Genomic DNA, 57671 nt, shown 5'->3' on the forward strand with positions numbered 1-57671 from the left:
ACCGAGACGCGACGAGCGTTGGCGATGGCACCGAGCATTGGCACGCTGGCGGCGTTGTAGTCGTCGGCGTACTTCATGGACAACGGCCAATAGTGCGGCGGAGTCCACAGGAAGATCACGAGGAACAGGATGATCGCTGGCCACTCGATGGTGTTGCGCACCGCGGCCCAGGCGATCAGCACCGGCATACATCCGGCAATGCCACCCCAGACGATGTTCTGGGCGGTACGGCGCTTGAGGATCATCGTGTACAGCACCACGTAGAGCAAGATCGCCGCAAGGCCCAAGGCGGTGGTTAGTACGTTGGTTCCGACGTACAACACCACGAGTGAGGCAATTGCGAGCGTCCAAGAGAACACCAAGGCTTCACGCGGGGTCAGGTCACCGGTAACCAACGGGCGACCCTTGGTTCGCTTCATCAGCTTGTCCATATCGCGATCGATATAGCAGTTGAAGGCACCCGAGGCTCCGGCCGCCATGGCGCCACCGACGATGGTGCAGAACGTCAGCCAGAATGGAGGGAAGGCGCCCTGAGCGAAGATCATGGTCGGCAGGGTGCTGACCAGCAGCAACTCGATGACTCGCGGTTTGGTGAGGGCGAGGTAGGCCCCCGCCTTGCGTTTGACGAACTCCCCGCGGCTCTCGCCGGGCTGGCGCGAGGAGCGTGGAGTCGATGAGCCGGCGACGCTAAGAGTCTTCAATTAAACGCACTCAGTTTCTACACGGGTACAAGACAGACAGTTCAATACTACAGCGCGTAGAACTTTTTGCACACTTACACCTCGGTAAAATCCGATAGCTTACCCGTGAGATCCGTCAACTTTCAAGCACCGCTCAAACGATGGACGTCAGCGGCGTGACTTTGCCAAAAAAGCCTGTGTCATCTTGCGTTATGCCCCTGTTTTGCCATGGTTTGCACGCTAGAGTGGGATATGAACGCGCCGTCGCTTCCCGGATAATGTTGGTGTTGAGCCTCCAAAAATCTCGGAATCGGCGGCGTACTGCGTGTATGCGGGGTACATCGCCCGCCAAAGCCAAATGGAAGGAACGCCACCATGGCGACAGAATCCTCAGTCAAAGAGTTCTCCCTAACCGAGTTGGACCGCAAGGCCATCGACACCGCGCGCGTTCTGGCCGCAGACGCGGTTGAGAAGGTTGGTAACGGCCACCCCGGTACCGCCATTAGCTTGGCGCCCGCCGCATACCTGGTGTTCCAGCAGCACCTGCGTCACGACCCGAAGGATCCGCAGTGGATCGGTCGCGACCGTTTCGTGCTCTCCCCCGGTCACACCTCGCTGACCCTGTACCTGCAGCTGTTCCTCTCCGGCTACGGCCTGGAACTTGAGGACCTCGAAGCCCTGCGCACCTGGGGCGCCAAGACCCCGGGCCACCCGGAGTACGGTCACACCGACGGCGTTGAAATCACCACCGGTCCGCTGGGTCAGGGCCTAGCCTCCGCGGTGGGCTTCGCCTACGCCCAGCGCCGCATGCGCGGTCTGCTCGACGCCGACGCTCCGGCCGGCACCAGCCCCTTCGACCACACCGTCTGGGTTATCGCCTCCGACGGCGACCTGCAGGAAGGCGTGACCTCCGAGGCCTCCTCGCTGGCCGGTCACCAGGAACTGGGCAACCTCGTCGTGATTTACGACGACAACAAGATCTCGATCGAAGATGACACCGACATTGCGTTCACCGAGGACGTCCTGGCCCGCTACGAGGCCTACGGCTGGCACACCCAGCGGGTGGACTGGACCGAGTCCGGCGAGTACGTCGAAGATGTTCAGGCCCTCGATGCCGCCCTGCGTGCGGCCAAGGCCGAAACCAACCGCCCGTCGATCATTTCGCTGCGCACCATTATCGGTTGGCCTTCGCCGACCAAGCAGAACACCGGCGGCATCCATGGCTCCAAGCTCGGCGGCGACGAAGTCGCAGCCCTGAAGAACAGCTTGGGCTTCGACCCGGAGGCCAACTTCGCGGTGGATCCAGAAGTTCTCGCGCACGCACGCAAGGTTATCGACCGCGGCGCCGCGGCTCACGAGGCCTGGAACGCAGACTTCGCCAGCTGGCAGCAGGCTAACCCGGAGGGTGCAGCCCTGCTGGCCCGTCTCGAAGCCGGCGAACTGCCGAAGAACTGGACCGACTCGCTCCCAGAGTTCGAAGCCGGCACCTCCATGGCCACCCGCGCCGCCTCCGGCAAGGTCATCAACGCCATCGCCGACGTGCTCCCAGAGCTCTGGGGCGGCTCGGCCGACCTGGCAGGTTCGAATAACACCACCATCGAATCGGCCAAGTCCTTCGCCCCGGCCTCGCGGAGCACCTCGAAGTGGAACGCCGACCCCTACGGCCGTGTGCTGCACTTCGGTATCCGCGAGCACGCCGCCGCGTCGATCACCAACGGCATCGTGCTCTCCAGCCCGACCCGCGCGTTCAACGGCACCTTCCTGATCTTCTCGGACTACCAGCGCCCGGCGATCCGCCTGGCCGCGCTGATGGGTGTCCCGTCGATCTTCGTGTGGACGCACGACTCCATCGGTCTGGGTGAAGACGGCCCGACCCACCAGCCGGTCGAGCAGCTGGCAAGCCTGCGCGCCATCCCGAACCTCGACGTGGTACGCCCGGCCGACGCCAACGAGGTCTCCTACGCCTGGCAGGGCATCCTGGAGCTGACCAACACCCCGGCCGGCATTGTGCTCTCGCGCCAGAACCTGCCGGTCTACGACCGCACCGCGCCGGGCTTCAAGACAGCCTCCGGCACGCTGCAGGGTGGCTACATCTTGGCCGAGGCCGTCCGTGACGGCGCCGAGGTCACCCCGGATGTCATCATCATCGCCACCGGCTCCGAGGTGGAGCTGGCCGTCGAAGCACGCGAAGCACTGGCCGCCGATGGCATCGCCGCCCGCGTGGTGTCGCTGCCCAGCCTCGAATGGTTCAACAAGCAGGACGCCGCCTACCGCGAGTCGGTGCTGCCGGCCGCCATCACCGCCCGTGTCTCCGTGGAGGCCGGCGTGGCTCAGGGCTGGCGCGAACTGGTCGGCGATGCCGGCGCAATCATCTCGCTGGATCACTTCGGTGCCTCGGCGGATTACCAGAAGCTATACAGCGAATTCGGTTTGACCACCGAAGCCGTGGTCGCTGCCGCCAAGAACGTCGCTAAGTAAAGGAACAAATATCACCATGAGCAACCCGAAGACTCAGGACCTGCACGACGCCGGCGTATCCATCTGGCTCGACGATCTCTCCCGCGAACGACTGACCAGCGGTTCGCTGGCCGCCCTGATCGAGGAAAAGAACGTCACCGGTGTGACCACCAACCCGGCGATCTTCGCCGCCTCGCTGTCCAACGCCGAGGTCTACGGCGAGGCCATCGCCGAGCAGCGCGGACAGAGCGTCGAGCGCGCCATCACCGAGATCACCAGCGACGACGTGGCCGCAGCCTGCGACCTGTTCCGTCCGATCTACGACGCCACCGGGGGCGTGGATGGCCGCGTGTCCATCGAGGTAGACCCGCGTCTGGCCCGCGACACCGCCGCGACGATCACCCAGGCCGCCGAACTGCACAAGCGTGTCAACCGCGAAAACGTGCTGATCAAGATCCCGGCCACCGTCGAGGGTCTGGAAGCCATCACCGAAACCATCGCCGCGGGTATCAGCGTCAATGTGACCCTGATCTTCTCCCTCGAGCGTTACCGCGAGGTCATCAACGCGTACCTCATCGGACTGGAGAAGGCCCACGCCAACGGGCTGGACCTGTCGAAGATCCACTCGGTGGCCTCCTTCTTCGTCTCGCGCGTGGACAGCGAAATCGACAAGCGTCTGGACGCCCTCGGCACCGAGGCAGCCGCCGCCGTCCGCGGTAAGGCCGGCGTGGCCAATGCTCGGTTGGCGTACCAGGTCTTCGAGGAGTCCTTCTCCTCGGCCCGCTTCGAGGTGCTGGCCGCCGCCGGCGCCAACGTGCAGCGTCCGCTGTGGGCCTCGACCGGTGTCAAGGACCCGGCCTACCCGGCCACCCTGTACGTCACCGAGCTGGTGGCCAAGCACACCGTGAACACCATGCCGGAGAAGACCCTCGAGGCCACCGCGGAGCAGGCCGTGATTCGCCCGGATGCGATCGCCGGCACCTACGCCGAGGCCAACCACGTGTTGGATCAGCTCGCCGCGCTGGGCATCGACTACAACCAGGTTGTTGAGCAGCTCGAGGTTGAGGGCGTCGACAAGTTCGAGGTCGCCTGGAACGAACTGCTCACCGACATGGAGCAGGCTCTCAAGGGGGCCAACTAATATGGAGCTAGGGCTCATCACCTCCGGCGCGGCCCTAGCCAGCGTCGAGTCACAGCTGCCGCAGCTCATCGAAGACCGCGTCGGTAGCCGCATTGCCGCCAAGGACGCCACCTTGTGGGGTCCGGAGGCCGAATCCGAGGCCTCCATCCGTTTGGGCTGGGTCTCCCCCTTCGAGGCCGCCGAGGCGCTGGTCCCGCAGATTCTCGCCCTGCGCGAAGAACTGCTGGCCGAGGGGCTAGACCGCGTGGTGCTCTGCGGTATGGGTGGCTCCTCGCTCGCCCCCGAGGTCATCGCCGCGAACGACGGTGTCGACCTGGTTATTTTCGACACCACCGACCCGCAGGCTGCGGCCCGCATCGTCGGCACCGACCTCGAGCGCACCGTTGTGGTGGTCTCCTCGAAGTCCGGTTCGACCGTGGAAACCGACTCGCAGCGTCGCGCGTTCACCAGCGCGTTCAAGGCCGCCGGCATCGACCCGGCCACCCGTCTGGTGCTGGTCACCGACCCGGGCTCGCCGATGGATAACCCGGACGGTGTGCGCGCGGTCTTCAACGCGGACCCGAATGTCGGCGGACGCTACTCGGCCCTGACCGCCTTCGGCCTGGTGCCCTCCGGGTTGGCCGGTGCCGATATTCAGGCACTGGTCGAAGAGGCCGGACTGATCGCCGACCTGCTGGCCACCGACGACGAAGACAACCTGGCCCTGCACCTGGGTGCGGCCATGGCCACCGTCGGCCGCGACAAGTTGCTGATCGCCGGGCTCCCGGGCTCGCTGCCGGGCTTCGCCGATTGGGCCGAACAGCTCATCGCCGAATCCACCGGCAAGCTCGGCAAGGGTGTCCTGCCGGTGGCTCTGGGGCCGGATGCCCCGGAACTGCGCGAGCCGGCGGCCGATACCCTGCCGCTCTACATCCACGCCGAACTGCCCGAGGAGCTTGACGAGGAAGCCACGGCAATCCACGTCAGCGCCCCGCTGGGCACCAGCTTCATGCTCTTCGAATACGCCACCGCGGTCGCCGGCCGGTTGCTGGGGATCAACCCCTTTGACCAGCCGGATGTGGAGGCGGCCAAGGCCGCGGCCCGCTCGCTGCTGGACGCCCCGGCCGCCGGCACCCCGGATGCGGTCGATGGCAGCGTCGAGCTCTACGGCACCAGCGCCCGCACCCTGAGCGAGGCCTTGCGCACGCTGACCTCGAAGCTGGCCGACGACGGCTATCTGGCCATTCAGGCCTACCTGGATCGTGAGCAGGACGCCGAGCTATTGGCGCTGCGCGATGCCTTGGCCGCGGCCACCGGACGCCCGGTGACCTTCGGTTGGGGTCCACGCTTCCTGCACTCCACCGGCCAGTACCACAAGGGCGGGCCGCGCCAGGGCGTGTTCCTGCAGCTCACCGGGGATGCTTCGGAGGATCTGCCGATCGAGGGTCGTCCCTTTAGCTTCGGCGGGCTGATCACCGCGCAGGCCAGCGGCGACGCGGCGGTTCTCACCGACGCCGAGCACGCACGCCCGCTGCTTCGGGTGCACCTGACCGACCGTGCCGCCGGCATCGCAGCGCTGTTGCAGGCCGCCGGCTAGGACCAAGGACAACATGAACAACCCACTACGTGACGCCCGTGACCGGCGATTGAATCGCATCGCCGGTCCGGGCGCGCTGGTGTTCTTCGGCATCACCGGCGACCTTGCCCGCAAGAAGCTCATGCCCGCGGTCTACGATTTGGCTAACCGCGGCCTGCTACCCCCAAACTTTGCCATCGTCGGTTTCGGCCGCCGCGACTGGAGCGCCGAGGATTTCGCCGCCCAGGCCCGCGAGTGGATCGTAGCCAACGCCCGCACCCCCTTCAACGAGACGGTGTTCACCCAGCTCGCGGCGGGGATGCGTTTCATCTCGGGTGCCTTTGACGACGACGACGCCTACGAGCAGCTCGCCGCCACCCTGGATGAGCTGGCCGAGTCCCGCACCACCGGGCGCAATCACGCCTTCTACCTCTCGATCCCGCCGAGCTGGTTCGAGGTGGTCTGCCAGAAGCTCTCCGAGCATAAGCTGGCGAACGACGAGAACCCCGGCTGGGAACGCGTGGTCATCGAAAAGCCCTTCGGGCACGACCTGGCCAGCGCCCGCGAACTGAACAGCATCGTCGAGTCGGTCTTCCCGGCCGATTCGGTGTTCCGCATCGACCATTACCTGGGTAAGGAAACGGTGCAGAATATTCTGGCACTGCGTTTCGGCAACCAGCTCTTTGAGCCGCTGTGGAATAACAAGTACGTGGACCATGTGCAGATCACCATGGCCGAAGATATCGGCATCGGTGGCCGCGCAAGCTACTACGACGGAGTGGGCGCGGCCCGCGACGTCATCCAGAACCACCTGCTGCAGCTGCTGGCGCTCACGGCCATGGAGGAGCCCATCTCCTTCGACGCCGATCACCTGCGCAGCGAGAAGGAGAAGGTGCTCGCCGCGGTCAAGCTCCCCGAAGACTTGGGGGCGGCCAGTGCCCGCGGGCAGTACACCTCCGGCTGGCAGGGCGGCGAACAGGTCGTTGGCTTCCTCGACGAAGAAGGCTTCAACCCGAAATCGAAAACCGAAACCTACGCGGCCATCCGGGTGAATATCAACACCCGGCGCTGGGACGGGGTGCCGTTCTACCTGCGCGCCGGCAAGCGTTTGGGCCGCCGCGTCACCGAAATCGCGGTGGTGCTCAAGCGGGCCCCGAACCTGCTGTTCACCGACCACGAGGCCGACGAATTCGGGCAGAACGCGATCGTGATCCGGGTGCAGCCCGATGAGGGCGCGACCATCCGCTTCTCCTCCAAGGTGCCCGGCACCCAGATGGAGATCCGCGATGTCACCATGGACTTCGGCTACGGTAACGCCTTCACCGAGTCCTCCCCGGAGGCTTATGAGCGGCTGATCTTGGACGTGCTGCTCGGCGAGCCGCCGCTGTTCCCGCGCCATGAGGAGGTCGAGCAGTCTTGGCGTATTCTCGATCCCTTCGAGGAGCACTGGGCCCAGCTACCCGAACAGCCCGAACCCTACTACCCGGGTTCCTGGGGGCCTCAGAGCGCGGACGAGCTGATGAACCGCGACGCAAGGAGCTGGCGCCGACCATGATGATCGAACTGCCCAATACCACCACCTCCAAGGTGGCTAAGACGCTGCTGTCCTCGCGCCGCACCCACGGCGTGGTGGCGCTCTCCCGAGTGCTGACCCTGGTGGTGATCACCCGCGAAGGCTTCGCCGAAAAAGCGATCGACGCGGCGAACCTCGCCAGCCGTGAGCACCCCTGCCGCATTATCGTGGTGGTGCGCGGCTCCACCAACGGCGAGAATCGGCTGGATGTGCAGATTCGCGTCGGCGGTGACGCCGGGGCTTCCGAGGTTATCGTGATGCGCACCCACGGCCCGGATATCCTGGCCGACGAGGCGCTGATTTCGGCGCTGCTGTTGCCGGACGCCCCGATTGTGGCCTGGTGGCCGCACGGGGTTCCGGCCGACCCCTACAACACCCCGTTGGGGCGGCTGGCACACCGGCGCATCACCGATGCGAGCGAAATGGAAGATCCCACCGCGGCCCTGTTCCAGCGCGCCGAAACCTACCGTGCCGGCGATACCGATCTGGCCTGGACCCGTATCACCCTGTGGCGCGCCCAGCTGGCCAGCATTCTGGATCTGATCGGCCCCGACGGGCTGACCGGGATCACCGTGAAGGGTTCGGCCAACTCGCCATCCACCAGCCTCTTAGCTGCCTGGTTGACGATGTGCCTGAACGTGCCGGTGACGATCGCCGCCGATAAGTCCACCGGTGGACTTTCCAGCGTTCGGTTGACCCGGGACGGCGGGGATGTGGAACTCTCGCGTCCCTCCGGCGAGGTGGCGAAGCTGTACCTGCCGGGCTCGGCACCGCAACGAATTTCGTTGCCGCGTCGATCGGTGGCCGAATGTCTGGCCGAGGAAATGCGCCGGCTCGACGCCGACGACCTCTTCGGCGAGGTGGTCACCCGTGGCCTGAACCTAACCAACCTGAGGAGCATTACCTCCAGTGATCGCTAGAAATATCGTTATCCACCCCGACGCCGCGGCCACCGCGGAGGCCATCGCGGCCCGGCTGATCACCGCGATCAGCGACGCGATCGCCGCCCGCGGCGTGGCGCACGTGGTGCTCACCGGCGGCAGCCTAGGCATTAACTCGTTGCTGGCGTTGGCGCGCAACCCGGCCCGGGTGGCCGTGGATTTCTCGCTCGTGCACTTCTGGTTTGGTGACGAGCGCTTCGTGGCCGCCGACTCCCCCGACCGCAACGTGGGTCAGGCCGAACCGCTGTTCGCGGCCCTCGAGGAGTTGGGGCTGGATCGTGCCACCGTGCATGCCATGGGCTCAAGCGACGAGTTCGACGACGCCGAAAGCGCCGCCGCGGCCTACGCCGAAACGCTAGCCGCCGAAGCGCCCGAAGGGGCCAGCGCACCGCAGTTCGACGTGCTCATGTTGGGAATGGGGCCGGATTCGCATGTGGCCTCGCTCTTCCCAAACCACACCCGGCTGGAGCAGGCCGGAGTGCTGGCGGTGCACGACTCCCCCAAGCCACCGGCCGACCGGGTGTCGCTGAGCATGCCGTTGATCAACACCGCCCGCGAGGTATGGCTATTGGTCGCGGGGGCCGAAAAGGCCCCGGCCCTGGCCGCCGCGCAGCATGAGGTCAACGAGGTCGCCGTGCCGGCTAGCGCCGTACGCGGCACCGAGGCCACCCGCTGGCTCATCGACCGTTCCGCGGCCACGCTGCTCTAAGCTATGCCCGTGCGCATCAGGCCCCCGTCACCGAGATCATCGGTGACGGGGGCCTGATGCGTTAACTACCGGTAAACCTTCGCCAGCCAGCCGGTGACTGCGCGTTAACATGACGTGCACTGAGCGCGACATCGACGTCATATAGCCGGCTCTAGGATAAAGTCTCTCTTCACACAGCAGCGCATGAAATTCCATGTCCCACTTGACCCTCGCGGGAGCACCACATGTCTGAACAAATCGATATCCGAGATTTTCGCGCTACCGACCCGGGGGCCAGCGCGCCGACGCCGGAGCAGTTCCGCCGCGCGTTGCTGCGCCACCTGCAGTACACGGTCGGCAAAAGTCCGCAGAAGGCCTCACTTTTCGACTGGCGGATGGCACTGTCCCATGCGGTACGCGACCACGCGGTAGATCCCTGGTTTGCCGCCACCCGCCGCACCTGGGACGAGGACCGCAAGCGCGTCTACTACCTCTCGATGGAATTCCTCATGGGTCGACTGCTCGAGGATCAGGCCATCAATCTGGGGTTGCGCGAGGTGGCGGTGCAGGTACTCGAGGAATTCGGTTTGAGCTTTGCCGAGCTAGCCGAGGGCGAACCCGACGCGGCGCTGGGCAATGGCGGATTAGGCCGCCTAGCCGCCTGCTATCTGGACTCGATGTCCACCATGGGCTGTCCGGCCTACGGCTACGGCCTGCGCTACGAGCATGGGTTGTTCCGCCAAAGCTTTGAAAACGGGCGGCAGATCGAAACCCCCGAAAACTGGCTGGCCACCGACAACCCCTGGGACTTCACCCGTCCCGAGGCGGCCTACCCGGTGGGCTTCGGCGGCGAGGTCACCACACATGAGGGCGCCACACTGTGGTCCCCGGGCTCCCGGGTGCTGGCCGCGGCGCATGACACTCCCGTGGTCGGCTATGGCGGGCACTGGGCCAACACCCTGCGGCTGTGGGCGGCGATGCCCAGCGCCGAGCTCTTCGATCTGCAGCGCTTCAACGCCGGCGACTTCGCCGCGGCCTCCGAGGCCGAGGCCCTGGCCCGTAGCCTGAGCCGGGTGCTCTACCCCAACGACACCACCGACGGCGGCAAGGAACTACGGCTCTCCCAGGAATACTTCCTGACCTCGGCCTCCGTTCAGGACATCCTGCGTCGCTATTTGGCCGCGCACGAGGATCTGCGCCGCCTGCCCGAGTACGTGGCCATCCAGATGAACGACACCCACCCGGCCATCGCCGGCCCGGAGTTGATCCGCTTGCTCGTCGACGAGCACGGTTTTGAGTTCGACTCCGCGGTGTCGGTGGCCACCAAGGTGCTGGGCTACACCAATCACACGCTGTTGCCCGAAGCCCTGGAACGCTGGAGCGTGGGTCTGGTGCGCAAGGTCCTGCCCCGCCACCTGCAGATCGTCGAAACCCTGGACACCCAGTTTGTGCAGTTGCAGGCCGATAGCCCCGACCCGGTGCGGCTGATCAGCGGGGATCAGGTCAGCATGGGCGATCTGGCCTTCGCCACGAGCCATAAGGTCAACGGGGTCTCGGCGCTGCATACCGAACTGGTCAGCAGCCAGCTCTTCCCGGTACATAACGCGTTGCATCCCGGACGCATCGTCAACATCACCAACGGCATCACACCGCGTCGTTGGCTCAAGCTAGCCAACCCGGCTCTGGCCTCGCTGATCACCGACACCATCGGCCCCGGCTGGGAAACCGATCTGCAACGGCTACGCGAACTGGAACCCTATGCCGAGGATCCAGCCTTCCGCGACGCCTTTGGACGCAGCAAACGCCAAGCCAAGGAACATTTCACCGGCTGGCTGGCCCGCGAACACGGCATCGAGTTACCCACCGAAGCGCTCTTCGACGCCCAGGTGAAGCGGCTCCACGAGTACAAGCGCCAGCTGCTGAACATCCTGTGGACCATCGCGCAGTGGCAGCGCATCAAGCGTGACCCGCAGGCCGGCTGGGTGCCGCGCGTCAAAATCTTCGGCGGCAAGGCCGCGCCGAGCTATCACATGGCCAAGCTGATCATCCAGCTCATTAACGATGTCGCCGAGGTAGTGAATCACGACCCGGAGACCGCGCACCTGCTACGCGTGGCCTACCCGGCAAACTATGGCGTCTCCATGGCCGAAAAGCTGATTCCTGCCGCAGACCTCTCCGAGCAGATTTCGACGGCCGGCATGGAGGCCTCGGGCACCGGCAACATGAAGTTCGCGCTCAACGGTGCGTTGACCATCGGCACCCTGGATGGGGCCAACGTGGAGATCCGCGAACAGGTCGGACCGGAGAACTTCTTCCTCTTCGGGCTGAGTACCGAGCAGGTCGCCGAGCGCCGGGCCCAACCGGATCACGCGCGCCAAGCGCTGGAGGCAAGTCAGAGCCTACGCGATGTGCTCCAGGCCATCGCCGAGGGTACCTTCAGCCCCGAGGATCCGCATCGGTATGACCAGCTGCTCGACACGCTGTGGAATAGCGACTGGTTCCTGGTCACCTCGGATTTCGAGGATTATGACCGGGCGCAACGCGAAGTGGCGCAGTGTTACACCGACCCGGCCCGCTGGCAGCAGATGGCGATTCTCAATGTGGCACGCATGGGTTATTTCAGTTCCGACCGCTCAATTCGCGAGTATATGACGCACATTTGGGACATTGAATCCGCGCTCTGACACGCGCACATTAAGTTCGGCAAGTCATAGAGGCGTGACACGCGTCATTTTGAGGTCAGGCCGCGCCGAGTGTGCTTGGATTATCATCAATCGCTACACCAAGGAGTCCAAGTGGCTGACGAGGACACAACAAAGCTAGTGATCAACGAGGATCAGGTACGCCTGCTGTCTCAGGGCAGGCACCCGGACCCGTTCGCGGCGCTCGGGCCCACCGCCGACGGCCGCCATGTGGTGGTCCGGCTCCCCGGTGCCGAACGAATCTCGGTGGTAAACGCCACCGACGAGATCGAGCTCGAACGCCATCCGGCGGATGCAGCCACGTTCATCGGCCCGGCATTACCGTACTATCGGTTGCGCGTTCGCTGGGCCTCAGGGCTCGAAGAGGAACGGGAAGACCCCTACCGTTTCGGGCCCGTCATCGGCCAGATCGACGAGTACCTCATCGGCGAAGGCGAACACCGGAGCTTGTGGAGCGTGCTCGGCGCCCATCTGATCACCCACGAGCAGGTTCCCGGCGTGCACTTCGCGCTGTGGGCACCCAACGCACAGCGGGTTTCGGTCGTCGGTGACTTCAACGCCTGGAACGGCACCACGCACCCGATGCGAGCCCGTGGCTCCACCGGCGTCTGGGAGTTGTTCCTGCCCGGACTGGACGATGGCACGGTCTACAAATACGAGATCATCGGCCCGGACGGACAGTTGCTTCCGCTCAAGGCCGACCCGGTGGGTTTTGGCGCCGAGCACCCACCGGCGACCGGCTCGGTGGTGCGCTCCCTTGGCACCCACCGTTGGCAGGATCAGCAGTGGGAGGCCCGGCGGGCGGAGCTCAACGCGGTCGACGCCCCCATCAGCATCTACGAAGTCCACCTTGGGTCCTGGCGCCGGCTCGGCGCCGAGGCCGCCTCGCTCAGCTACCTGCAGTTGGCCACCGAACTGGTGGACTACGCCGCCGACATGGGATTCACCCATATTGAGGTGCTGCCAATCAGTGAGCATCCCTTCGACGGCTCCTGGGGGTACCAGCCCATCGGGCTCTTCGCCCCGACCGTACGTTATGGCACGCCAAAGGACTTTGCCGCGTTCGTCGATGCCGCCCATGCCCGCGGGCTGGGGGTCATCGCCGACTGGGTGCCGGGGCACTTCCCCACCGACCAGCACGGTCTGGGGCGCTTTGACGGCACCGCGCTCTACGAGCATCTCGACCCGCGCGAGGGCTTCCACCCGGACTGGAACACGCTAATCTACAACTACGGCCGCCCCGAGGTACGCAACTACCTGGTGGCCAACGCGCTGTACTGGCTTGGGGAATACCATCTGGATGGATTGCGCGTCGATGCCGTGGCCTCGATGACCCACCGCGACTACTCGCGCAAAGAGGGCGAATGGATCGCCAACAAGGATGGCGGCAACGAGAACTACGAGGCGCTGGAGTTCCTGCGCCAAACCAATATCGCCAGCTACGGGCAGCACCCCGGCATTGCGATGATCGCCGAAGACTCCACCGCCTACCCCGGGGTCACCCGCCCGGTGGACGCCGGAGGGCTGGGCTTTGGGTACAAGTGGAACCTGGGCTGGATGAACGACTCGCTGGAATACTTCGGCAAGGACCCCATCTACCGCAAGCACCACCACAACCAGCTCACCTTCGGCATCACCTATGCCTTCAGCGAAAACTTCCTGCTCCCGATCAGCCACGACGAGGTCGTGCACGGTAAAGGCTCGATGTATGGGCGCATGCCCGGGTCGCACGCGGATAAGCTCGGGAACCTGAAAGCCTTCTACGGCTACATGTGGGGCTACCCCGGCAAAAAGCTGCTGTTCATGGGCCAAGAGTTCGGCCAGCCTGCCGAATGGAACTACCAGAGCGAACTGGATTGGTCCGTGCTCGAGGACCCGGGGCATGCCGGGGTCCAAGCGGTGGTTCGCGACCTGAACCGGCTGTACCGCGAACAACCTGCCCTGCACCGCGGCGATGCGCAGGCCGAGGGCTTCCAATGGCTCCTGGTCGACGACGTCGATAACCAGGTGTTCGCATGGTTGCGGCGCGGCGCACCCGAAGACCCACATGTGGTCGTCGTTCTAAATCTCACCCCGGTCGAGCGCACCGGCTTCCGTCTGGGGTTCCCGGTGTCCGGACGCTGGATCGAGGCGTTAAACACCGATTCGGCCTGCTACCACGGGGCGAATCGCGGCCACGGCGGGGCCATCGAAACCGAAGATGTTCCGGCCGGCCGCGAAGCACAATCAGCACTACTCACTCTCCCACCTTTGTCGGCAATCTATTTTGTGGAGGAACGGTCATGACACCAACACCCGACGCGCACCAACCTATCGGGGCACCACCGCGCCTTTCGAGCCAGGCGATGGCCTTCGTGCTGGCCGGCGGCCGCGGAAGCCGTCTCGAGGAACTCACCGACCGGCGCGCTAAACCCGCGGTCCACTTCGGTGGCAAGTCACGCATTATCGACTTCCCGCTGTCCAATGCGCTGAATTCCGGAATCCGCAAAATGGCCGTGGCCACCCAGTACAAGGCGCATTCGCTCATCCGCCACCTGCAACGCGGCTGGGATTTCTTCCGCTCCGAACGCAACGAATACCTCGATATCCTCCCGGCCAGCCAGCGTGTGCAGGAAAATAAGTGGTACCTAGGCACGGCGGATGCCGTGACGCAGAATATCGATATTGTCGATGACTACCATGTGGAATACGTGATCATCCTCGCCGGTGACCACGTGTACAAAATGGACTACGAAATCATGCTGCGCCAGCATGTGGAAACCAACGCCGACGTCACCGTCGGTTGCCTCACCGTCCCGCGCCCCGAAGCCACCGGTTTCGGGGTGATGCACGTGAACGAGCAGGGTCGCATCGTCGACTTCCTGGAAAAGCCGGCCGACCCGCCGGGCATGCCCGATAACCCGGAGATGGCGCTGGCCTCCATGGGCATCTACGTATTCAACTGGAAGTTCCTGCGCGAACTCCTGCTACGCGATGCCCTGGATTCCAGTTCCAGCCACGATTTCGGCCACGATCTGATTCCGGCGATCGTGCGTAATGGCAGCGCCTATGCCCACAAATTCACCGAGTCCTGCGTCATGACCGGGCTGGAGACCGAACCTTATTGGCGTGATGTGGGCACCATCGATTCTTTCTGGCGGGCGAATCTCGATTTGACCCAGGTGGTGCCGCCGCTGGACCTGTACGACAACCACTGGCCGATCTGGACCTACTCGGAGTTGACCCCTCCGGCGAAGTTCATCCACGATGACAACGCCCGCCGCGGCCATGCGATCGAATCGCTGATCTCGGGCAACTGCATTCTCTCCGGTGCCGAAGTGCACAAGTCCTTGGTCTTCACCGGTGGGCGCGCGCACTCCTACTCGAAACTCGATGAGGTGGTCATGCTGCCGAATGTGGATGTGGGGCGCAACGCGCAACTGAGCAAATGCGTCATCGACAGCCGAGTGCGCATCCCCGAGGGGCTCGTGGTCGGCGAGGATCCCGAGGAGGACGCCCGCTGGTTCCGGCGCACCGAATCGGGCATCGTGCTGATCACCCAGCCGATGCTTGATCAGCGGGCCGCGTTCATGAACGGTTCGCTGTCCGCTCGTGCCGATTTACTGGATGGGCGGTAACGATGGCCGCACGCCGGCAACGCCGCGTTCTCTCGGTCGCCTCCGAGTGCGCCCCACTCATTAAAACCGGCGGGCTCGCCGATGTGGTCGGTGCCTTGCCGGCCGCATTGGAGCCGCTGGGGTGGCGCAGTCGCATCCTCATGCCCGCCTACCCGGGGCTGCTCGAACGAGTGGGGCGCACCCGGCGGCTGTGGCGGACCGATGACCTGTTCGGCGGCCCGGCCTGTGTCCGTGCCTGCCGTTACGCGGATCTTGATCTGCTCCTGCTCGATGCCCCGCACCTCTATGAGCGCGACGGCGGCCCTTACGTGGTCGACGGCCACGATCATCACGATAACCATGTGCGCTTCGCGGCACTGTCCTGGGTTGCGGCCCGGCTGGCCATTGAGGGCACCAGCGACCGCTGGCGCCCGGATGTGGTGCACGCCCATGACTGGCAAGCCGGTCTCGTGCCCTCCTACCTGAAGTATGCCGGTGCCAGCACCCCGAGCCTGCTCACGATCCACAACATCGCGTTTCAGGGGGTGTTCGGACCCGATCAGCTCGATCGTCTCCAGCTGCCCACCTGGGATTTCCATCCGGACGCGCTGGAGTATCACGGGCTGGTCAGCACGCTTAAGGCCGGCATGGTGCATGCCAGTCGGGTGAGCACGGTCAGTCCCAGCTATGCCGAGGAACTGACCAATGCTGAGTTCGGTTTCGGACTTCAGGGGGTCGTGGCGATGCGCCGCGATCGCGGTGAGCTACATGGCATCCTCAACGGCATCGACACCCGGGTCTGGGACCCGGCCACCGACCCGGTCATCATCAACTACTCGGCCGACTCCCCCGAACCCAAGGCGGCGAACCGTCGGGCACTGCTCGAGGAATTTTCGCTGGCCGAACCCAGCGGCCCGCTGGCCGTGGTGGTCACCCGGCTCACCCATCAAAAAGGTGTGGACCTGCTGCTGGAGAAACTTCCCACCTTCATTGAATCCGGTGGTGCCGTGGTCGTGCTCGGCTCGGGCGACCCCGGGTACGAGTACGCGCTGGGTGAGTTGGCCGCGCGGTACCCGCAGTCGGTGGGCCTACGCATCGGTTACGACGAGCCCTTGAGCCACCGCATGTATGCGGGGGCCGATTTGGTGCTGGTGCCCTCGCGTTTCGAACCCTGTGGGCTGACCCAGCTGATCGGGCTACGCTATGGGGCCGTGCCGCTGGTCGCGGCCACCGGCGGACTGCGCGACACCGTGATCGATGCGAACCCGGAGAATCTCGCGCAGGGCACCGCCACCGGTTTCACCTTCGGTGACATCGATCCCGGTGGACTGGGTTTCGCCCTAGGACGCGCCGTGGACCTGTACGCCGATACCGAAGCCTGGTCGCGCCTGCGGGCCCAGGCCTTGCGCGCCCCGGTGGACTGGGGCACCTCGGCCGCTCACTACGCGGCACTGTTCACGGAATTGCTCGGATGACCCAACCGAGCACGAATCGTCTCACCCCCGGGCGGCCCGGGCCGCTCGGGGTGAGCCTCATCGCCGATGGCGTCAACGTCGCCCTGTGGGCGCCGGAGGCCGAAGCGGTCTTCTTCTGCCTGTTCGCCGAGCAGGATGGCCAGCAGGACGAGCATCGCATCGCGCTCCCGTACCGGCAGGGCGGCATTTGGCATGCCCACATCGCCGGGGTCGGTCCGGGGGCTCGCTATGGTATCCGGGCCGCCGGTCCGCACCGCCCGCGTGATGGTCTGCGTTTCAACGTCAATAAGCTGCTGATCGACCCCTACGCCCGGGCGTTAGACGGGCCGCTGCGCTATGACCCGCTGATGGCTGGTTGCGTGCATGGGCCGGACGACGACTTGCTTTTAGATGAACGCGACAGTGCGCCGGTGGTTCCGAAGGCGATCATTCTTGGCCCGGCCAGCGGCCCCGATCCGGCCCAGAATCGTCCCGGTCATGAGCTATCCGATCTGGTGATTTACGAGGCGCATCTGAAGGGGTTGACCGCCGCCCACCCCGAGGTCCCGGCCGAACTGCGCGGGCGCTATGCCGGCCTTGGGCACCCGGCGGTGCTTGAGCATCTGCAGTCCCTAGGGGTCAACGCGGTGGAGCTTCTGCCGGTACAGGCGTTTATCGACGACGGTTTTCTGGTGGAGCAGGGTCTGCGCAACTATTGGGGTTATCAGCCGGTGGCCTGGTTCGCGCCGGAGCCGCGCTATGCCCAGCACGACGCGGCCGCCGAATTACGCACACTGGTACACACCCTGCATGAGGCCGGGATCGAGGTCATCCTCGATGTGGTCTATAACCATAGCGGCGAAGGCGACGCACGCGGGCCCACGTTGAATCTGCGCGGCCTGCACAACACCGGCTACTACCGGCTACTCGACGATGGACGTCATTACGTCAACGACACCGGGACCGGGAATACGCTGGCGGTGCATAACCCCATGGTGCTGCGCCTGGTGATGGATAGCCTGCGGCACTGGGCCGAGTACTTCGGGGTCGACGGCTTCCGCTTCGACTTAGCCGTAGCGGTCGGACGGAACGAGCAGGGCTTCGACGCTCGAGGGGCCTTCTTTCAGGCGATCCGGCAGGATCCGGTGCTATCCGAGCTCAAGCTCATCGCCGAACCCTGGGACCTGGGCCCTGGCGGCTATCAGCTCGGACATTTCCCCTACCCCTTTGCCCAGTGGAACGACCGCTACCGTGACGGGGTGCGCCGGGCTTGGCGCGGCGATGGACTTGAACAAGCCAAACTCGGTGCACGGCTCTTGGGCTCGGCGGATCTCTTCGATCATTCCGGGCTCGGCCCCACCGCGGGGATTAATTTCCTCAGCGCCCATGACGGTTTCACCCTGCACGATGTAGTGTCCTACGCGCACAAACACAACGAGGCCAATCTCGAAGATAATCGGGACGGGCATTCGGAGAACTTCACCGACAATCTTGGCGTCGAGGGACGCACCGAGCAGGAGGAGATCCTTTCGGCCCGCAGCCAGCGTGTACGCGGCATGCTTACCACGTTGCTGGTGTCTCAAGGAGTGCCGATGCTGCTGGCTGGCGATGAAATCGGCAATAGCCAGCAAGGAAACAACAACGCCTACGCTCAGGATAACGAGCTGGGCTGGATCGACTGGTCTGCTCCCGACCGGGAGTTGTTCAGCTACGTCCAGCGCCTGATTGCGTTACGGGGCAGACTTCCGTTGCTTCGCCAGCGCAACTTCCTCCATGGCCAGACACGTGGCGACGGGCATCCGGATGTGAGCTGGCTACGACCCGATGGCAGCACCCCGAGTCCGGAAGATTGGCTAGATCCCGAGTTTCGGTCGCTAGCGGTTGTGCTGCGCGGCGTGGCCGAGGACCCACGGGGTGAAGCGCTTCCCGGTGCGGTGCTCATCGTGCTGAATCTGGGGGCCGAGCGCGACTTCTACCTCCCGCCGGCGTCCGCGGACCAGCCGTGGCAACTGGAGGTCGATAGTGCCCGCCCAGAGGCCAATGGCACGGCCGCCGATAGCTATAGCGCCGCGGCACAGTCCGTGGTGGTGTTGAGCAACGGATGTTATTGATCCACCCACGACGCTGCCGGGCATAAAAAATCCCGATCCACAGTTCGTGGATCGGGATTTTTTAGTGGCTATTGGTAGCTCACCGATGGAGCTTAGGATTCCGCACTAAAACGCATAACCAGCGCGAGGCCAATAATCACCGCGGCCCACACGAGGCCGAGGATGATGGTGATGCGGTTCAGGTTACGTTCTGCAACACCGGAGGAACCCAGCGAACTGGTCATACCGCCGCCGAACATATCCGACATGCCGCCGCCCTTACCCTTGTGCAACAGGATCAGTAGGGTCAGCAACACGCTGGTGATGCCCAGGAAAACTTGCAGAATGATCTTGAGGATATCCACTAGCGATAGTTCCTTAATTAATCGGTGACGAGGTGATGCTCGAACCTGACAATATTAGCAAATTCTTCAGCATCCAAGCTGGCACCGCCGACCAACACGCCGTCTACGTCACGTTCGCGCATAATCGCCGCCGCATTGGCTGCCTTTACACTCCCACCGTACAACAGTCGGGTGGCTTCGGCGATCTCCTCGCCGAAACGTTCGCGCAAAGCGACACGGATCGCGGCGCACATTTCCTGAGCGTCGGCCGGGCCGGCCACTTCACCGGTGCCGATGGCCCATACCGGTTCGTAGGCGATCACCAGATTGGCCGCCTGTTCGGCGGTGACCTGGTCGAGCGACTCGTTCAGCTGCTGCAGGGTGAACTGCACGTGCTCTCCAGCCTTGCGCACCTCGAGCCCTTCGCCGACGCAGAGCACCGGGGTCAGTTCGTGGCGGTACGCTGCGGCCAGCTTCGCGGCGATCACCGCGTTGGACTCCTGGTGGTATTCGCGGCGTTCCGAGTGTCCGACGAGCACGTACTGGCAGCCGAGCTTGTTCAGGAACTGACCGGAGATTTCACCGGTGTAGGCGCCGGAGTCCTGAGTGGACAAATCCTGCGCGCCGTACACCACGTCGAGCTTGTCCCCGAGGACCAGGGTCTGCACCCCGCGGATATCGGTGAACGGTGGGAACACGGCCACCTCGGCACGGCTGTAGTCGTGCTCGGCGTCCTTCAGCGTCCACGCCAGTTTCTGCACCAAGGTGATGCCCTGGACGTGGTCCATGTTCATTTTCCAGTTGCCCGCGATCAGCGGCTGGCGCACGAAGGCACCGTTTTGCGAAATGGTCATTGCTACCTTTCCAGTGCGGCAACACCCGGCAGGGTCTTACCTTCGAGGTATTCGAGCGACGCGCCACCGCCGGTGGAGATATGCCCGAAGTCGTCATCGGCGAAGCCCAGCGAACGCACGGCCGCGGCAGAATCGCCACCACCGACGACGCTGAATGCCTCGGAATCGGCCAGCGCGCGCGCCACCGTCCGGGTACCTTCGGCGAAGGCCGGGATTTCGAAGACACCCATCGGCCCATTCCAGAACACGGTGTTGGCGCTGGTGATGTAGCTGGCGAAGAGCTCCGCGGTTTTCGGTCCGATGTCCAGGCCCAGACCGGAGGAGCCGAAGCTTGCCTCTTCGATCTTGTCTGCGGCCAAGACCTCATGCGCTGCATCGGCGCCGAACTTCTCGGCCACCACCACGTCGCTCGGGACGATAATGTCGCAGCCAAGTTCCTTGGCCCGCGAGAGGTATTCGGTGCAGGTGTCGATCTGATCCTCTTCGAGCAGGGAGCCGCCGATGGCGTAACCCTGCGCCTTGAGGAAGGTGAAAGCCATGCCGCCACCGATCAACAGGTGGTCGGCCTTGCCCAGCAGATTGTCGATCACCGCGAGCTTATCCGAAACCTTAGAGCCACCGAGGACCACCACGTAGGGACGCTTAGGTGCCTCGGTGAGGGTCTTCAGAACGTTGACTTCGGTGGCCACCAGGTCGCCCTGGTAGCTGGGCAGCAGGGCCGCGATGTCATACACCGAGGCGTGCTTGCGGTGCACGGCGCCAAAGGCGTCGTTCACGTAGGCACCATTTTCACCGGTCAACTCCGCCAACTCTCGAGCGAACTGCTCGCGTTCGGCATCCACCTTGGAGGTTTCGCGGGCGTCATAGCGCACGTTTTCCAGGACCAGCACGGCACCGTCGGCCAAGGAGGCGGCGGCCTCACGAGCCGAAGGGCCGACAACGTCGCTGGCCACGGTCACGTCGAAGTCTGCCAGGTCGCCAAGCCGCGCGGCGGCCGGGGCGATGGAGTACTTCGGGTCCACGGTGCCCTTGGGGCGGCCGAGGTGAGCCATGACAATAACCTTGGCTCCGGCTTCGGCTAGCTTGGTCAACACCGGCAACGAGGCGCGTACACGTCCGTCGTCGGTTACGGTTGAGCCGTCTAGCGGCACGTTCAGATCGCTACGGACCAGGACATGACGTCCCGAGACCCCGGCGGCGAGCAATTCGTCGAGAGTGTGTGAAGACATGTCTCTAGGTTATCGACTACAGGCTGGAACCAACGAATTCGACCAGGTCGACCAAGCGCGAGGAGTAACCCCACTCGTTGTCGTACCAGGCCAGGACCTTCACGGTGTTGCCCATGACGGTGGTCAGGCCCGAGTCGAAGATGGCCGAGTGCGAGTTGGTGACGATGTCGGTGGAGACCAGCGGATCGGTCGAGTACTCCAGGTAGCCGGCCAGGTCGCCGGAAGCGGCGGCCTTTTCGAAGGCGGCGTTGATCTCTTCAACGGTGGCGGTGCGAGCCAGGTTGACGGTCAGGTCGGTAGCCGAACCGGTCGGAACCGGCACACGCATGGCGTAACCGTGCAGCTTGCCCTTCAGCTCCGGCAGCACCACGCCGATGGCCTTGGCGGCACCGGTGGAGGTCGGGATCATGTTCAGCGCGGCGGCGCGGGCACGGCGTGGGTCGCTGTGCGGTGCGTCCTGCAGGCGCTGGTCTGCGGTGTAAGCGTGGATGGTGGTCATCAGGCCGTCGACGATGCCGAATTCATCGTTCAGAACCTTGGCGACCGGGGCCAGGCAGTTGGTGGTGCACGAGGCGTTGGAGATGATGTTGTGTGCCGCAGGATCGTACTTGTCCTGGTTCACACCCATCACGACGGTGATGTCTTCACCGCTGGCCGGTGCGGAAATGATGACCTTCTTGGCGCCGGCGTCCAGGTGCTTCTTGGCGGCATCGGCCTTGGTGAACAGGCCGGTGGACTCAACCACGATATCTACGCCAAGCTCGCCCCACGGAAGGCTGGCCGGATCGCGCTCGGAGAGAACCTTAATGCGCGCTTCGCCGACGACGATGGTGTCGTTTTCAACGGACACATTCTGGGCGAGCGGGCCGAGAACGGAGTCGAATTTCACCAGGTGAGCGAGCGCGTCGATCGAACCAAGGTCGTTGACGGCGACAATCTGCAGATCTGCATTGTGTGCGAGGCTGGCACGCAGGAAGTTGCGGCCGATGCGTCCAAAACCATTGATTCCAACACGAGTTGTCACGTGACTATCTCCTACTTGAAGGGAATTTGTCGCCACAACCGCGCAGAACGGAGGTGGCCTATTTGATGTAGGACACTCCGTTGTGTCGTGTCACGCGGACCCCTCGAAAGGGGTCCGCGTAAGCACACTTAACATCCTACGCTATTTTCGCGTCGAATGTGAGCTAACTTACCGCTAAAGTAAGTTTACTTGCCCGGAACGATCAACGAGCTAGCACCGGCGCGGGCAGCCTCGAAGCGAGCCTGGACGTCGGCCCAGTTCACGATGTTCCAGAAGGCCTTGACGTAATCGGCCTTAACGTTGACGTAGTCCAGGTAGAATGCGTGCTCCCACATGTCCAGCATCAGCAGCGGGGTGGTTGCCACTGGCACGTTGCCCTGCTGATCGTACAGCTGCTCGATAACCAGCTGGCCGGCGATCGGCTCGTAGGCCAGGACGGCCCAGCCCGAACCCTGCAGGCTCATGGCGGCAGCGGTGAAGTGGCCACGGAAGGCATCGAAGGAACCGAAGAACTCGTCGATGGCTGCTGCCAGCTCACCCTCCGGCTTGTCGCCACCCTCCGGGGACAGGTTGTTCCAGAAGATCGAGTGGTTGGTGTGACCACCCAGATGGAAAGCCAGGTCCTTGGACAGCTTCGGAATGTTGCCGAACTCGCCCTTGGCGCGGGCCTCGGCCAGCTGCTCCAGTGCAGAGTTGGCGCCGGCTACGTAAGCGGCGTGGTGCTTCGAGTGGTGCAGCTCCATGATGCGAGCCGAAATGTTCGGCTCCAGGGCGGCGTAGTCGTACTGCAGTTCAGGCAGCGAATAAACAGCCATGATTCTCCTCAAATCAGTGAAATTTGGTTGAATCTCCGCGGAAAGGGCTTCCGCAGGGACACTTACTGTTCCAGTGCATCTACTGGAACGCTGGACTCGGTACCAGGTATTCCCAGTTCACTGGCCTTTTTATCCGCCATGGCCAAAAGGCGACGGATGCGGCCAGCGATCGCGTCCTTGGTCATGGGCGGTTCGGCCATACGGCCCAACTCGTCCAACGACGCCTGCTTGTGCTCCAAACGGAGCACTCCGGCGTACCGCAGGTGCTCGGGCACCTCGTCGCCGAGAATTTCTAGGGCGCGCTCCACGCGAGCCCCCGCGGCAACCGCCGCCTGTGCACTACGCCGCAGATTGGCGTCGTCAAAGTTGGCGAGCCGGTTGGCCGTGGCGCGCACCTCTTTGCGCATACGGCGCTCTTCCCACACCATCAAGGCATCGTGCGCACCCATGCGGGTGAGCAACTGAGCAATGGCATCGCCGTCGCGCAGCACCACGCGGTCGACGCCGCGCACCTCGCGTGCCTTGGCGGTGAGATCTAGTCGGCGGGCGGCGCCCACCAGTGCGAGCGCGGCTTCCGGGCCGGGGCAGGTAATTTCCAGCGCGGAACTGCGTCCGGGTTCGGTCAGCGACCCGTGGGCCAAGAAGGCGCCACGCCAGACGGCCTCGGCGTCGGCGGTGGAACCGTTGACGATGACCGATGGCAATCCACGCACCGGTCGGCCGCGCTGGTCGAGTAGTCCGGTTTGCCGGGCGAGTACCTCGCCCTCCTTGGCTACGCGGACAATGTACCGGCTCCCCTTACGGATGCCGGACCCCGAGACCATGACGATTTCTGCGTCGTGGCCATACAAATCAGCAATGGCAACTTTTAATCGGCGCGCGGTCGACGCAAGGTCAACCTCGGCCTCGATGACGATACGCCCGGAGACAATGTGCAAGCCGCCGGCGAAACGCAGGATGGTGGAAACCTCAGCCTTACGCTGCGAAGGTTTACGGATTTCAACCCGCGACAGCTCGTCTTTGACGGAAGCCGTCAATGCCATGAATCAAACTCCCTTACAAGGTTCCGGCACTGTGCTCAGGAACCAATCGCGGTAAATACCTCGTGATAGGCCGCCGCTAGGCGCAACGGGTCATGCACCGCACGCCCGTCGGATACTCCCACTCTACTAAAAAACACCTGCGCGCCGAGTTTTTGCGCTGCCAGCTCAAATCTTTCCCGGTTACTGACACGTTGCTCATCGGCGATGATGGCGTCGAATCTCACCTCGGGCGCGTAGCGGACCAGCACCTCTAAATGTGCCGCCGCGTCGAGGCCGCTGGTTTCGGCGGTGTTTGTCGACAGGTTCATCGTCAACAGCTTCTTGGCGGTGGTATCGGCCAGCGACTGACGCAATTCCGGCAACAGCAGATGCGGCAGCACCGAGGTGTACCAAGACCCTGGGCCGAGCACGACCCAGTCGGCGAGCTCGATGGCGTTCATCGCCTCGGGGCAGGCCGGAGCGTCGGCTGGCTCGAGCGCCACATTGGTGACCAGTGAGCCCGATCCGGCCCTGGCCAGTTGAGCTTGGCCCTCGACTCGGCGCCGTAGCAGCGTATCGGTGGCCTCGTCGGCCTCGAGTATTTCCCCGTGAATGGACAGCGGCACCGTGCTCATCGGTAGCACCTGACCGCGGGCGCCGAGCAGTGCACCGGCCCAGCGCAGGCCCGCCACCGGGTCCTCGAGCAACTCCCAGAGCGCCAGAATCAGCAGGTTGCCGACCGCATGGCCGTTCAACGGTTCGGCCATATTCTGCGTGGAGGTAAAGCGATGCTGCATCACATCACGCCAGGTGCGCCCCCAGTCGTTGTCGTCACAGAGCGCGGCCAGGGCCATACGCAGGTCCCCGGGTGGTAGCACGTCGAAGGATTCACGTAGCCGCCCGGAACTACCCCCGTCGTCGGCCACGGTCACCACGGCCGTGAGGTCGGTGCTCAGGCGGCGCAGTGCCGAAAGCGAGGCCGAAAGCCCGTGCCCGCCACCCAACGCGACGATCGACAGGTTACGTTGGCCGTCATCGCGGTTCAGCCCCTGGATGGGGATCGGCCCGGTTGCAAATGCCATGATTCGCCTCTTTACTCTCGGCCTAGGTCACGGTGCGTAATGTTGACCCGGACGTTGGGTAGCTGGGCCAGTCTGCGGCCCAGTTCGATGCTCGTGGCCACCGAACGGTGCTTACCTCCGGTGCACCCCACGGCGATGGTGGCGTAATGTTTGTTTTCGCGGCGGTACCCCTCGAAAACGGGCTCCAAGGCCTTGAGGTAGTTCTCGATAAATTCGCCCGTGCCGTCTTGACCCAGCACGTAATCGGAGACTTCGCGATCCTTACCGGTCTGCGGACGCAATTCCGGAACCCAGTGCGGGTTGGGAATGAAGCGCACGTCGGCCACGAAGTTCGCATCGGTGGGCAGTCCGTATTTGAAACCGAAACTCATAATGTTCACGCGCAAGACGATCGGGCCGGACTCGCTAAACAGCTCGGTGGCCGAACGCACCAGATCGTGCACCGACATGCCGGTGGAGTCGAGCACCAGCTCGGCGGCGTCGCGTAGCGGGGCGGTGACATCGCGCTCGCGCTTGATCCCGTCCACGATGCGCCCATCGCCCTGCAAGGGGTGCGGGCGCCGGCCCTGTTCGAAACGGCGAACCAGAACTTCGTCGCTGGCATCCAAATACACCAGACGGAACTTGATGCCACCGCTGGTCAGCATCGCCAGCGCCTCGCGCAACTCCGGGAACATTTCCTTCGAGCGCACATCCATGACCACGGCGAGTCGCGGAATCGATCCGCGCGAGCGACTCATGAGCTCGGTCAGCGTGCCGAGCAGGGCCGGTGGAAGGTTCTCCACCACATACCAGCCCTGATCTTCGAGCGCATGGGCGACGGTGGTGCGCCCCGCACCGGACATGCCGGTGACAATCACCAGCTCCGATTCGGGAGGTTTGACGGACTCATACTCTGCGGTCATAGTCCAAGGCTAGTCGAGAATTTCACCCGTAGTCATGTTCACTCCGCCCGATGACTTCTCACCCAGCGCCTCGTGAATTGCCGCGGCTAATTTCGGTCCAATTCCCGGGGCCTGCTCGAGTTCCTCGACGCTGGCCTGACGGATCTTCTTCATGGAACCGAAATGCTTGCGCAGGGCCTCGGCCTTGGCATGACCCAGGCCGGGCACCGCATCCAATTCGGAGGCCGTCATCGACTTCGCGCGCTTGGCGCGGTGAAAGGTGATGGCGAAACGGTGCGCCTCGTCGCGCAGCCGCTGCACCAGATACAGCGCCGCCGAGGAGCGCGGCAGAATCACCGGGAAGTCATCGTCGGGCAGCCAGAGCTCTTCGAGCCGCTTGGCCAAGCCCACCACCGGGATGTTCGTAATACCCAAATCGTCCATGGCCCGTTGCGCGGCGGCCACCTGCGGCGGCCCACCATCGACGATGACCAGTGCCGGCGGGTAGGCGAATTTACGTTGTTCGGTGGACTCCACGTCGATCTGTCCGCTGGTGTAGTCGCTCTGCTCGTCACGGTCGCGCAGGTAGCGGCTGAAGCGCCGATGAATCACGTCATACATGCTGGCGGTATCGTCGCGCGCCGCCTCACCGGTGATCGAGAATTTCCGGTACTCGCTCTTCTTCGGCAGCCCATCCTCGAACACCACCATGGAGGCGACCACGTTGGTGCCCTGGGTGTGCGAGGCGTCGTAGCATTCGATACGGAGCAGCGCCTCGGGAGCGTCGAGGGCCTCCTGCAGTTCCTGGAGGGCCAGCGAGCGGGTGGAAAGGTCCCCGGCGCGTTTGGACTTGTGCAACCGCAGGGCCTGCTCGGCGTTCTCGGTAACGGTTTGGGCCAGCGCGGCCTTGTCGCCACGCTGGGCCACACGCAGCGAAACCTTGGCTCCGCGTAGCTCGCTGAGCCACTGGGTCAGCTCGGCATCGTCTTCGGGCAGCGTGGGCACCAGCACCTCACGCGGGATCCGGTCGGCGTTATCGGCATACACCTGGGTGAGCAGATGTTCAATGAATTCTGCGGGCGTATGGTCGAGCACCTTTTCCACGACCCAGCCGCGCTGGGCCCGGATGCGCCCGCCGCGCACCTGGAATACCTGCACCGCGGCCTCGAGCTCATCTTCGAAAATTCCGTAGATATCGGCGTCGGTCTGTTCCGGGAGCACTACGGCATTGCGCTCGAAGACCTTGTTCAGGGCCGCGATGTCGTCGCGGTAGCGCGCCGCCTGTTCATATTCGAGGTTGGCCACCGCCTGCTGCATTTTGTTGGTCAGCTCGCGGGTGAACTTCTTCGCCTCACCGCCCATGAAGGTGCACAGATCTTCGGCACGCTGGCGATGTTCTTCCTCGGTCACGCGCCCAACGCACGGGGCCGAGCATTTGTCGATATAGCCCAGCAGGCAGGGGCGGCCCGAGGCCTGGGCCCGTTTGAAGACCCCCGGGGAGCAACTGCGCACCTGAAAGACACGAAGCAGCGTATCGAGGGTTTCGCGGATGGCCTTGGCCGGATAGAAGGGCCCGAAATACTTCACGCCCTTGCGCTTATCGCCGCGCATCACCAGGGCGCGCGGGAATTGCTCGTTCATGGTGACCGCGAGATAGGGGTAGGTTTTATCGTCGCGGAACACGATATTGAAGCGCGGGGCGTACTGCTTGATCCACGTGTACTCAAGCTGCAGGGCCTCGAGTTCGGAGCCCACGACGGTCCACTGCACGCTGGCCGCGGTGAAGACCATGGTGCGGGTTTTCGGGGTCAACCGTTGCGGGTTGACGAAATAGGAGGACAGCCGGTTGCGTAGCACCCGGGCCTTACCCACGTAAATCACCCGGCCGTGTTCATCGCGGAAGCGATACACGCCCGGCTGGGTCGGGATGTCCGAGGTTTTGGGGCGGTAGCTAGCGGGATCGGCCATCGTTACTTCGCGTCGGGCGGCAACTGGTTGTAGGCGGCCACCCGCTCCTGCCCGCTTAGCGCGGCAATGGCATCGACAATCTGATCGGTGGCGCGTCGACGTTCCGGCAGGGGGTGCTTGCGCCCCATTTGCTCGAAGTACAGTGGCTCCCCGAACTTAATGGTGAATTTCGTCGGGCGAATGCCCTTGGCCCCGGCGGGCTGCAGTTTTTCGGTACCGACCAGTCCCACGGGAACCACCGGGGCGCCGGTGGTTAGTGCCAGCCAGCCCACACCGGTGCGGCCGCGGTAGAGTTTTCCGTCGCGCGAGCGGGTTCCCTCGGGGTAGATGCCAATGCCCTCCCCCGATTCGAGGATCTCAATGAGCGACTCAAGGGCGGCCACCGAGGCGGCCTGCTCCCCGCGTTGCACGGGGATGGAGCCCACGGATTCGAAGAAGTGCTTCATCGCCTTGCCCTTCAACCCGGGGGTGGTGAAGTATTCGGCCTTGGCGAAGAAGGAGACGCTCCGTGGGGTCAGCGCCTGGATGATGATGGAGTCCAAGAACGACAGGTGGTTTGAGGCCACGATCAGCGGCCCGTCCTTTGGCACGTTTTCCAGCCCGATGATTTCCGGCCGGCACATGGTGTGCAGCATTACCCGAATGGATGAGCGGGTCATGGTGTAAAGGCTCATGCGTTCGGGTCCTCCTGAAGTTCCTGCGAAGTGTGATCTTTGCCGTGACCGTCTAGGCCCAGCAGTTCGGCCAGTTCCGTGGCATCCGCCGCGAGATGCTCGACCGCCGAGAATTCCCCGTCCTGCGCAAATCCCCACAGCACGCCGATAAAGCCTAGTCCATGCGCCTGCGCCGCGTCATGGTCGTAATGACGGTCCCCCACCATCACCGTACGCTCGGCGTCCACCGCCGAGGTGGCCAAGGCGCGGGCGACAATATGGGCCTTGCTCGTCCCATGCGCCCCGCCCTCGTCGTCGTTGCCGTAGATCGCGTCGAGGTCGCTGTCCAGCCCCTGTACGCGGATCAGTTCCCGGGCGATGGGTTCGGGTTTCGCGGTCGCCACGGCCACGTGCACACCGCTCGCGCGGAGGTCACGCAACAACGTACGGAGGCCCGGGTAGACGCGGGAAGCGGCCATGCCACGAGCGGCGTACTCTTGCCGGTAGTCGGCGATGATCTTATCAAGATTCTGTGCGGTAACGCCCGGGAGTTCCGCGAGCCCGATCCGCAGCGGCGGACCGACCAACGACTCAACGGCGTCCTCCCCCGGATCGGCCACCCCATTGGACCGCAGGGCTTGCCGGATCCCCGAGGTAATGGCTCCCGCCGGGTCCACAAGTGTGCCGTCTAGGTCAAAGAGCACGCAGGCTGTCGAGTTTTCCACGAGCCTATCTTCCCACGAAGCGGCCACCACATGCCCAATTGATGCCTGTGCGGGCATATTTCGGGGGTGGCCGCCACGCTTTTAGCCCTTCGTGGCCGCACTGCCCACCGGTTCGTTGAGAATTTCGGCGAGGAAGGCTCCGGTGTGCGATTCGGGCACCCGGGCCACGTCCTCCGGGGTGCCGGTCGCCAAGATCATGCCTCCTCCGGAACCGCCCTCGGGTCCCAGATCGATGATCCAGTCTGCCGACTTGATGACGTCGAGGTTGTGCTCGATGGTCAGCACGGTATTGCCCTTGTCGACCAGTGATTGCAGCACGGTCAGCAGCTTGCGGATATCTTCGAAGTGCAGGCCCGTGGTCGGCTCATCAAGTACGTAGATCGACCGTCCGTTCGAACGCTTCTGCAATTCGGCGGCCAGCTTCACGCGCTGCGCCTCTCCGCCCGAGAGTGTCGTGGCCGGCTGTCCTAGACGCACATAGCCGAGTCCAACATCCACCAAGGTGTTCAAGTGACGGGCGATGGGCGTGAAGGCGCTGAAGAACTCCGCGGCCTCGGCAATTGGCATATCCAGCACATCGGCGATGGTCTTGCCCTTGTAATGCACCTGCAGGGTTTCGCGGTTATAGCGCGCCCCGTGGCATACCTCGCAGGGCACATACACGTCGGGCAGGAAGTTCATCTCGATCTTCAGCGTGCCGTCGCCCGAGCAGGCCTCGCAGCGTCCGCCCTTGACGTTGAAGGAGAAACGGCCCGGCTGATAGCCGCGCAGCTTCGCCTCCTGAGTTTCGGCGAACAGCTTACGGACGTGATCAAACACCCCGGTGTAGGTCGCCGGGTTCGAACGCGGAGTTCGGCCAATCGGCGACTGGTCCACGTGCACGACCTTGTCCAGATGCTCGAGCCCACGCACCCGGGTATGCCGACCCGGCACCTGCTTGGCACCGTTGAGCTTATTGGCCAGCACCTTGTACAGGATGTCGTTGACCAAGGTGGACTTACCGGAGCCGGAAACCCCGGTCACCGCGGTGAGTACGCCCAAAGGGAAATCCACCGACACGTCGCGCAGGTTATTCTCGGAGGCGCCCACGACGGTGAGCATCCGCGCTGGGTCCACGGCGCGACGGGTCGCCGGCACCTCGATCTGCTTACGACGAGCCAAATAATCGCCGGTCAACGAGCGGGTGTTGGCCTTCAGGCCCTCCACGGATCCGGAGTGCACCACCTCGCCGCCATGTTCACCGGCGCCCGGGCCAATGTCGACGATCCAATCCGCCTCGGCGATGGTGTCCTCGTCGTGCTCCACTACGATCAGCGTGTTACCCAACGACCGCAGGTGCAACAAGGTATCGATCAGGCGTCGGTTATCGCGTTGATGCAGGCCGATGGAGGGCTCGTCGAGCACGTAGAGCACCCCGACCAGACCGGACCCGATCTGTGTGGCCAGCCGGATGCGCTGGGCCTCACCGCCGGAAAGGGTCCCCGCGGCACGCTCCAGCGTCAGGTACTCCAGCCCGACGTCGAGCAGGAACTTCATACGCGCGCCGATTTCCTTCAGCACCTGGGCGGCGATCTTCGCCTCACGTTCGGTCAGCTCGAGGCTGGTGAGGAAGTCGCTGGCGCTACGCAGGTCCATGGCGGAGACCGCGGCGATGGACTTGCCACCGACCAGCACCGACAAGGATGCCGGGTTGAGTCGTGCCCCGCCACAGGTCGGGCACGGAATTTGCCGCATGTACTGCTCGTAGCGGTCGCGGGCGTGATCCGATTCGGTCTCCTGGTGCTTGCGGTGCACGTAGGAGATGACACCCTCGAAGCCTGTGGAGTATTTGCGTTCGCGACCGAACCGATTGCGGTACTGCACCACGACCTTATGGTCCTTGCCGCCGAGGATCGCGGCACGGGCCTTGGCCGGCAGATCCTTCCAGGCGGTGTCCATGGTGAAGCCCAGTTCGTTGCCGAGGCCCTCGATCAACCGGTTCCAGTACTCGGTGGTGGCCTTGCCCAACGACCACGGAGCGATCGCACCCTCGGCCAAGGTCACCTCGGGGTCCGGAACGATCAGCTGTTCGTCGACCTCGAGTTTGGTGCCGATACCGCTGCAGGCCGAACAAGCACCGAAGGGGTTGTTGAAGGAAAAGGTACGTGGCTCGATCTCGTCGATGGCCAGCGGGTGCTCGTTGGGGCAGGCCAGGTTCTCGGAGAAGGCCCGGGTACGCTTGGGGTCCTCGGCATCCAGGTCGACGAAGTCGATCACCACGCGACCCTCGGCAATATTCAGCGCCGTTTCCACCGAGTCGGTGAGCCGCTGACGCACCGAATCATTAATGGCCAGCCGGTCCACGACCACTTCGATGGTGTGCTTGTACTGTTTGGCCAGCTTCGGCGGTTCGGAGAGCTGAATGGTTTCCCCGTCCACGCGGGCACGGGCGAATCCCTTGGAGGACAGCTCGGCGAACAGGTCGACGAACTCACCCTTGCGGGCACGCACCACCGGGGCGAGCACTTGGAAGCGCGTCTTCTCCGGTAGCTCGAGTAGCTGGTCGACGATCTGCTGCGGAGACTGCTTGGAGATCGGCTCGCCACATTCCGGGCAGTGTGGGCGTCCCACACGTGCCCAGAGCAGACGCATGTAGTCATAGACCTCGGTGATCGTACCCACCGTCGAGCGCGGGTTACGGCTCGTGGATTTCTGGTCGATGGATACCGCCGGGGAAAGCCCCTCGATGAAGTCAACATCCGGCTTATCGACCTGGCCGAGGAACATGCGCGCGTAGGCCGAGAGCGATTCGACATAGCGACGCTGCCCTTCGGCGAAGATGGTGTCGAAGGCGAGCGAAGATTTGCCCGATCCGGAGAGTCCGGTGAACACGATCATTGCGTCGCGCGGCAGATCCAGATCGACGTTCTTCAGGTTATGCTCGCGGGCGCCCTTGACGATCAGGCGCGAAAGATCCAAGGTTTTGCTCTCTGCAGTAGTAGCCACCCTGCCATAATAATCGAAAATTGATTCGAATCGGTGTTCTCTTCAGCACAGTTTTCCGAGGCGGTTCTTCCAACGCGGTGATTTGAGTCCACGAGGTCACCAAGCCGCTGCGGTTCACTACGGGGCACGGAACCACGAACCGTCGCGCTGCCGCCTAAGCTCGCGCATTTGGACCGTTAGGGTCCCGAAATCTTGGCCCCGGTGCGACAACCCGACGCGGGCAGCTCGGCGCGTGGCCCGATGGTAGTGATAGGCGCGCATCGTACGTGCCGGTGGCAGGTTTGGCTCCGGCACAGATCCCCGACGCTTGGACGCTAGTCCGGCAGGGAACTAAAGGCCGCACGCAAATACTTCACCGCACGTTCCTCATCCACCGACCACGTCCGGGCCACCCGCGCCAGATCGGCGGCCGCGTCCGAAACCGCCTGCTCGCCGGCCTCGGCGCCGGCCTGCACGATGGTGCCGTGCCGCCCCCTTGTGACCACGGCTCCCTGGGCTTCGAGCTCCTTATAGACCTTCGCCACCGTGTTCACCGCCAAACCGACCTGCCCGGCGAGCGCCCGCACGGACGGTAGACGGGTACCCGGAGCCAAGCGCCCCGAGGCGATTGCACCGAGCAACTGTTCACGGACCTGCTGATAGGGCGCCGTCTCCAATGTGTTATCGACGCTAATGAACTCCAGTTCGCTCACGGGATCCCTTCCTTGCCACATTTGCTTCTCCGCCCCCGAGCCTATCGCGCGGGTCTGCTCGGGAGACGTAGGCTGGAGCCATGGCTGAACTTGTACTTAACGACGTGGTGATTCGCTGGGTCAGCGTCTCCTCGATGAACAATAACGTGTACCTGGTAACTGAGCGGGCGAGCGGTCAACAACTCCTCGTGGACGCCGCCGACGATATCCAAGCCATTGCAGGCCTACTCTCCGAGGCATCGGCGGACGGCCCCAATCCCGAGCTTGTGGGCATTGCGACGACCCACCAGCACTGGGATCACGTGCGGGCGCTTGCCGAGCTGAGCTCCCGGTACCCGGTCCCCACCTATGCGGGCGCCGACGACGTCGCGGGTATCGAGCAGGAATGCGGCATCAAGACCTCGCATCCGTTGCGCCATGGCGAACACATTGAGCTGGGTGACGTGATCATCGAAGCGATTCACCTGCGCGGACACACTCCAGGCTCGATTGCGTACGTGCTACGAGACTCCTCGGGCCAGGTGGTTGTGCTCAGTGGCGATAGCTTATTCCCCGGAGGCGTTGGCAACACAGGCAATGATCCGCAACGTTTCATGTCGCTGTTTACTGACGTCACCGAGCGGGTCTTCGAACGCTTTGATGACGCCACGCTGGTGTTGCCCGGACATGGAGATTCCACCACGCTCGGTGACGAGCGCCCGCACCTGGCTGAGTGGCAGGCTCGCGGCTGGTAAACCGGGTCAGTTTTTGCGGCCCACCATGAAGATCCGGCGAAATGGGAAGTTGGTCAGCAGTTGACCATCGGGGGCCGTGAACGAAGGGTAATGCTCGGCGATCGCCGCACGATAGTCGTCTTCGAAGGCGAGGTAATCCGCCGCGGACAGCGCCGCCTTGACCGGCAGCAACGCCGTGCCGCGCACCCAGCTCAGCACCGGGTCGGCGCCGGTGAGCAACTGCTGATAGGTGGTTTCCCACACGTCGGCCTCGAGACCGCACCGAATGAATAACTGCTGGTAGTCGGATGGGTCAGCGACCGCGTCACCGTGGCGCAGGACCCCACGCAACTTCTCGACCCAGCGTGGGCTCTGCGCCACCTCGCGCATGACCGTATGAGACGGTGAGGTGAAGTTCCCCGGCACTTGGATAGCCACCACCGCGCCGGGGGCTAGCTGCCGCAGCCAGCGTTCGAGGTGCACTTGATGCCCGTCGAGCCACTGCAACATCGCGCTCGAGACCAACAGATCGGTACCCTCGGGCACATCCCAGCTGGCCGCGTCGGCCAGGGCGAAGCTGAGATTCTCGGCTGCTGCCACGGCATTGGCACGAGCGACCATCTCCGGCGATGAGTCCAACCCCAGCACCTGCGCTTGCGGCCAGCGCTGGGCGAGTACCTCGGTAATATTCCCGGGCCCACAGCCCAAATCGACGATGCTCGTCGGATCGAGCTGCGGGATCCGTCCCAGCAAATCGAAGAAAGGTCGGCTTCGATGATCCGAAAATTGCGCGTACTGTGTCGGGTTCCATTCCATAGTTCGTAGCCTATGCGACCCACGGCCGAGGCGCGGTGACGCACAAACCGCGGCGGCCCGATAGGCTTGAGACATCATGCTGCTCACCGATTACCTGCCCCAAGATCCCGCCAACGTGTCCGAGGACGACATCTACGAGGCCTTCGGGCGTTGGGTGGCGACCCGTGGGATCGACCTCTACCCCGCCCAGGACGAAGCCTCGATGCACCTGGCTGCCGGCAGTAACGTCATCTTGGCTACCCCCACCGGCTCGGGGAAATCTCTGGTGGCGATCGCCGCGCATTTCTATGCCATGGCGCGCGACCAAATCAGCTTCTACACCGCGCCGATCAAGGCGCTGGTCTCCGAGAAGTTCTTCGACCTCTGCAAAATCTTCGGCGCCGAGAACGTCGGAATGGTCACCGGAGACTCCTCGGTGAACGCCGACGCCCCGATCATATGTTGCACCGCCGAGATCCTGGCGAACCTGGCCCTGCGCGAAGGGTCTCGGGCCGACGTGGGCTGCGTGGTGATGGACGAGTTCCATTTCTATGCCGACCCGCAGCGTGGCTGGGCCTGGCAGGTGCCGCTGATCGAGTTGCCGCAGAGCCAGTTCCTGTTGATGAGCGCCACGCTGGGCGATGTGACGCGCTTCGAAAAGGAGTTGAGCGAACGCACCGGTAAGTCGACGGTCACCGTCGCTCATACCCAGCGTCCGATCCCCTTGCACTTCCACTACTCCATGGAGCCGGTGCAGGAGGCGGTGGAGGAACTGATCTCCACCAAGCAAACCCCTGTATACATCGTGCATTTCTCGCAGCTCGATGCAATCGATCGCGCCAGCGGGTTGATGAGCATCAACGTATGCACCCGCGAGGAGAAGGACCGCATCGCCGAGCTGATCGCCGGATTCCGCTTCTCCGCCGGCTTCGGCAAAACCCTCAACCGGTTGGTGCGTCACGGCATCGGCGTGCACCATGCGGGCATGCTGCCCAAGTACCGCCGACTCGTCGAACAGTTGGCGCAGGCCGGGCTGCTGAAGGTGATCTGCGGTACCGACACCCTCGGGGTGGGCATTAACGTGCCCATCCGCACCGTGGTGATCACCGCACTGTCGAAGTTCGACGGCACCCGCACCCGTATCCTCAACGCCCGCGAGTTCCATCAGATCGCCGGGCGTGCCGGCCGCGCCGGTTTCGACACCGCAGGAACCGTGCTCGTACAGGCCCCGGAACATGCGATCGAGAACCACAAGGCCATGGAAAAGGCCGTTAAGAAGCATGGCGAGGGTTCGACCAAGCTCCGCCAGATCCCCAAGAAGAAGCCGCCGCAGGGATTCGTGACCTGGGGCGAGAAAACCTTCGAGAAGATCGTCGACGCCCCTCCGGAGACGCTGAAGTCCTCCTTCCAGGTCTCGCACTCGATGCTGCTGAACCTGCTCGAGCGCGAAGATAATGCCTTCGAGGCCGCGGTGCGCCTGCTCACCCAGAATCATGAAACGCCGTCGGCGCAGCGCAAACTGAAGTTGCGCGCCCTGGGCATTCTGCGTGAACTGATCGCCACCGGGGTCGTGGTGCGCCGCGAGCAGCCGGACCGATTCGGGAACTACTATGAGCTCACCGTCCACCTGCAGGCGAACTTTGCGCTGAACCAGCCGCTGTCTCCCTTTGCCTTGGCGGCCCTTGAGCTCTTGGATCCGGACTCCCCCAGCTATGCCCTAGATGTGGTGTCCACCATCGAGGCCACCTTGGAGAAGCCTCGCCAGGTGCTCTCCGGCCAAGAGAAGAAGGCCCGCGGTGAGGCGATTGCCGCCATGAAGGCCGAAGGTCTGGAATACAACGACCGGATGGCCGCCCTCGAAGAGGTCAGCTACCCGCAGCCCTTGGCCGAACGGCTCGAGTCGGCCTTTGAACAGTACCGGGCCGGGGCCCCGTGGCTCGCCGATTTCGAACTGGCTCCCAAGTCGGTGGTGCGTGACATGTACGAGCGGGCCATGGGCTTCTCCGACTTCGTCCAGTACTACCAGTTGGCTCGTTCCGAGGGCGTGCTCTTGCGCTACCTCACCGACGCCTACAAGGCGCTGCGGCAGACCGTGCCGCAGGATTCGCTACGCGAAGATCTCGAGGATCTGATCGAATGGCTCGGCGAGATGATTCGCCAGATTGACTCCTCGCTGCTCGACGAATGGGAGGAACTCAGTCGCGGCGAGGTTCCGGAGGAGCATCAGGAGGAAATCACTCCCCCGGCTCCCGAACGGCTGACCACCAACCGTCGTGCCTTCCGGGTGATGGTGCGCAATGAAATGTTCCGCCGCGTGAAGCTCTTTGCCGACGAAAAGGATAAGGAGCTCGGCGAGCTCGATGGCGAGGCCGGTTTCGATGCCGATGCGTGGGCCGAATTCATGGACGACTACTTCGACGAGCATGAAGATATCGACGACGGTCCGGCCGGTCGCGCCGCCGACTTGTTCCTGGTCACCGAGGAGGGCCGCACCTGGCGGGTACGGCAGATTTTCGCCGACCCGGCCGGCGATCACGACTGGGGCATCAATGCCGACGTCGATCTGGATGCCTCCGACGAAGCCGGGGCGCCGGTACTCACGGTGACCTCCATCGGCCGCATGGGCTGATTACCGAACGTCACCCGGTGGCGTTACGCGACGAGTAACGCCACCGCCACGTAGGAGGTCAACACGCTGGCGAGCATCCATTCGGCTTGTGACCCGGTGTCGCCAAGCACGGGGATCGCAATGCGCCCGTTGCCCTTCCAGCACAGGCCAATCCCGGGGATCTTGCGGAACCATCGCGGGGACTTGATCTTGATGGGCCACAACAGATTGCAGCCACCGGTGGTGAGCATATCCCCCAGCACATGCACGATCACACCCAGCGCTACCGCTAAGGGGAACCACGCGCGATCGGCTGGGGCGTTCATCCCCACGAAGGCGCCGGCGGACAGCGCGATCACCCAGCACAGAAGCTCGGGCATGAATTTCATCGTCTTCACGGCGAAGGAAATCAGCACGATACTAAAGAGCGCCGCGCCCGGATAAATCACCCCGAAGGCGCTGGTCTGCATCGACCAGCGGTCGGCGAGCCACGCCAAAGCGACGAAAAACCCCACCCCGAGCAGGGAGTGCGTCCCGTTGCGGTGTCCGCCAAAGACCGTGCCAATGACCCGGGTAATGAGATTCGAAATCGGTGGCAACGAGCGAGAGATGGTGGCGCCATGATGATCGGCATCCGGCAAAAGCGCCGCACCGGCACAGACAATGGCCCCGGCCAAGGTCTCCCAACGGTTGGTTTCGAGTACGCCGAAGCCCAGGTGTGCCGCGCCGAGTGCTACCGGTGTTGTTAATGCCAGCCACGCGGCTGCGCCGCTCATGGCATGGTGTCCGCCCATCATGCAGTCCACTTTAGGACTGGTCACCGACGTTTTAGCCGCCCGGCGCGGAGTAAGCTTGAACACATGGCAACCATTCGCGAAGCACAGATCGGCGATTGCGCCGACATCCTTGAGCTCATCCAAGAACTGGCCGACTATGAGCGGGAACCCGATGCGGTGCGCAATACCGTTCCCGATCTGGAGGCCCACCTCTTTTGCCCGAACCCGCAGGTCTTCGCCCATGTGGCCGAGGACGAGGGTCAAATCGTCGGCGTCGCCCTCTGGTACCTGACCTACTCCACTTGGGAGGGCCGCCACGGCATCCACCTCGAGGACCTCTACGTGCGCGAATCCCAGCGCGGACGCGGCACCGGGGCGGCACTGTTGCGCACCCTGGCCGAAATCGCGGTGTCCCGCGGCTACCGCCGGGTCGAATGGGCGGTGCTGGACTGGAACACCCCGGCCATCGAGTTCTACGACGCACTCGGTGCATCCTCCATGGACGGTTGGACCACGCGTCGGCTCGACGGTGCGGCACTCGAAGCCCTCGGCGGTGTGCAGGCGGCACGCTCATGAACTACGAAGGTATGACCGTCACCGAGCACCGTCTCATGGTGCCGCTGGACCATGCCCAGCCCACTGGCGAGCAGATTGAAATCTTCGCGCGCGAGGTCAGCGTGGATCAGAACAAGCCGTGGCTGATCTATCTGCAGGGTGGACCGGGCGGTAAGTCCCCGCGCCCCGCCACCCTCTCGGGGTGGCTCTCAGAGGCGGTGAAGCATTTCCGGGTGCTGCTGCTCGACCAGCGCGGCACCGGCCTGTCCACCCCGGCGAACCGACAGTCGCTCGGGCTCCGCGGAGATCCGGCGGCGCAGGCCCGCTATTTGATGCATTTCCGCGCGGACTCGATTGTCCGCGATGCCGAGGCATTGCGTGAGCACCTGGGCATCGAGCAGTGGTCCACGCTCGGGCAGAGCTATGGCGGGTTCTGCACCCTGACCTACCTGTCTCTGGCCCCGCAGTCGCTGACGCGGTGCCTGGTCACCGGCGGGCTGGCCTCCCTGGAGGCCGATGCCCGCACCGTGTATCGGGCCACCTATCAGCGGATGGCCGAACGCAACGAGGAGTACTTCTCCTGGTACCCGCAAGACCGCGAAACCCTGCACGCCATCTACGAGCATGTGCGCCATAATGACGACGAGTTTCTGCCCGACGGGCGCCGCGTCACCGTCCCGCTGGTGCAGATGCTGGGCCAGTACCTAGGCGGTAATGCCCGGGTGCACCAGTTGCATTTCGTCTTCGAGGAAGCCTTCATTAACACCCCGGGCGGGCGTCGCCTGTCCGATAGTTTTCTGGCCACCCTCTACGAGCAGGCCTCGCGCACTTCCAACCCGCTCTACGCGGTGCTCCACGAGAGTATTTACGCTCAGGGCGAGGCCACGAATTGGGCCGCCGAAGCAGTCCTTGAGGAGTTCCCGGCCTTCGGTGCGCACGCGCCAACGCCCCTCTTGACCGGCGAGATGGTGTACCGCTGGTACTTTACCGAGGATCCGGCTCTTCGACCGTTGGAAGAAACGGCACGAATTCTGGCCGAACACGAGGGATTTGCCCCGCTCTATGATCTCGAGGTGCTGGCCACGAACACCGTGCCCGTGGCCGCCGCGGTGTATCACGACGACGTCTACGTCGATCGCGAGCTGTCTCTCCGCACCGCCGAGCAGGTTCGAGGACTCAAAGCCTGGGTGACCAAGGACTACCACCACGACGGCATCGGACAAGACGGACCGAAGATCTTCGCCAAATTGCTCGCGATGACCAACGAGTCGGAGCCCGGGTCGACTGCTTCCGACTAACCACGACGCCCGGATCGGTACGCTACCGGTCCGGGCGTTCGACCCTACCGGGCACGGCCCAGTGCCTAGCTACCTCGCCGGCCAGCCCCTTTTGCGGGGTGCCGCATTCCGAACCCTTGAGAAATTACCGGTTCTCGACGCTCGCCCCGCGGCTTGTTCCCGCCTACTCGCCGGATACCGGTCACCCGAATCCTCCGTCCACGCTCGCATTCCCGCACGCGAGCCCTTTGCCTAGAGCACCTCCACATGGGGCACCCACGATTTCATTGCGCTTTAGGCTAAGATCCGGCGATATTTAAAGCCTTCAGTCCGTTCGGCGTCCACCGGCGACCTGTCAGCAGGCAGCCCGGAACACCAAACCATTAGTCACTGATGTCTCGGGGTATGGAAAGGGCCGGCAGGCACCCTATTGGAAGGTGCCTGCCGGCCCGATTTCAAGCTGGACCGCGGCTACGCGTCACCCACGAGAACATCCTGCACGACTTCTTCACGCGTCTCATGCGCGGTACCGATATGGCTAAGTTTGTGTCCCGCCAAGATCAGAACCACGATCGCCACAACGACGGCCCCGGCGCCTAGCCAGTAAGGGGCTGCGGCCCCAGCCGCCGTGGCCAGTGGGCCTGCCACGGCTGGCGCCACCGCACCACCGAGAAAACGCACGCCCGAGTAGGTGCTACTGGCCACGTTACGTGGCAAGTCGGTGGCCTCCATCACTGCTTCGGTCAACGCCGTATTCATGATGCCCAGAACCAGTCCGGCGATAACCACGAGCACGATCAGCGCGACGAGCTGCGCATGGAAGATCGCCATCAAGCCCAGCAGAATAGCCAAGGCCGCAAGCATCGTGAAGAGCACCGGACGCAGGCCGAAGCGGCGGGTGGCCGGTGGTGCAACAATGACCGAGGTAATTGCCAGCGCCAAACCCCAGCCAAAGAAGACGAAGCCCAGTTCGGTGGCCCCGAAGTCCATGCCCATCGCCTTAGCCGCAGCTTCTAGCGGGAACGGGGTGTAGGCCAGCAACACGAAGAATCCGAAGTTGTAGAACAGGGCGGTAATCGACAAGGCCAACAGCGCCGGGTTACGCAGGGCGCGGAAACTTGCGGTGATCGAAATCTTGGCCGGGGCCGGTGCGTCCTTGGGCAATCTCAAGAAGGCCACAATAGCGATGAGGGCGATGGCCATCAATGCGGCCGTGCCGAAGAACGGGCCACGCCACGACAAGGTTCCTAGGGCACCGCCGAGAAGCGGTCCGACGGCCATGCCAATGCCCAGCGCTGCTTCGTAAAGCACGATGGCCTGCCGGCTGCCGCCGCTGGCGGCCCCGACGATTGCCGCCAGCGCCGTGGAAAGGAACAGCGCGTTACCCAGTCCCCAGCCGGCACGGAACCCGAGGATCTGATTCACATCTGCACTGGCTCCAGCCAGCGCGGCGAAGACTACGATCAGCACGAGTCCCACCACGAGCGTCTTCTTGACGCCAATGTGGCCGGAGACCCAGCTGGTGAAGAACATGGCCAACCCGGTGATGAACAGGTAGCTGGTAAAAAGCAACATGGTCTGCGACTGGGATGCCTCAAGGGCCCGGCTGATAGCGGGCAAGATTGGGTCGACCAAGCCAATTCCCATGAAGGAGACCATGCAGGCAAAGGCAATTGCCCACACGGAACTCGGCTGTTTAAGCAGCGATGGCTGCTTCTGCGTCGTGTCACTCATTCGTTAGTACTCATTTTCCGGTTGCGTAGTTTTTCTCGCTCAAAGCATGCTCTTGTAAACGACCGGCCACGTGCTCAAGGATTCCGGCGCTTCGGGCCAGTAGGTCAAATTCTTCGGCCGAGAGCCCATCCATGGCGAAATCGAGGGCGGCCGCGGCACGGTGCCGGTAGGCCAAAACCTCTTCATGCCCACGTTCGGTGAGCTCGGCAAGGAGGGCGCGACGATCATGATCATCAGGCACCTTGCGCACAAGCCCCTCGGCCTCGAGCCGAGAAATCAGCGAGGTCATTGTGGGTTGCGCGATGCGTTCATCGGTGGCAAGGTCGCCGATCCGGCGTGGCCCCGACGTGGCCAGCGTGCCCAGCACGCGCCAGGCGGAAACCGAGCGTCCGTCTCCCACGATGCGGCCGAGGTAGCGGGAAATAGACCCGGCAACACGGGATACTCTCTCGGCGGTGTCGTCGGTAACGGACGAGACGCCCGATCGTTTAGTTGGCATGTTTCAACTATAACGCAAAATACATAGCCTAGCTATGCAAATTACTGTGAGAAAACACAAAGGCGGCCCGAACGTTCAACGTGGTGAACGTTCGGGCCGCCTAAGCTACCGCAACGGTTAGGGGTTAGTGCCCGTCGTTTGCGCCATTTTTCTCCGGCTCAATCGCATGGGTCGCGGCCTTCTCCGCCGCGCGACGACCCCACGGGGTCCACAGCGAGAGAATGGTTGCCACCACGATGGTGCCCAGAATGACCAGCAGCGATATGTTGGTCGGAATAACCGGAGCCCACTCGATCCCATGGCCGCCATTAATAAACGGCAGTTCGTTCTCATGCATTGCGTGGAAGACCAGCTTCACGCCGATGAACGCGAGGATGAAGGAAAGTGCGTGCTTCAAGAACACGAGTCGGTTCATGAGGCCGCCGAGCAGGAAGTACAACTGCCGCAGACCCATTAGCGCGAAGATGTTCGCAGTAAACACGATGAACGCGTACTGGGTAAGGCCGAAGATCGCCGGAATCGAGTCCACCGCGAAGAGCAGGTCGGTCATGCCGATGGTAATGAAGACCATGACCATCGGGGTGAACAGCTTCTTGCCATCAACAACGGTGCGCAACTTGGCGCCGTCGTAGTCCTTAGAGACCGGCAATTTGGCGGTCAGCTTTTTGACCAGGCCGCTTTCCTCATCTTCGTCGTCCTCATCCTTCAACTGATGCCATGCTGTCCACAGCAGGAAGGCACCGAAGATGTAGAACACCCACGAGAAGTGCTCGATCACGGCAGCGCCCAGCAGAATGAAAATCGCACGGAGAATCAGCGCGATGATGATGCCGAACATCAGCACCTCTTGCTGATACTTTCGCGGCACCGCAAAGCGGGTCATGATGATGATAAAGACAAAGAGGTTATCAATGGATAGCGAGTATTCGGTGACCCAGCCAGCGTAGAATTCCTGGCCGATATCTGGGCCCGCCTGCCACCAAAGCAGCGCACCGAAGGCTATCGCGAGAGCGATATAGAAGCCGACGAATAGGCCAGCTTCCTTCATGGATGGCTCATGCGGGCGCTTGACGACATAGAGCAAGTCGGCCAGCAGAATCAGGCAGAGAACCGCAAGAGAAATGATTTCGAATTGGAGCGTCAGTCCGGTATGACCCACGGACGACCGCCTTTCGTACTAAAGGGTTGGCAATGATCCGCAAGTCTCTCCACCGTGGTCTAATTCCACGGCCGCTGCGCCCGGTGCCTCGTCGTTGAGCCACGTGTTGACGTTCACAGCGCTTTAGGGATACTCCCCTACGCACGATAATCCAGTGTACCGCACGGCGACCTGCGCCTGTCTAGTACATGACAGCGCGACCACATCGGCTGACTAACCAGCAGGGTTTCGACAAAAGCATGGGGCGCGACCGGAGGATTCCGGATCGCGCCCCACAGGTAGAACCCAATGAACTTACTGGGTATTACCGAGTTTCCACGCTGACTAGCAAGGCTTCACGGCCCCGCTGATCGCCGCAGCGGACGAGCTGGTGGTGTGCACGTTGACCGTGAACTTGCCGGACTTCAGCGCCGCAACCTGCTCGGCAGTGAGCTCGTAGGAACCCGCGGCGCCACCACTGGTGTTACCGCTCACGGCTAGCTCCAACTCACCATCGCCGGTGTCGATCGAAGCCGAGGTCACGGCCGAGTCCATACCCGCATACAGGCAGGAAATCGAGAAGGTGTTCTCACTCAGGGTGCCCTGGCACTGACCCTTACCCGAAGCGTCGGCAGCGCCCTCAAGCAAGACCGTAAATTCGCTCTGCGCCGAGGCATCGGGGCTTTCGATCTGGTTGATCAAAGACAGCAGGCCGGAGAGCTGGTCGGCATTTAGCAGCTCCGACAGGCCTTCCTCACCCAGCAATTGAGTGACTGCATCGAGGCTCAGCAGATCGTCGGTCGATCCACCGCCCAGTAGACCACCCAGGGCATCGCCACCGAGCAGGCCGCCAACCAGGTCGCCGCCGAGCAGCCCGTCGGTGGTGTCGTCTCCGACCACGGAGGACAGCGACTCGAGAGTATTGATATTGTCGGTGATCTTTAGAATCTCAAGGATGCCAGTGGGGTTGCCGTTGGAGACATCTTCCAAGGCGGTTTCCCACAGCAGTCGCCACGTGTCGAAGTGATCACCGGCGAAGTTCTTGTACTCCTCCATATTGGTCAGCGTCTCAGGAGTGACGCGCTGCAAAATGGCCGAGGCGTCCGTGGTCTTCCACAGGTATTCGGGATCGGTAATCATTTCCGGGGAGGGCAGGCCGGGGATGATCAGGTCCGAGAGATCCGCGAGCTCCTCGGCGGAAGGCACATTCAAGGTCGTCAGGTCGTTGCTGTCGAGCGGAATGCCGATTCCTCCGCACGAGGTCAGTAGCGTGACATAGTCGGTGTTATGCCCCTTGACGTGGGAAGGATTAAAGACGGGAATCCAACCGAGTGGCCCACCGTAGATATCGATGATTGGCATTTCGGAGTTGCCGATAGCACCACTGGCCAGCGACAGGACCAGGTTCTCGTAGGCCGGATCCGTGTGGTACTCGTTGATGTGAGCGAAGCTTCCGAGAGCGGGAATGCCATCCTCGTTGGCCCACATATGCTCTAGGAAGAACTCACATGCATCGCCGCCGCCATGCCCGTCGTGCTCGCCGGCGGCATTGCCTGCCGGGGCAGCCGCTAGGCCACCGCCAACAACCAGCGTCGCTGCAGCCGCCGTCGCCGTCGAAGCTCGTAGCCACTTCTTACGGACCTGCGCAAACTTGCTCGTCATTCTATTCTCCATCTTCTCCACTGCACGCATCTCGGGGTGGAAGCCGACTCAACGTGCAGGATGCAAATTACTGTGAAGCACCTGTGTAGTGGCAACTTCACCGCCGACACTATGCAACTTGGGTCACAAGGGTCAATACTTTTCGTTAACTCTTGGATAATTACGCTGGCTAATTAGCAGCGCTATCACTGGGCAGAAATAATCAAAAAGATGGAAACATTAATATTTTGGCGAGTTTGCACATAGTTGCACTGAGCAAGAGGCAACCAAAATTTTTAGGTTAAACTACCGCCCCTAGACTGCTGAATCCGAGCAATTGCCCTCGTGTGTGGCTAGAGTGCGGACGTGCCTCGGCGAGCACCGCAAGAGAGCACATGGGCATCGACCGCAGCTCCACGCCGGCATAAAAGGCACAGCGGGGCTGGGCACAGCAGCCGTTCCGACCCCAGATTGCTCCGCGGCCCTACTAGTCCTCGAAATAAAAATGGGCGTGGGCAAAGCTCATCGCCCTGCCCACGCCCACCCTCAGCGGAATATTTACGTCGCGCTACGCGTGGCCCGCATCCGTCATCTGGCGCAGTTCTTTCTTCAGCTCGGCCACCTCGTCGCGCAACCGGGCCGCGAGTTCGAACTGCAGCTCCGCTGCTGCCGCGTGCATTTGCTCGGTCATCTGCTCGATCTGTGTCAACAGGTCCTCGGCCGGGGCCGCGGCAAGCCCGTCCTTGCGGATGGTCGATGATGCCGAGCTACGCTTGGCGTTCTTCGCCAAACGATTATTGTTCAGCAGTTCCTGAGTGTCGGCGTCTTCTCGCGCCAACTGGTCGGTGATGTCGGCGATCCGTTTACGCAAGGGTTGCGGGTCGATGCCGTGCTTTTCGTTGTGGGCACGCTGGATCGCTCGACGTCGGTTGGTTTCCTCGATGGCCTGATCCATGGCGTCGGTGATCTTGTCGGCATACATGATGACTTGGCCAGAGACGTTACGTGCAGCACGGCCAATGGTCTGAATCAACGACGTCGCCGAACGCAAGAATCCCTGCTTATCGGCGTCGAGGATCGCCACCAGGGAGACCTCTGGCAAATCCAAACCCTCGCGCAACAGGTTAATACCGACCAGCACATCGAAGGAACCCATACGCAGTTCGCGCAAAAGCTCCACACGGCGGATCGTGTCCACATCCGAGTGAAGGTACTGCACACGCACCTGATGTTCGGTCAAATAGTCGGTAAGATCCTCGGCCATACGCTTGGTCAACGTGGTCACCAGAACACGCTCGTCGCGCGCCACGCGGCTACGGATCTCATCCAGCAAATCATCGATCTGACCCTTGGTGGGTTTGACGATGATCTCCGGATCGATCAATCCGGTTGGGCGGATAATCTGCTCGACGTAACCGTCGGACTTGCCCAGTTCGTACTTGCCCGGGGTCGCGGAGAGATAGACCGTCTGCCCGATGCGTTCCAAGAACTCATCCCACTTCAGCGGGCGGTTATCCATCGCCGAGGGAAGCCGGAACCCATGCTCTACCAGGGTGCGTTTACGGGACATATCGCCCTCATACATCGCACCGATCTGTGGCACGGTGACGTGCGACTCGTCGATCACCAGCAGAAAATCGTCCGGGAAGAAGTCCAGCAAACAGTGTGGGGCGCTGCCGGCCTCGCGGCCGTCAATATGGCGCGAGTAGTTCTCGATGCCATTGCAGAAGCCCATCTGCTCCATCATTTCCAGGTCATAGGTGGTGCGCATGCGCAACCGTTGGGCCTCGACGAGCTTATTTTGCGATTCGAGTTCGCGCAGGCGCTCCCCCAACTCATTTTCAATGCTCTTGATCGCCTTGCCCATGCGTTCGGCGCCGGCGACATAGTGGCTGGCCGGGAAGATATACATTTCGTTTTCTTCGCGGATCACTTCACCGGTCACCGGGTGCAGGGTGTAGATGGCCTCGATCTCATCGCCAAAGAACTCGATGCGCAACGCCTGTTCCTCGTACATGGGGATGATCTCGACCGTATCGCCCCGTACCCGGAAAGTTCCCCGGTGGAAGTCCATGTCGTTGCGGGTGTACTGCATGGCCACGAATTGGCGCAACATATCATCGCGGTTGAGCTCCATGCCCTTCGCGACGGTCACCATCCCTGCCACATACTCTTCCGGGGTACCCAGACCGTAAATACAAGAAACCGTGGCAACCACGATGGTGTCGCGGCGCGTCAACAGGGAGTTCGTTGCCGAGTGGCGCAGGCGTTCAACTTCCTCGTTAATCGAGGAATCCTTCTCGATAAAGGTATCGGTCTGCGGCACATAGGCTTCGGGCTGGTAGTAGTCGTAATAGGAAACGAAATACTCCACCGCATTATTGGGCATAAGCTCGCGGAACTCATTGGCCAGCTGGGCGGCTAGGGTCTTGTTCTGCACCAGCACGAGCGTCGGACGCTGGACCTTTTCGACGAGCCACGCGGTGGTGGCCGACTTACCGGTACCCGTGGCACCGAGCAAGACGATGTCCTTTTCACCGGCGTTAAGCCGTTCGGCTAGTTCGGCAATGGCCTGCGGCTGATCACCGGCCGGCTCATATTCGCTGATGACCTCGAACGGGGCGACGACACGCTTAATCGGTTGCGCAAGACTCATGGTTCCAGCATAACCACGCCATCCCCCAAGTCGTACCGTTCCTAGCCAGCTACCACCGTGGCCTCAGGTGTTTTTCGTCGCCGGTCCTCTGGGGTTCGTTGCTGCCCTACCGTCGACGCCGGAGTTGACGGGTCGCGGCACGAGTGGCGGCCCGAGTAATAAAGCGCGCATAGAACGTCACGGCCAGCACCGTTGCGCTGAGCACACCGGCCAGCGCCAGCCACCCAGCCACGTAAACGCGCGCCGAATAGGGCCCCTCGCTAGCCCCGAACTCGTCACGTGCACCAAAGCCGAGCCAGATCACCAGCGACACGGCAAAACAGCCAAACATCGCCCATCGCGAAATACTCAGAGTTAGTTTCATGCGCTCACCAGCACCTGGAAGTTCGCGTCCACCTGATCACGCAGGGACTCAAGGCTCCCGTCGTTCTGCAACAGCACGTCGGCAACCGCGGCACGCTGCTCGTCGGAGGCCTGCGCGTCGATTCGAGCTTCGGCCTCCTGACGGGTCATCGCCCGATGCTCAAGCATCCGCGCAATCCGTAGTTCACGCGGCGCCACGACGACCCACACGCTATCGAAACGTTCGGCCTGTCCGGTTTCCACCAACAAGGGTATGTCTTCCACCACGACCTCAGCGGCGAGCGCGGCCTCACGTTGCCGAGTCGCCTCCGCCCTCACCAGCGGATGCACGATCGCATTCAACGCCTCGCGGGCCTGCGGGTCGGCAAACACGAGGCTTCCCAGCGCCGGCCGGTCCAACGAACCATCGGGCCCTAACACCTTCTCGCCGAAGCGTTCGCAAATCGCCGCGAGTCCGGGCGTGCCGGGCAACACCACGGCCCGGGCAATGGCGTCGGCGTCGATCAACACCGCCCCCAGTTCAACCAGGCGCTGCGCTACCGTCGATTTCCCCGAGGCGATGCCTCCGGTCAGTCCCACATGGATCATGTCCCCAAGACTACTAAACTGGTTAGGTGAGTAGCGAAAACCCGGCGGCCAGCCGCTATACAACGATCGCCACGGATGTTCTCCACGAGGTGGAGATCAAACGTTCGCGGTTCATCACCTACCTGCGCCGGGTGAGCGACGAACCAGCCGCGCGCGAACTGGTTGCCGAACTGCGCAAAAGTTACTTCGACGCCCGGCACCACTGCAGTGCATTCGTACTCGGCGCGGACCGCATGGTGCAACGTTCCAGCGATGACGGCGAACCCTCGGGGACCGCTGGCATCCCGATGCTGGAGGCGCTGACCAAACGCGACACCGGGCAGGGCACCGACCTATCGGATATCGTCGCGGTCTGCGTGCGCTACTTCGGCGGTATCAAGCTCGGCGCCGGCGGGCTGGTTCGCGCCTATTCGGATTCGGTCTCCCAAGCGTTGGAACAGGCGCAGCTCTTGCGAGTTCAGCGCATGCATCGTTACACGCTGGACACCACGCACGCGCAGGCACCGCGCTACGAAAACGAGTTACGCGCCGCTGGCTTCCAGGTGGGCGAGACCACCTGGCATCCCGAGAGCGCGCAGCTCATGCTGGCCATCGCCGACGAGCCCGGGCGCAAGGAGACGTTGGAAACCCATATCGCCTCACTGACCGCCGGGACCGGCACCTTGAACTATCTCGATCAACGATGGGTGGACCTACCGTGACCTCTGTGCTCGATTCGCTACGCCGTTGGCCCGACGTCGAAGCCGAGAACCTGCATGCCGTCGACGCCGCCGACCGGCTCATCCTCGATACGGTGCACCAGTGGCCGGACACCGTGGCGGTGCTCGGGGACCATTACGGTGCCCTCACCCTTGGCGCCTTGGAGGCCGGGGCCAAGCGAGTGGTGGTGCACACCGATGCGCTCACCGCACGCCGCTCCATCGCGGCAAACCTTGAGCGGCTGCGACCCGACTGGCTGACGCGTGTGGACTTCCGGGACCCGGAGGATACGGTGCGCGGCGCCGAACTCGTGCTGCTCCCCTTGCCCCGTGGTCTGGATGTCCTGCAGGAATACGCACACCTGATTGCCTCGCTGGCTTCGGCCGAGGTGGTGGTGCACGCGGGCGGGCGCATTAAACATATGAACCTGAGCATGAACGAGGTCTTGGCCACGATGTTCGAGCGCGTGGACGTCTCGCTGGCTCGTCAGAAGTCCCGGGTGCTCAGCTGCCGAACCCCACGCAGCGCACTTCCCGAGCCGCAGTATCCGCAGCGCCGCACCCACCGGGTCGGCGACACGCAGTTCACCCTGATCGCCGGGGCGCAGACCTTTGGGCAGGCCCGACTCGACCCGGGCACCCGGCTACTGCTCGAACACCTACCGGACTTGGACGACGAACCCCGGCTGTTGGATCTGGCGTGCGGCAACGGCAGCATCGGTATCGTCGCCGCGCTGCGCTACCCGGGGCTGGAAGTCACCGCCAGCGATCATTCGGCGGCCGCGGTGCACGCCACCCGGGCCGGTGCCGCGGCCAACGGTCTTGCGGCGCGGATCGAGGCGCGGCAGGACGACGCGCTGAGCTCATGGCCCGACGCGTCGGCCTCACTGATCACCCTGAATCCCCCGTTCCATATGGGCAATACGGTGCACGCGGGCATTGCGTTGAAACTTATCGACGACGCGGCCCGTGTGCTGCGTGACGGTGGCCGACTGATCTGCGTCTACAACTCGCATCTGCGCTATCGCGCCGAGCTCTCCCGGCGAGTCGGTCCCACCCAGCAGCTGGCACGTAACGAGAAGTTCACCCTCACCCTTTCAACCCGCCGACGCTAACCACACCGTTTTCAGCGCACCTCCCCCGCGCTTATCCACAGTGCGCCCACCGTCTACGGGATCCAGCTAGTTTGTGCGGTGTACTTGGCTCATGCAGCAGCGCACGTGCACCGAAGCAATCGAGCTGCTCGGGCAGGTTCTTGCAACCCCCGGGCGGCTCGAAGCCGAGGACCAACTGCGCCTGGCACGTCTGGCGGTGGACATTGGACAAACGCTCAGTACCTTGCCGGTCGACGATCCACGCACCGCGCTGCTGCTGGCCGGCCTCGCCGAATCGCTGCACCACAGCAGCACGCGGCTTCAGATTCAGTCTGCCCACCTCGTGGAAAGCACCCAGGCGCACACCTTGGAGGCCGACGAACTCGAGGAACTGCGCGCCTGTGAACAGCGCGGCACCCTTCCGGAACTTCGGCAGCCGCCACGGCGTTGCACGGGCCGAGCAACGTGCAAGGATCCCGCCGCGTTATTGAGCGCTTGGCTCACCATCGACGGTTTCGCAGCCCAACGGCGCATCGACGACGCCCACTACGTCATCGGCCAGTTCGATATGCACGCAAACCCGTGCGGACCGCAATTTACCCGCATTGCGCAACGTTTCCACGACAAAACCTACCCGCCGCAACAGGCCCTCAACCTCGCCCGCCGGCTCGCCAAGCTCGAAACCCGTTCGGCCGACGAAAGCGAGCTCCCGGGCGCTACGGCGCTGACAACGAGCGGCAAACTCGTCGAGAAGGCCGCCGACGAACTACTCGACGAACCGGATCTGCGCACCCGCACGAGCGAACTGAACAAACTCTTCAAGGCGGCACGCACCCAACGCCTCACCCAAGATCCGAGCGTCGAGGCCGGGCTCTTCCGCCGCGGCGAAAAACATGGTCTGCAGCACTACGAGCTTCTGGTTCAGGCCAGCGACGCCGAGGTTCTCGAGTCGCTCATCGTTCAGGCCGACAACCCGCGGACCAAGGCAGGTAGCGCAAGCCGCCAACCGGTACCGGACGGCACCGCTGCGGCACCGAGCGAGTACCCCGATTTCCTCACTCCGGCCGAAGCCAACCTCGGGCTCTGGAAGCCCATGCGTGAGCCAAGTGTTGGTCAACGCCGGCTCAAGGCTCTGCTGAATCTGCTCCAGTTTGATCTTCGCAAGCTTTCGGCCGGCACTGCACTCCACTGCGCCGAAGGCGAGCAAGATCTGGCGGACGGCACCGCTGAGACTTCCAATCCAGACGATGTGTCGCCCCTGGCCCCCGCAACGTCACCGGTCGAATCGCCAGCCCCTTCGGCGCTAGTGAGACCCACCGTCATCGTGCATTTGAAACTCGACGAGCTACTTGGCTTGGCGGATTCGGCCGGTGTCACCGAACATGGCTTGAATCTGACGGCCGCCGAACTCCGGCAGGTGCTAGCGAAGGCACAAATCATCCCGCTGGTGCTCGGGTCCCGCGGCGAAGTGTTGGATATTGGGCGCGCCGGCAGGCAGTTCCCGCGCGCCATGAGACGGGCAATCAAGGCACGAGACCGAGGGTGCGTGGTGCCTGGCTGCACCGTGCCGGTGGAATTGTGCGAAATCCACCATATTCAGTGGTGGTCGCGTGGTGGCCCGACCTCGGTCGCGAACGGAATGTGCGTCTGCAAAACACACCATATGGATATCCACGCCGGGCTGATTACTGCCTTGCCCAACCACGGGCTGCCGATGGTCATCCTGCCGCGCTACCAAGATCCGGAGCAAAAGCCACGTCGCAACCGGATCAACCAGCGAGCATTCGAGCTTTCCGCAACCGAGCCTCGAGCACCCGAGGCGCCTCCCATCGTGACCGTCGACCCCGGCGCTACGGCCGACGGCACCGGACGATCACCGTCCACGGAATAAACGAAAGGCCCAACCCGCGACGGGTTGGGCCTTTCGGCGATGCTCAACGAGAGTGAGCGGTCAACAATTAGTTGCCGGTCAGCTTCTCACGCAGGGCAGCCAGTGCTTCATCCGAAGCCAGGGTGCCTGCGTCGGTGGCTGGAGCCTCCGAGGAGTACGAAGCCGGTGCGGCTTCGGCGGCTACCGGCTCGGCAGCAGCGTCGGCTGCAACAGCAGCGGCAACCTGCTTCTTGTGAGCTTCCCAACGCTCCTGAGCGGCAGCGTACTGTGCCTCCCAAGCAGCGCGCTGGGTCTCGAAGCCCTCGAGCCACTCGTTGGACTCCGGGTCGAAGCCCTCTGGGTACTTGTAGTTGCCCTCTTCGTCGTACTCGGCAGCCATGCCGTACAGCGCCGGGTCGAACTCGGTGCCCTCTGGGTCAACGCCCTCGTTAGCCTGCTTGAGCGACAGCGAGATGCGGCGGCGCTCCAGGTCGATGTCGATGACCTTGACGAACAGCTCGTCGCCCACGGAGACAACCTGCTCGGCCAGCTCGACGTGGCGCACAGCCAGCTCGGAGATGTGAACCAGACCCTCGATGCCGTCCTCGACGCGCACGAACGCACCGAACGGAACCAGCTTGGTGACCTTACCCGGCACAACCTGGCCCAGGGCGTGGGTGCGGGCGAAGGTCTGCCATGGATCTTCCTGGGTAGCCTTCAGCGACAGCGAGACGCGCTCGCGGTCCAGGTCGACCTCGAGAACCTCGACGGTGACTTCCTGGCCAACCTCGACAACCTCGGACGGGTGGTCGATGTGCTTCCAGGACAGCTCGGAAACGTGGACCAGACCGTCCACGCCACCCAGGTCCACGAAGGCACCGAAGTTGACGATGGAGGAGACGACGCCCGGGCGAACCTGGCCCTTCTCCAGCTTGTTGAGGAAGGTCGAACGAACCTCGGACTGGGTCTGCTCGAGCCATGCACGGCGGGACAGCACAACGTTGTTGCGGTTCTTGTCCAGCTCGATGATCTTGGCTTCGATCTCCTGGCCGATGTAAGGGGCCAGATCGCGTACGCGACGCATCTCGACCAGCGATGCCGGCAGGAAGCCGCGCAGGCCGATGTCCAGGATGAGGCCACCCTTGACAACCTCGATGACGGTACCGGTAACGACGCCGTCCTCTTCCTTGATCTTTTCGATATCGCCCCAAGCACGCTCGTACTGAGCACGCTTCTTGGACAAGATCAGACGGCCTTCCTTGTCTTCCTTGGTCAGCACGAGGGCTTCGACGTTGTCACCAACGGTGACAACTTCGCCCGGATCAACGTCGTGCTTGATGGAAAGCTCGCGGGAAGGGATGACACCTTCGGTCTTGTAACCGATGTCGAGCAGGACCTCGTCGTGGTCAACCTTGACGACGGTGCCTTCGACGAGGTCACCATCGTTGAAGTACTTGATGGTGGCATCGACGGCGGCCAAGAAGTCCTCAGCAGTTCCAATGTCGTTGATGGCAACGACAGGTGCGCTGTTGTTCTCGTTCGAGGTGATGGTCATGTAGTAGGGACTCCGATGTGGATAGTTTATGGTCAGTCGAAACCCCGGAAGTCCCGGAATTTCGAGGTGTGTACTGCTTAGGGGCGTGCATGGCAAAGCCACGGCACACTTATCCATCCTACGCGCACCACTGCGCGCGGTCAAAGTCAAGTCGGATCGCCCCGAGACATTCTCGGGGTAATTCTCGACACATCCCGCCGCTAGAATTCGAACGGCGTATACGGCGTGCTGTGCGCCTCGAAAATCCGCCGTGCGCTCGATTCATCGGCCCCGGTGCGCCATGTCGCGGCACCCGCCTCGAGCAGATCCCCGATCGACCACTGGCCCAGATACAACCTGCCCAGTTCCGCCACATCAAGGCTGAGCATCGGCAGCTCGCCATATTCCTCGGCGGCAACGCGGCAGACCGTTGGCTGGCCGCTGGTGACTTCGAGCAGATAGATTCCTTCCGCAATGCCTAAACGGTCGGCGACGTTTACAAGCAAGCGTCCGTCGTTGACGTATCCGCGTGCCGTGAGCGCGGCCACCGGGTTGAGCACGCGCAACCACAACGAGTCCTCCAGCGACCGCACGGTGTATTGGCGCTCGTCGCGTAGCTGAAGCCGCAAGGGTTCGTGCACCGGGCCCGAGCCGCGGATTTGTTCGATCAGGTCGTGGTTGGCCAGATGCTGCAGCAAGGCGACCCGTGCTTGTGCTGTGCTCGCCACTAGGCCGCGGATCTGCATGGTGTCGGCGCCCTGATGATCGGCGTACTTGTAGCACACCATCCCAGTGATTTGTTGGTGCTCATCCCGATAGGCGGCCCAGCGTAAGTTCTTCGGCTCGGTGAGGGTATCCCATCCGTCCCACTGCCCCAGCAGGTATCCCTCGTCGAAGGGAGCGGCATCCACGGCACCGAAACTGCTATGCAGGGTCCGTTCGGCCAACTCCTGAAAGGCGCCGTCCATCCGCTGGCCGGTGACTTCTTCCACGCGACCAGGCACGGGGAAACGTAGTTCCAGACCCTGTCGGCAGTGCACGGTAAAGGCGGCCCGGTAGCTGGCCGCGCCAAAGCCGAACCGTCCATAAATCCCCGCCTCGCTGGCAGTCAGTACCGCCAACGGGTACTGCTCGGCAGCCTCCCGCAGATCGGCAGCGATCTGCTGCGAAAGCAATCCCTTGCGGCGGTAGGCCGGACTCACGGTGACGGCCGTGATCTTATGCACCGGTACCGGGTTCGCTCCCCCGGCATTTAGTCGTCCACCGAATCCGGCGTAGGTCAGCACCGGATCTTCGGCATGCCGACTCTCGGGCGACGCCGAGCGGTCAAATACCATCCGCATCAGCAGACGCTGAGCACGGGCGATCTTTAAGAAAACCTCGCGGCCTGCGGCCTCGGTCACCGCCTCATGGAATCCGATAGCGGTGGCACGCTGGAACTGTTCGACAACACCGGCCGTATCTGAACTTGGGTCATCGGCGCGGCGCACCTGGGTTTCGAACTCTTCGGAAACGCTCATCTATTTCTCCTTAGTGGGCCGCATCGTGCCAGGTGGCACCGGTACCGGGCTGCACGTCAAGCGGTACCCGAAGTTGCGCGGCATGCTCCATCTCATAGGTCACCAGCTCGGTCACCGCGTCCAATTCGCCCGGGGCGATTTCCACGACGAGTTCGTCATGGACCTGGAGCAGCATCCGCGAGGAGAACTTTCCTTCGCGAAGCCGCCGGTCGACATTGAGCATGGCGATCTTCACCAGATCGGCCGCGGAGCCCTGAATCGGCGCGTTCAGCGCGGCGCGTTCAGCGATCTGACGCAGGTTACGGTCCGAACTGTTCAGCTCTGGCAAGTAGCGACGACGCCCGAAGATCGTTTCCGTGTAGCCATCACGACGTGCCTGCTCCACCACGGAACGTAGATAGGTGCGCACGGCACCGAATCGATCAAAGTAGTCCTTCATCAGCGTGCGCGCTTCGTCGACGGAAATTTTAAGCTGCTTGGACAAGCCGAAGGAACTCAACCCGTAGGCCAAGCCGTAGCTCATCGCCTTGACCTTCGAGCGCATCTCCGAGGTGACATCTTCCGGAGCGACGTCAAAGACGCGCGAGCCGACATAGCGGTGCAGATCCTCGCCGTTCTGGTAGGCCTCGATCAGACCCTCGTCACCGGATAGGTGCGCCATGATACGCATTTCGATCTGCGAGTAGTCCACGGTCAGTAGGGTTTCGTAGCCTTCGCCGACGACGAACACATCGCGAATGCGTCGGCCCTGCTCGGAGCGAATCGGGATGTTCTGCAAGTTCGGGTTCAGGCTGGAGAGTCGGCCGGTGGCCGCTACGGTCTGTGCGTAGGTGGTGTGAATCCGTCCGTCTTGGGTGACGAACTTCAGCAGACCATCCACCGTCTGACGTAGCTTGCTGGCGTCGCGGTACTCCATCAGCGCCACCAGGAACGGATGTTCGGTGCTGATCAACAAGTCCTGCAAGGATTCGGCGTCGGTGGTGTACCCGGTTTTGATCTTCTTGGTCTTCGGCAACTGCAACTCTTCGAACAGCACCACCTGCAGCTGCTTGGGGCTCGAGAGGTTAACCTCATGGCCGATCGCCGCATAGGCTCCAGCCGTGGCACGCTCGACCAGGGTCGTGAAGTGCTCGCGCAGCTCCAGCAGGCGTTCGCGGCTCACGGCCACACCAGCTTGCTCCATGTCGAAGAGCACCGGAATCAGTGGCAATTCCATGTCGCGGGCCAATGCGTCGGCGTGCTTCTGCGCCATTTCGGTGTCCAGGTACGCCGAAAGGTCGTGCACCGCCTGGGCCTGACGCAGAGTTGGCTCGGCCAAATCACCGCTCAGCTGCAGGTCGAGTTCACCGGCCTTCGGTGCCGGAGGCTTCGCCAGCGCGTAGCCCAGATGGTACTGCACCAGATCGGCAAGCTCGTGGCTCCGGCGATCCGGTTGGATCAGGTAGGCGCTGATCAGCGTGTCGTCGGCAATGCCGGCCAGTGTCAGGCCGTGCTGGTGCAACAGGTGCATCGCGGCCTTGGAGTCATGGAGCACCTTAGGCTGATTCTCATCGGCTAGGAACTCGGAGAGCACGGCACGGCGCGGTTCATCCAACGCCCCAAGTTCGAGCCAGCATCCATCCAATTCCCGGAAGAGAGCCAGACCAACCAGCTCACCACCAACCACCGCGAGGTGTACGGTAATGCGCTGATCTTTGCCAGCGGATAGGAGCTCTTTGAGCTCCGCGACACTGGCCACGGAAATCTCATTGATTTCCGCGACCTCCACCTGTGTCTCTTCTTCCGCTGCCGCAAAGTGGTCGAAGAGTCGTTTACGCAGGGTGTTGAATTCCAACGCGTCGAAAAGATTCTCGATCTCTTCGCGATTCGGCGTACCGAGTTCGGTATCGTCCAGCGTCACCGGCAGCTCGAGATCGCCAAGTAGTTGGTTCAGTCGACGGTTACGCTTCACGCTCTCGACATGCTCGCGGAGGCTTTCGCCGACCTTGCCCTTGATCGAGTCAATATTCTCCAGCACACCATCGAGGTCACCGTAGAGGTTCAGCCACTTGGCGGCCGTCTTCGGGCCAACGCCCGGCACGCCGGGCAGGTTATCGGCCGATTCGCCAACCAGCGCGGCCAGATCCGAATAACGTTCCGGGCGTACAAGGTATTTGGCCTCGATCGCTTCGGCGTCCATCGGCGGGATGTCGCTAATACCCTTCTTCGGGTAGAGCACCAGAGTCTTGTCGGTGATCAGCTGGAAAGCATCGCGATCCCCGGAGACCACCAACACCTCAAAGCCGGCGGCTTCGCCCTGCTTGGAGAGCGTGGCCAGAATATCGTCCGCCTCGTAGCCATCAAGCGAGATGCACGGAATATTCATCGCCTTCATGACCTGCTGGATCAGGTCGATCTGACCGTAAAACTCCTCGGGGGTCTTATTACGCCCACCCTTGTACTCGCCATACTCGGTCGA

44 protein-coding genes (2 of these 44 running past the window's edge) are annotated in these 57671 nt (G+C 63.1%); 18 read left to right on the plus strand and 26 right to left on the minus strand.

Features of this window, described 5'->3' with window-relative positions; all coding sequences use genetic code 11:
- A protein-coding gene (locus tag ACYU0X_RS10145; protein WP_418906823.1) for a heme o synthase crosses the window boundary here: on the minus strand, positions 1-701 show its 5' portion. The gene continues 277 nt to the left of window position 1, outside the view; only the first 701 of its 978 coding nucleotides appear in the window; the start codon lies at positions 699-701; its stop codon lies off the left edge, out of view.
- 354 nt (positions 702-1055) lie between these two features.
- On the opposite strand from ACYU0X_RS10145, the gene tkt reads away from it, so the two are divergent.
- The 11 genes from tkt (at position 1056) to glgX (ending at position 18898) form a co-directional block, all read left to right on the plus strand.
- Positions 1056-3158: a transketolase gene (gene tkt, locus ACYU0X_RS10150; protein WP_461900543.1), complete on the plus strand. Its 2103-nt coding sequence runs from the start codon at positions 1056-1058 to the stop codon at positions 3156-3158.
- A 16-nt stretch (positions 3159-3174) separates the two neighbouring features.
- Positions 3175-4278 carry a transaldolase gene (gene tal, locus ACYU0X_RS10155; RefSeq protein WP_461900545.1) on the plus strand — a complete coding sequence of 368 codons (1104 nt, stop codon included), beginning with the start codon at positions 3175-3177 and terminating at the stop codon, positions 4276-4278.
- Between the two features lies 1 nt (position 4279).
- Positions 4280-5854 carry a glucose-6-phosphate isomerase gene (locus ACYU0X_RS10160; RefSeq protein ID WP_461900547.1) on the plus strand — a complete coding sequence of 525 codons (1575 nt, stop codon included), beginning with the start codon at positions 4280-4282 and terminating at the stop codon, positions 5852-5854.
- A gap of 13 nt (positions 5855-5867) precedes the next feature.
- Positions 5868-7388, plus strand: a complete 1521-nt coding sequence (gene zwf / locus ACYU0X_RS10165; RefSeq protein WP_418906827.1) for a glucose-6-phosphate dehydrogenase — start codon at positions 5868-5870, stop codon at positions 7386-7388.
- On the plus strand, positions 7385-8326 hold the full coding sequence (locus tag ACYU0X_RS10170; RefSeq protein ID WP_418906828.1) for a glucose-6-phosphate dehydrogenase assembly protein OpcA: 942 nt from the start codon (positions 7385-7387) through the stop codon (positions 8324-8326). Before zwf ends, ACYU0X_RS10170 begins: the two co-directional genes overlap by 4 nt.
- Positions 8316-9056, plus strand: a complete 741-nt coding sequence (gene pgl, locus ACYU0X_RS10175; RefSeq protein WP_418906829.1) for a 6-phosphogluconolactonase — start codon at positions 8316-8318, stop codon at positions 9054-9056. The genes ACYU0X_RS10170 and pgl overlap by 11 nt, the downstream gene beginning before the upstream one ends.
- Before the next feature lie 224 nt (positions 9057-9280).
- On the plus strand, positions 9281-11719 hold the full coding sequence (locus tag ACYU0X_RS10180; RefSeq protein WP_461900550.1) for a glycogen/starch/alpha-glucan phosphorylase: 2439 nt from the start codon (positions 9281-9283) through the stop codon (positions 11717-11719).
- Between the two features lie 111 nt (positions 11720-11830).
- Entirely contained in the window at positions 11831-14023 is a 2193-nt protein-coding gene (gene glgB, locus ACYU0X_RS10185) for a 1,4-alpha-glucan branching protein GlgB (protein WP_461900552.1), read from the plus strand.
- The gene (gene glgC, locus ACYU0X_RS10190; RefSeq protein ID WP_461900553.1) at positions 14020-15354 is read left to right on the plus strand and encodes a glucose-1-phosphate adenylyltransferase; all 1335 of its coding nucleotides are present in this window, start codon (positions 14020-14022) and stop codon (positions 15352-15354) included. Before glgB ends, glgC begins: the two co-directional genes overlap by 4 nt.
- A gap of 2 nt (positions 15355-15356) precedes the next feature.
- Complete coding sequence (glgA, locus tag ACYU0X_RS10195) at positions 15357-16808, plus strand: glycogen synthase GlgA (RefSeq protein ID WP_461900554.1); 1452 nt, start codon at positions 15357-15359, stop codon at positions 16806-16808.
- A complete protein-coding gene (gene glgX, locus ACYU0X_RS10200; protein ID WP_461900556.1) occupies positions 16805-18898 on the plus strand; it encodes a glycogen debranching protein GlgX in 2094 nt (697 codons plus the stop codon). The genes glgA and glgX overlap by 4 nt, the downstream gene beginning before the upstream one ends.
- Before the next feature lie 92 nt (positions 18899-18990).
- On the opposite strand, the gene secG is transcribed toward glgX, so the two are convergent.
- From secG to ACYU0X_RS10265, 13 genes are all read right to left on the minus strand, one after another.
- Positions 18991-19242 (minus strand): preprotein translocase subunit SecG, encoded by a 252-nt coding sequence (secG, locus tag ACYU0X_RS10205; RefSeq protein ID WP_309406767.1) that lies wholly within the window; start codon positions 19240-19242, stop codon positions 18991-18993.
- 17 nt (positions 19243-19259) lie between these two features.
- Positions 19260-20075, minus strand: a complete 816-nt coding sequence (tpiA, locus tag ACYU0X_RS10210) for a triose-phosphate isomerase (protein ID WP_418906836.1) — start codon at positions 20073-20075, stop codon at positions 19260-19262.
- Between the two features lie 2 nt (positions 20076-20077).
- Positions 20078-21304 carry a phosphoglycerate kinase gene (locus tag ACYU0X_RS10215; protein ID WP_461900559.1) on the minus strand — a complete coding sequence of 409 codons (1227 nt, stop codon included), beginning with the start codon at positions 21302-21304 and terminating at the stop codon, positions 20078-20080.
- Positions 21305-21320: 16 nt separating this feature from the next.
- The gene (gap, locus tag ACYU0X_RS10220) at positions 21321-22328 is read right to left on the minus strand and encodes a type I glyceraldehyde-3-phosphate dehydrogenase (protein ID WP_418906838.1); all 1008 of its coding nucleotides are present in this window, start codon (positions 22326-22328) and stop codon (positions 21321-21323) included.
- Between the two features lie 185 nt (positions 22329-22513).
- Complete coding sequence (locus tag ACYU0X_RS10225; RefSeq protein ID WP_309406763.1) at positions 22514-23143, minus strand: superoxide dismutase; 630 nt, start codon at positions 23141-23143, stop codon at positions 22514-22516.
- Positions 23144-23205: 62 nt separating this feature from the next.
- Positions 23206-24186 carry a DNA-binding protein WhiA gene (gene whiA / locus ACYU0X_RS10230; RefSeq protein WP_309406762.1) on the minus strand — a complete coding sequence of 327 codons (981 nt, stop codon included), beginning with the start codon at positions 24184-24186 and terminating at the stop codon, positions 23206-23208.
- 35 nt (positions 24187-24221) lie between these two features.
- The gene (locus ACYU0X_RS10235; RefSeq protein ID WP_309406761.1) at positions 24222-25247 is read right to left on the minus strand and encodes a gluconeogenesis factor YvcK family protein; all 1026 of its coding nucleotides are present in this window, start codon (positions 25245-25247) and stop codon (positions 24222-24224) included.
- A gap of 11 nt (positions 25248-25258) precedes the next feature.
- Positions 25259-26152: an RNase adapter RapZ gene (gene rapZ / locus ACYU0X_RS10240; RefSeq protein ID WP_309406760.1), complete on the minus strand. Its 894-nt coding sequence runs from the start codon at positions 26150-26152 to the stop codon at positions 25259-25261.
- 9 nt (positions 26153-26161) lie between these two features.
- The gene (gene uvrC, locus ACYU0X_RS10245) at positions 26162-28099 is read right to left on the minus strand and encodes an excinuclease ABC subunit UvrC (RefSeq protein WP_461900562.1); all 1938 of its coding nucleotides are present in this window, start codon (positions 28097-28099) and stop codon (positions 26162-26164) included.
- A gap of 2 nt (positions 28100-28101) precedes the next feature.
- Positions 28102-28758 (minus strand): lysophospholipid acyltransferase family protein, encoded by a 657-nt coding sequence (locus ACYU0X_RS10250; protein WP_461900564.1) that lies wholly within the window; start codon positions 28756-28758, stop codon positions 28102-28104.
- An 11-nt stretch (positions 28759-28769) separates the two neighbouring features.
- On the minus strand, positions 28770-29477 hold the full coding sequence (locus ACYU0X_RS10255; protein WP_461900565.1) for an HAD hydrolase-like protein: 708 nt from the start codon (positions 29475-29477) through the stop codon (positions 28770-28772).
- Positions 29478-29558: 81 nt separating this feature from the next.
- A complete protein-coding gene (gene uvrA, locus ACYU0X_RS10260) occupies positions 29559-32462 on the minus strand; it encodes an excinuclease ABC subunit UvrA (protein ID WP_418906842.1) in 2904 nt (967 codons plus the stop codon).
- 314 nt (positions 32463-32776) lie between these two features.
- Entirely contained in the window at positions 32777-33154 is a 378-nt protein-coding gene (locus ACYU0X_RS10265) for a GntR family transcriptional regulator (RefSeq protein ID WP_418906843.1), read from the minus strand.
- An 80-nt stretch (positions 33155-33234) separates the two neighbouring features.
- On the opposite strand from ACYU0X_RS10265, the gene ACYU0X_RS10270 reads away from it, so the two are divergent.
- A complete protein-coding gene (locus ACYU0X_RS10270; protein ID WP_418906844.1) occupies positions 33235-33888 on the plus strand; it encodes an MBL fold metallo-hydrolase in 654 nt (217 codons plus the stop codon).
- 6 nt (positions 33889-33894) lie between these two features.
- Here ACYU0X_RS10270 and ACYU0X_RS10275 read toward each other — a convergent pair whose 3' ends face one another.
- Positions 33895-34683 (minus strand): methyltransferase domain-containing protein, encoded by a 789-nt coding sequence (locus ACYU0X_RS10275; RefSeq protein ID WP_461900568.1) that lies wholly within the window; start codon positions 34681-34683, stop codon positions 33895-33897.
- A gap of 76 nt (positions 34684-34759) precedes the next feature.
- Here ACYU0X_RS10275 and ACYU0X_RS10280 point away from each other — a divergent pair, with 76 nt between their 5' ends.
- Positions 34760-37291 carry a DEAD/DEAH box helicase gene (locus tag ACYU0X_RS10280; protein ID WP_309406750.1) on the plus strand — a complete coding sequence of 844 codons (2532 nt, stop codon included), beginning with the start codon at positions 34760-34762 and terminating at the stop codon, positions 37289-37291.
- Between the two features lie 23 nt (positions 37292-37314).
- Here ACYU0X_RS10280 and ACYU0X_RS10285 read toward each other — a convergent pair whose 3' ends face one another.
- Positions 37315-38067: a metal-dependent hydrolase gene (locus tag ACYU0X_RS10285; protein ID WP_418906847.1), complete on the minus strand. Its 753-nt coding sequence runs from the start codon at positions 38065-38067 to the stop codon at positions 37315-37317.
- A gap of 63 nt (positions 38068-38130) precedes the next feature.
- Between ACYU0X_RS10285 and ACYU0X_RS10290 the strand changes: the two genes are divergently transcribed.
- Together ACYU0X_RS10290 and ACYU0X_RS10295 are read left to right on the plus strand one after the other, a co-directional pair.
- Positions 38131-38622 (plus strand): GNAT family N-acetyltransferase, encoded by a 492-nt coding sequence (locus tag ACYU0X_RS10290; protein ID WP_309406748.1) that lies wholly within the window; start codon positions 38131-38133, stop codon positions 38620-38622.
- Positions 38619-39899 carry an alpha/beta fold hydrolase gene (locus tag ACYU0X_RS10295; protein WP_461900571.1) on the plus strand — a complete coding sequence of 427 codons (1281 nt, stop codon included), beginning with the start codon at positions 38619-38621 and terminating at the stop codon, positions 39897-39899. Before ACYU0X_RS10290 ends, ACYU0X_RS10295 begins: the two co-directional genes overlap by 4 nt.
- 450 nt (positions 39900-40349) lie before the next feature.
- Here the strand turns inward: ACYU0X_RS10295 and ACYU0X_RS10300 are convergent, their stop codons facing one another.
- The 7 genes from ACYU0X_RS10300 to coaE form a co-directional block, all read right to left on the minus strand.
- On the minus strand, positions 40350-41612 hold the full coding sequence (locus tag ACYU0X_RS10300) for an MFS transporter (protein WP_418906850.1): 1263 nt from the start codon (positions 41610-41612) through the stop codon (positions 40350-40352).
- A 10-nt stretch (positions 41613-41622) separates the two neighbouring features.
- Positions 41623-42111, minus strand: coding sequence for a MarR family winged helix-turn-helix transcriptional regulator (locus ACYU0X_RS10305; RefSeq protein WP_418906851.1), 489 nt, complete (start codon positions 42109-42111; stop codon positions 41623-41625).
- Positions 42112-42235: 124 nt separating this feature from the next.
- Entirely contained in the window at positions 42236-43270 is a 1035-nt protein-coding gene (locus ACYU0X_RS10310) for a TerC/Alx family metal homeostasis membrane protein (protein ID WP_461900574.1), read from the minus strand.
- 324 nt (positions 43271-43594) lie between these two features.
- The gene (locus ACYU0X_RS10315; protein ID WP_461900576.1) at positions 43595-44911 is read right to left on the minus strand and encodes a CHRD domain-containing protein; all 1317 of its coding nucleotides are present in this window, start codon (positions 44909-44911) and stop codon (positions 43595-43597) included.
- A gap of 547 nt (positions 44912-45458) precedes the next feature.
- A complete protein-coding gene (gene uvrB, locus ACYU0X_RS10320; RefSeq protein WP_461900577.1) occupies positions 45459-47546 on the minus strand; it encodes an excinuclease ABC subunit UvrB in 2088 nt (695 codons plus the stop codon).
- Between the two features lie 106 nt (positions 47547-47652).
- Complete coding sequence (locus ACYU0X_RS10325; protein ID WP_418906855.1) at positions 47653-47910, minus strand: hypothetical protein; 258 nt, start codon at positions 47908-47910, stop codon at positions 47653-47655.
- Entirely contained in the window at positions 47907-48497 is a 591-nt protein-coding gene (gene coaE, locus ACYU0X_RS10330; RefSeq protein WP_418906856.1) for a dephospho-CoA kinase, read from the minus strand. Before coaE ends, ACYU0X_RS10325 begins: the two co-directional genes overlap by 4 nt.
- A gap of 26 nt (positions 48498-48523) precedes the next feature.
- Here coaE and ACYU0X_RS10335 point away from each other — a divergent pair, with 26 nt between their 5' ends.
- The 3 genes from ACYU0X_RS10335 to ACYU0X_RS10345 all read left to right on the plus strand — a co-directional run bounded on the left by ACYU0X_RS10335 (position 48524) and on the right by ACYU0X_RS10345 (position 52180).
- Positions 48524-49198 carry a YigZ family protein gene (locus ACYU0X_RS10335; protein WP_461900579.1) on the plus strand — a complete coding sequence of 225 codons (675 nt, stop codon included), beginning with the start codon at positions 48524-48526 and terminating at the stop codon, positions 49196-49198.
- A complete protein-coding gene (locus tag ACYU0X_RS10340; RefSeq protein WP_461900581.1) occupies positions 49195-50310 on the plus strand; it encodes a class I SAM-dependent methyltransferase in 1116 nt (371 codons plus the stop codon). Before ACYU0X_RS10335 ends, ACYU0X_RS10340 begins: the two co-directional genes overlap by 4 nt.
- Before the next feature lie 91 nt (positions 50311-50401).
- Entirely contained in the window at positions 50402-52180 is a 1779-nt protein-coding gene (locus ACYU0X_RS10345) for a DUF222 domain-containing protein (protein ID WP_461900583.1), read from the plus strand.
- Between the two features lie 67 nt (positions 52181-52247).
- Here ACYU0X_RS10345 and rpsA read toward each other — a convergent pair whose 3' ends face one another.
- The 3 genes from rpsA to polA all read right to left on the minus strand — a co-directional run.
- Positions 52248-53714, minus strand: coding sequence for a 30S ribosomal protein S1 (gene rpsA / locus ACYU0X_RS10350; protein ID WP_309406726.1), 1467 nt, complete (start codon positions 53712-53714; stop codon positions 52248-52250).
- 200 nt (positions 53715-53914) lie between these two features.
- A complete protein-coding gene (locus ACYU0X_RS10355) occupies positions 53915-55213 on the minus strand; it encodes a GNAT family N-acetyltransferase (RefSeq protein ID WP_418906860.1) in 1299 nt (432 codons plus the stop codon).
- A 10-nt stretch (positions 55214-55223) separates the two neighbouring features.
- Positions 55224-57671: the 3' portion of a DNA polymerase I gene (gene polA / locus ACYU0X_RS10360; protein ID WP_461900586.1), read on the minus strand. 234 nt of this gene lie beyond the right edge of the window; only the last 2448 of its 2682 coding nucleotides appear in the window; its start codon lies beyond the right edge, outside the window; its stop codon occupies positions 55224-55226.

The sequence above is a fragment of the Glutamicibacter sp. X7 genome, from assembly GCF_054889245.1.

Excerpts from the sequence above, each read along its gene's own strand:
- tkt (WP_461900543.1), top strand. The coding sequence starts at position 1,056 with ATGGCGACAGAATCCTCAGTCAAAGAGTTCTCCCTAACCGAGTTGGAC.
- tal (WP_461900545.1), top strand. The coding sequence starts at position 3,175 with ATGAGCAACCCGAAGACTCAGGACCTGCACGACGCCGGCGTATCCATC.
- ACYU0X_RS10160 (WP_461900547.1), top strand. The coding sequence starts at position 4,280 with ATGGAGCTAGGGCTCATCACCTCCGGCGCGGCCCTAGCCAGCGTCGAG.
- zwf (WP_418906827.1), top strand. The coding sequence starts at position 5,868 with ATGAACAACCCACTACGTGACGCCCGTGACCGGCGATTGAATCGCATC.
- ACYU0X_RS10170 (WP_418906828.1), top strand. The coding sequence starts at position 7,385 with ATGATGATCGAACTGCCCAATACCACCACCTCCAAGGTGGCTAAGACG.
- ACYU0X_RS10180 (WP_461900550.1), top strand. The coding sequence starts at position 9,281 with ATGTCTGAACAAATCGATATCCGAGATTTTCGCGCTACCGACCCGGGG.
- glgC (WP_461900553.1), top strand. The coding sequence starts at position 14,020 with ATGACACCAACACCCGACGCGCACCAACCTATCGGGGCACCACCGCGC.
- glgA (WP_461900554.1), top strand. The coding sequence starts at position 15,357 with ATGGCCGCACGCCGGCAACGCCGCGTTCTCTCGGTCGCCTCCGAGTGC.
- glgX (WP_461900556.1), top strand. The coding sequence starts at position 16,805 with ATGACCCAACCGAGCACGAATCGTCTCACCCCCGGGCGGCCCGGGCCG.
- tpiA (WP_418906836.1), bottom strand. The coding sequence starts at position 20,075 with ATGACCATTTCGCAAAACGGTGCCTTCGTGCGCCAGCCGCTGATCGCG.
- ACYU0X_RS10215 (WP_461900559.1), bottom strand. The coding sequence starts at position 21,304 with ATGTCTTCACACACTCTCGACGAATTGCTCGCCGCCGGGGTCTCGGGA.
- ACYU0X_RS10225 (WP_309406763.1), bottom strand. The coding sequence starts at position 23,143 with ATGGCTGTTTATTCGCTGCCTGAACTGCAGTACGACTACGCCGCCCTG.
- whiA (WP_309406762.1), bottom strand. The coding sequence starts at position 24,186 with ATGGCATTGACGGCTTCCGTCAAAGACGAGCTGTCGCGGGTTGAAATC.
- ACYU0X_RS10235 (WP_309406761.1), bottom strand. The coding sequence starts at position 25,247 with ATGGCATTTGCAACCGGGCCGATCCCCATCCAGGGGCTGAACCGCGAT.
- rapZ (WP_309406760.1), bottom strand. The coding sequence starts at position 26,152 with ATGACCGCAGAGTATGAGTCCGTCAAACCTCCCGAATCGGAGCTGGTG.
- uvrC (WP_461900562.1), bottom strand. The coding sequence starts at position 28,099 with ATGGCCGATCCCGCTAGCTACCGCCCCAAAACCTCGGACATCCCGACC.
- ACYU0X_RS10250 (WP_461900564.1), bottom strand. The coding sequence starts at position 28,758 with ATGACCCGCTCATCCATTCGGGTAATGCTGCACACCATGTGCCGGCCG.
- ACYU0X_RS10270 (WP_418906844.1), top strand. The coding sequence starts at position 33,235 with ATGGCTGAACTTGTACTTAACGACGTGGTGATTCGCTGGGTCAGCGTC.
- ACYU0X_RS10275 (WP_461900568.1), bottom strand. The coding sequence starts at position 34,683 with ATGGAATGGAACCCGACACAGTACGCGCAATTTTCGGATCATCGAAGC.
- ACYU0X_RS10280 (WP_309406750.1), top strand. The coding sequence starts at position 34,760 with ATGCTGCTCACCGATTACCTGCCCCAAGATCCCGCCAACGTGTCCGAG.
- ACYU0X_RS10285 (WP_418906847.1), bottom strand. The coding sequence starts at position 38,067 with ATGATGGGCGGACACCATGCCATGAGCGGCGCAGCCGCGTGGCTGGCA.
- ACYU0X_RS10290 (WP_309406748.1), top strand. The coding sequence starts at position 38,131 with ATGGCAACCATTCGCGAAGCACAGATCGGCGATTGCGCCGACATCCTT.
- ACYU0X_RS10295 (WP_461900571.1), top strand. The coding sequence starts at position 38,619 with ATGAACTACGAAGGTATGACCGTCACCGAGCACCGTCTCATGGTGCCG.
- ACYU0X_RS10300 (WP_418906850.1), bottom strand. The coding sequence starts at position 41,612 with ATGAGTGACACGACGCAGAAGCAGCCATCGCTGCTTAAACAGCCGAGT.
- ACYU0X_RS10305 (WP_418906851.1), bottom strand. The coding sequence starts at position 42,111 with ATGCCAACTAAACGATCGGGCGTCTCGTCCGTTACCGACGACACCGCC.
- ACYU0X_RS10315 (WP_461900576.1), bottom strand. The coding sequence starts at position 44,911 with ATGACGAGCAAGTTTGCGCAGGTCCGTAAGAAGTGGCTACGAGCTTCG.
- uvrB (WP_461900577.1), bottom strand. The coding sequence starts at position 47,546 with ATGAGTCTTGCGCAACCGATTAAGCGTGTCGTCGCCCCGTTCGAGGTC.
- ACYU0X_RS10325 (WP_418906855.1), bottom strand. The coding sequence starts at position 47,910 with ATGAAACTAACTCTGAGTATTTCGCGATGGGCGATGTTTGGCTGTTTT.
- coaE (WP_418906856.1), bottom strand. The coding sequence starts at position 48,497 with ATGATCCATGTGGGACTGACCGGAGGCATCGCCTCGGGGAAATCGACG.
- ACYU0X_RS10345 (WP_461900583.1), top strand. The coding sequence starts at position 50,402 with ATGCAGCAGCGCACGTGCACCGAAGCAATCGAGCTGCTCGGGCAGGTT.
- rpsA (WP_309406726.1), bottom strand. The coding sequence starts at position 53,714 with ATGACCATCACCTCGAACGAGAACAACAGCGCACCTGTCGTTGCCATC.
- ACYU0X_RS10355 (WP_418906860.1), bottom strand. The coding sequence starts at position 55,213 with ATGAGCGTTTCCGAAGAGTTCGAAACCCAGGTGCGCCGCGCCGATGAC.